At 30.9% G+C, this 48793-nt stretch carries 44 protein-coding genes; 37 read left to right on the forward strand and 7 right to left on the reverse strand.

What is annotated here, in order from left to right; all coding sequences use genetic code 11:
* From Q0K54_RS03010 to cysK, 3 genes are all read right to left on the reverse strand, one after another.
* The coding region (locus Q0K54_RS03010) for an IS3 family transposase (protein WP_294578370.1) at nt 1-572 on the reverse strand (572 nt) is incomplete at its 3' end.
* Nucleotides 573-601: 29 nt separating this feature from the next.
* On the reverse strand, nt 602-1348 hold the full coding sequence (locus Q0K54_RS03015) for a helix-turn-helix domain-containing protein (protein WP_294578371.1): 747 nt from the start codon (nt 1346-1348) through the stop codon (nt 602-604).
* 115 nt (nt 1349-1463) lie between these two features.
* Nucleotides 1464-2381 carry a cysteine synthase A gene (gene cysK, locus Q0K54_RS03020; protein ID WP_294578372.1) on the reverse strand — a complete coding sequence of 306 codons (918 nt, stop codon included), beginning with the start codon at nt 2379-2381 and terminating at the stop codon, nt 1464-1466.
* Between the two features lie 119 nt (nt 2382-2500).
* On the opposite strand from cysK, the gene Q0K54_RS03025 reads away from it, so the two are divergent.
* A complete protein-coding gene (locus Q0K54_RS03025; RefSeq protein WP_294578373.1) occupies nt 2501-3814 on the forward strand; it encodes a PLP-dependent aminotransferase family protein in 1314 nt (437 codons plus the stop codon).
* Nucleotides 3815-3839: 25 nt separating this feature from the next.
* On the opposite strand, the gene Q0K54_RS03030 is transcribed toward Q0K54_RS03025, so the two are convergent.
* Entirely contained in the window at nt 3840-5078 is a 1239-nt protein-coding gene (locus Q0K54_RS03030) for a 6-phosphofructokinase (RefSeq protein WP_294578374.1), read from the reverse strand.
* 42 nt (nt 5079-5120) lie between these two features.
* Nucleotides 5121-5789 (reverse strand): hypothetical protein, encoded by a 669-nt coding sequence (locus tag Q0K54_RS03035; protein WP_294578375.1) that lies wholly within the window; start codon nt 5787-5789, stop codon nt 5121-5123.
* A gap of 143 nt (nt 5790-5932) precedes the next feature.
* On the opposite strand from Q0K54_RS03035, the gene Q0K54_RS03040 reads away from it, so the two are divergent.
* Together Q0K54_RS03040 and Q0K54_RS03045 are read left to right on the forward strand one after the other, a co-directional pair.
* A complete protein-coding gene (locus Q0K54_RS03040; protein ID WP_294578376.1) occupies nt 5933-6355 on the forward strand; it encodes a hypothetical protein in 423 nt (140 codons plus the stop codon).
* Between the two features lie 103 nt (nt 6356-6458).
* Nucleotides 6459-7742, forward strand: a complete 1284-nt coding sequence (locus tag Q0K54_RS03045; RefSeq protein WP_294578377.1) for an O-acetylhomoserine aminocarboxypropyltransferase/cysteine synthase family protein — start codon at nt 6459-6461, stop codon at nt 7740-7742.
* Nucleotides 7743-7819: 77 nt separating this feature from the next.
* Here the strand turns inward: Q0K54_RS03045 and def are convergent, their stop codons facing one another.
* Entirely contained in the window at nt 7820-8389 is a 570-nt protein-coding gene (gene def, locus Q0K54_RS03050) for a peptide deformylase (RefSeq protein WP_294578378.1), read from the reverse strand.
* 52 nt (nt 8390-8441) lie between these two features.
* Nucleotides 8442-8645 carry a hypothetical protein gene (locus tag Q0K54_RS03055; protein ID WP_294578379.1) on the reverse strand — a complete coding sequence of 68 codons (204 nt, stop codon included), beginning with the start codon at nt 8643-8645 and terminating at the stop codon, nt 8442-8444.
* Between the two features lie 110 nt (nt 8646-8755).
* On the opposite strand from Q0K54_RS03055, the gene Q0K54_RS03060 reads away from it, so the two are divergent.
* From Q0K54_RS03060 to Q0K54_RS03225, 34 genes are all read left to right on the forward strand, one after another.
* Nucleotides 8756-9025, forward strand: a complete 270-nt coding sequence (locus Q0K54_RS03060) for a UPF0223 family protein (protein ID WP_294578381.1) — start codon at nt 8756-8758, stop codon at nt 9023-9025.
* Nucleotides 9018-10247, forward strand: coding sequence for an FtsW/RodA/SpoVE family cell cycle protein (locus tag Q0K54_RS03065; protein ID WP_294578382.1), 1230 nt, complete (start codon nt 9018-9020; stop codon nt 10245-10247). The genes Q0K54_RS03060 and Q0K54_RS03065 overlap by 8 nt, the downstream gene beginning before the upstream one ends.
* Before the next feature lie 32 nt (nt 10248-10279).
* A complete protein-coding gene (gene ylbD, locus Q0K54_RS03070) occupies nt 10280-10582 on the forward strand; it encodes a spore coat protein YlbD (protein WP_294578383.1) in 303 nt (100 codons plus the stop codon).
* Nucleotides 10575-10754 (forward strand): YlbE-like family protein, encoded by a 180-nt coding sequence (locus tag Q0K54_RS03075; RefSeq protein ID WP_294578384.1) that lies wholly within the window; start codon nt 10575-10577, stop codon nt 10752-10754. The genes ylbD and Q0K54_RS03075 overlap by 8 nt, the downstream gene beginning before the upstream one ends.
* A 1-nt stretch (nt 10755) precedes the next feature.
* Entirely contained in the window at nt 10756-11103 is a 348-nt protein-coding gene (locus tag Q0K54_RS03080; protein WP_294578385.1) for a YlbF family regulator, read from the forward strand.
* Between the two features lie 8 nt (nt 11104-11111).
* Nucleotides 11112-11663: a 16S rRNA (guanine(966)-N(2))-methyltransferase RsmD gene (rsmD, locus tag Q0K54_RS03085; protein WP_294578386.1), complete on the forward strand. Its 552-nt coding sequence runs from the start codon at nt 11112-11114 to the stop codon at nt 11661-11663.
* A complete protein-coding gene (coaD, locus tag Q0K54_RS03090) occupies nt 11663-12145 on the forward strand; it encodes a pantetheine-phosphate adenylyltransferase (RefSeq protein WP_294578387.1) in 483 nt (160 codons plus the stop codon). Before rsmD ends, coaD begins: the two co-directional genes overlap by 1 nt.
* A 168-nt stretch (nt 12146-12313) precedes the next feature.
* Nucleotides 12314-13186, forward strand: a complete 873-nt coding sequence (locus Q0K54_RS03095) for an aspartate carbamoyltransferase catalytic subunit (RefSeq protein WP_294578388.1) — start codon at nt 12314-12316, stop codon at nt 13184-13186.
* Nucleotides 13179-14447, forward strand: a complete 1269-nt coding sequence (locus tag Q0K54_RS03100) for a dihydroorotase (protein WP_294578389.1) — start codon at nt 13179-13181, stop codon at nt 14445-14447. Before Q0K54_RS03095 ends, Q0K54_RS03100 begins: the two co-directional genes overlap by 8 nt.
* A gap of 9 nt (nt 14448-14456) precedes the next feature.
* On the forward strand, nt 14457-15212 hold the full coding sequence (locus Q0K54_RS03105; RefSeq protein ID WP_294578390.1) for a dihydroorotate dehydrogenase electron transfer subunit: 756 nt from the start codon (nt 14457-14459) through the stop codon (nt 15210-15212).
* On the forward strand, nt 15205-16122 hold the full coding sequence (locus Q0K54_RS03110; protein ID WP_294578391.1) for a dihydroorotate dehydrogenase: 918 nt from the start codon (nt 15205-15207) through the stop codon (nt 16120-16122). Before Q0K54_RS03105 ends, Q0K54_RS03110 begins: the two co-directional genes overlap by 8 nt.
* Before the next feature lie 84 nt (nt 16123-16206).
* The gene (locus Q0K54_RS03115) at nt 16207-18351 is read left to right on the forward strand and encodes an ATP-dependent helicase (protein ID WP_294578392.1); all 2145 of its coding nucleotides are present in this window, start codon (nt 16207-16209) and stop codon (nt 18349-18351) included.
* Between the two features lie 52 nt (nt 18352-18403).
* Nucleotides 18404-19333: an HAD domain-containing protein gene (locus Q0K54_RS03120; RefSeq protein WP_294578393.1), complete on the forward strand. Its 930-nt coding sequence runs from the start codon at nt 18404-18406 to the stop codon at nt 19331-19333.
* Between the two features lie 84 nt (nt 19334-19417).
* On the forward strand, nt 19418-21412 hold the full coding sequence (ligA, locus tag Q0K54_RS03125) for an NAD-dependent DNA ligase LigA (RefSeq protein WP_294578394.1): 1995 nt from the start codon (nt 19418-19420) through the stop codon (nt 21410-21412).
* Nucleotides 21413-21458: 46 nt separating this feature from the next.
* A complete protein-coding gene (locus Q0K54_RS03130; RefSeq protein WP_294578395.1) occupies nt 21459-22532 on the forward strand; it encodes a CamS family sex pheromone protein in 1074 nt (357 codons plus the stop codon).
* A 9-nt stretch (nt 22533-22541) separates the two neighbouring features.
* Complete coding sequence (gene gatC / locus Q0K54_RS03135) at nt 22542-22832, forward strand: Asp-tRNA(Asn)/Glu-tRNA(Gln) amidotransferase subunit GatC (RefSeq protein WP_294578396.1); 291 nt, start codon at nt 22542-22544, stop codon at nt 22830-22832.
* Nucleotides 22832-24280, forward strand: a complete 1449-nt coding sequence (gene gatA, locus Q0K54_RS03140) for an Asp-tRNA(Asn)/Glu-tRNA(Gln) amidotransferase subunit GatA (protein ID WP_294578397.1) — start codon at nt 22832-22834, stop codon at nt 24278-24280. Before gatC ends, gatA begins: the two co-directional genes overlap by 1 nt.
* A gap of 6 nt (nt 24281-24286) precedes the next feature.
* A complete protein-coding gene (gene gatB / locus Q0K54_RS03145) occupies nt 24287-25720 on the forward strand; it encodes an Asp-tRNA(Asn)/Glu-tRNA(Gln) amidotransferase subunit GatB (protein WP_294578398.1) in 1434 nt (477 codons plus the stop codon).
* 49 nt (nt 25721-25769) lie between these two features.
* Nucleotides 25770-26462, forward strand: a complete 693-nt coding sequence (locus Q0K54_RS03150; RefSeq protein ID WP_294578399.1) for a hypothetical protein — start codon at nt 25770-25772, stop codon at nt 26460-26462.
* 35 nt (nt 26463-26497) lie between these two features.
* Nucleotides 26498-27844 carry a 23S rRNA (uracil(1939)-C(5))-methyltransferase RlmD gene (gene rlmD / locus Q0K54_RS03155; RefSeq protein WP_294578400.1) on the forward strand — a complete coding sequence of 449 codons (1347 nt, stop codon included), beginning with the start codon at nt 26498-26500 and terminating at the stop codon, nt 27842-27844.
* A gap of 214 nt (nt 27845-28058) precedes the next feature.
* Nucleotides 28059-29567, forward strand: a complete 1509-nt coding sequence (locus tag Q0K54_RS03160; protein WP_294578401.1) for a hypothetical protein — start codon at nt 28059-28061, stop codon at nt 29565-29567.
* A 3-nt stretch (nt 29568-29570) separates the two neighbouring features.
* A complete protein-coding gene (locus Q0K54_RS03165) occupies nt 29571-29819 on the forward strand; it encodes a hypothetical protein (protein WP_294578402.1) in 249 nt (82 codons plus the stop codon).
* 23 nt (nt 29820-29842) lie between these two features.
* Nucleotides 29843-31564 carry a hypothetical protein gene (locus Q0K54_RS03170; RefSeq protein WP_294578403.1) on the forward strand — a complete coding sequence of 574 codons (1722 nt, stop codon included), beginning with the start codon at nt 29843-29845 and terminating at the stop codon, nt 31562-31564.
* 9 nt (nt 31565-31573) lie between these two features.
* Nucleotides 31574-33766, forward strand: a complete 2193-nt coding sequence (locus Q0K54_RS03175; protein WP_294578404.1) for a hypothetical protein — start codon at nt 31574-31576, stop codon at nt 33764-33766.
* A gap of 11 nt (nt 33767-33777) precedes the next feature.
* Complete coding sequence (locus Q0K54_RS03180; RefSeq protein WP_294578405.1) at nt 33778-34896, forward strand: hypothetical protein; 1119 nt, start codon at nt 33778-33780, stop codon at nt 34894-34896.
* Nucleotides 34897-35083: 187 nt separating this feature from the next.
* On the forward strand, nt 35084-37288 hold the full coding sequence (locus Q0K54_RS03185) for a vWA domain-containing protein (protein WP_294578407.1): 2205 nt from the start codon (nt 35084-35086) through the stop codon (nt 37286-37288).
* A gap of 21 nt (nt 37289-37309) precedes the next feature.
* Nucleotides 37310-40966 (forward strand): tubulin-like doman-containing protein, encoded by a 3657-nt coding sequence (locus Q0K54_RS03190; RefSeq protein WP_294578408.1) that lies wholly within the window; start codon nt 37310-37312, stop codon nt 40964-40966.
* A gap of 26 nt (nt 40967-40992) precedes the next feature.
* Nucleotides 40993-42780, forward strand: coding sequence for a hypothetical protein (locus Q0K54_RS03195; protein ID WP_294578409.1), 1788 nt, complete (start codon nt 40993-40995; stop codon nt 42778-42780).
* A gap of 2 nt (nt 42781-42782) precedes the next feature.
* On the forward strand, nt 42783-44132 hold the full coding sequence (locus tag Q0K54_RS03200) for a vWA domain-containing protein (protein WP_294578410.1): 1350 nt from the start codon (nt 42783-42785) through the stop codon (nt 44130-44132).
* Between the two features lie 12 nt (nt 44133-44144).
* Nucleotides 44145-44726: a hypothetical protein gene (locus Q0K54_RS03205; RefSeq protein WP_294578411.1), complete on the forward strand. Its 582-nt coding sequence runs from the start codon at nt 44145-44147 to the stop codon at nt 44724-44726.
* Nucleotides 44727-44749: 23 nt separating this feature from the next.
* Nucleotides 44750-45358 (forward strand): maltose acetyltransferase domain-containing protein, encoded by a 609-nt coding sequence (locus Q0K54_RS03210; RefSeq protein ID WP_294578412.1) that lies wholly within the window; start codon nt 44750-44752, stop codon nt 45356-45358.
* A gap of 138 nt (nt 45359-45496) precedes the next feature.
* On the forward strand, nt 45497-46189 hold the full coding sequence (locus Q0K54_RS03215; RefSeq protein ID WP_294578413.1) for a DUF5714 domain-containing protein: 693 nt from the start codon (nt 45497-45499) through the stop codon (nt 46187-46189).
* A gap of 73 nt (nt 46190-46262) precedes the next feature.
* A complete protein-coding gene (murI, locus tag Q0K54_RS03220) occupies nt 46263-47039 on the forward strand; it encodes a glutamate racemase (protein WP_294578414.1) in 777 nt (258 codons plus the stop codon).
* Nucleotides 47040-47086: 47 nt separating this feature from the next.
* Nucleotides 47087-48667, forward strand: coding sequence for an amidohydrolase (locus tag Q0K54_RS03225; protein WP_294578415.1), 1581 nt, complete (start codon nt 47087-47089; stop codon nt 48665-48667).
* The last annotated feature ends 126 nt before the right edge of the window (nt 48668-48793 follow it).

Consider the following 48793-nt stretch of genomic DNA (forward strand, 5'->3'; position numbering starts at 1 on the left):
ATATTTACAAAGGCTGGACTTGTGTATTGATATCCTCCATCCGAATGACATAAAGGATGTGCATCTTTATTAGCTTGAATTGCTTTATCAAATGTATTAAAAACAAGAATATTATTATTGTGATTACCAACTTCATAACTGACGACTGTTCTATCATAGAGATCAAGAAATGCACTCAAATAAAGCTTATATTCATTATGTGGGCCATATTTGAATTCTGTGACATCAGTTACCCATTTTTCATTTGGTCTTGATGCATTGAAATCTCTATTAAGATTATTCTTAGCTGTGTTGTTATTTTTTCTAACTGTACAACTTCTTCGTTTAGGTCGAATGATGCTTTGAATACCTAATGTCCTCATGATCTTATAGATACGTTTGTCACTATAATGTCTATGATGATCTCTATTTATTCTATCAGCCATCATTCTATAACCTAATAATCCGTTATATTTTTTATGATATTCTTTGATCAGCTCAGCTATCTCTTCATTTTCCTTGTCTACAATACTCTTTTCATGATGAAGCCATTTATAATAGTTTGCACGTTTGACATCAAGTATTCTACACATAAGTGATATATTTGGTGTGTTTCCTTTATCTACTTCTTCTTCGCTAATTTCTTTGATTGCTTCATATTCTTCTTCATATTTGCTTTCTCTGTATATCGCCTTCTTTCTATCTCGTCCAATTTTTTTAACATTCTTACCTCCAATAGTGCCATTTCAAGTTCATATTCCTTTTGTTTGAGCTGTCGTTTTAATAAAGTCATTTCATCAACTTCTTCATCAGCTTTATGATGTCCACGTCTATCACCTAAACCATCTTTGCCGTTTTCCTTATACTTCTTGACCCAATTAAAGACATTAGCGTAAGTTGTTTCAAATACCTTAGCTGTTGTCTTATAGTCCAAATCATGTTCAAGACAATACTTTACAATTTCAATACGTTCTTCTTTATTTACTTTTCTGCTTTTCGCCATATAGATATCTTCTCCTCCAGGAATGTAATCCTTCAATTCCATATGACTATTATAATCTTTTATCCACTTTATGATAGTGCTATTAGAAGAAATATTATATTTTATTGCCAGATCATCTAATGAACCTTCGCCGTTTAAATAAGCATCTACAACCATCTGTTTAAATGTTTTAGTATATGCATTATTTGATTTTAAATCATCAAAAGCTGATTCACCAAAAGCATTGTATTTTTTAACCCATCTATAAACAACCATATTATTTGTGCCAATTTCATCAGCTAATGAATAAGTAGATCCTTCACCATTCAAATAACGTTTACATATTTTTATTTTTAGTTCTTTAGAATATTTGCTTTTTCTTCCCAATATAAAAACCTCCCGTATCAGTGTTTAATTATTTACACTGTCTACTAGGAGGTTATCATATCAATTTTTACCAATAGCTTTTTAAGATAAATAAGATACTTTGTAATTAAAATAACTATTTAAATAAATCGGTTGATAAATATCTTTCACCAGTATCTGGTAATAAGACAACAATATTTTTACCTTCATCATTAATTTTACTAGCACCATATAAGGCAGCTCCAGCACTAATTCCAACTAATAATCCTTCTTTTTTAGCTAAAAGGCGAGAAGCTTCATATGCTTCATCGGTAGTCACGGTAATCATTTCATCAATAATATCTAAATCTAAGATATCGGGAATAAAATTAGCACCAATTCCCTGGATACCGTGAGGTCCAGCTTTTCCTTTAGTAATTAATGGCGAATCAGCTGGTTCAATTCCAATAATTTTAATATCAGGATATTTTTCTTTTAATACCTTTCCAATTCCAGTAATTGTACCACCAGTTCCAATTCCAGCTACAAAATAATCAATTTTTTCATTTTCAAAAGTTTCAATAATTTCTTTAGCAGTTGTTTCTTGATGGGCTAAAGGATTGTTAGGATTAACGAATTGACCAGGAATAAAACTATTTTCATTTTCTTTAGCTAATTCATTAGCTTTATCAACAGATCCCTGCATTCCCAGTTTACCTGGTGTTAAGACAATTTTAGCTCCATAAGCCTTTAATAGTTTTTGTCTTTCTATTGACATGGTTTCAGGCATGGTTAAAACTAGTTTATTGCCATAGATGGCACAAGCAATAGCTAAACCAATTCCAGTGTTACCACTAGTTGGTTCGATAATTATTGTTTCTTGATTGATTAAATTATCTTGATATGCCTGTTCAATTAGTTTTAAGCCAACCCGGTCTTTAACGCTACCACCGGGATTAAAAAATTCTACTTTTGCAAACAAGTTGTTGTTTAATTTTTTTTCTTGTTTTAAACGAGCAAGTTCAATGATTGGGGTATTCCCAATTGTTTCTAAAACACTTTTTTTAATATTCATTTTTTCACTTCCTTTGTATAGTTATACCATTATTTTAATATTTTAGATATTAAAACGATAATTTAATTTTATTGTCATGGTCAAAAGTATCATTTATAATGAAAAAAAGGGGACTGATTATGAAAGATTTTAAATATATACAAGTATATCAGACAATTATAGATGATATTGAAAATGGTTATTTAAAATATCACGATAAAATTCCGTCAATTAGGCAGATGGCTAAAAGATTAGATGTAAGTCGTACGACCGTAGAAAGTGCGTATTTACAATTGTTGGTCGAAGGGTATATTTATGCTAAGGAAAAAGTTGGTTATTACGTAGATGTTCAATATCGTAGTCAGATGAAAGGGCCAACATTTGATACTAACATAGCGGTTGAAACGCAAAAATATCGCTATGATTTTAGTGGCCGATTTGTTGACAGTGAAAGCTTTAATCTAGAAATCTGGAAAAAATATATTAAAAAAGCTTTAAATCAAACAGATGAATTAATGTGTTATGGTGAGATTTTAGGAGAACCTGCCTTAAAACAGGCCTTACAGCGATATAGTCACGAATATCGCGGACTTAGTCGTCCGGTAAATCAATATGTTATTGGTGCTGGATTTCAAATTCTGTTATATCATATATGTAGTTTATTTGGAAAAGATACGATTGTTGGAATTGAAGAGGGTGGTTTTAAACAGGCGGAAGCTGTTTTTCATGATTGTCATTTACAAGTTGTTAAATTACCAGTCGATGATCAGGGAATTACGATTGATGGATTAAAAAAGGCTAATTTAAAGCTATTGTATCTTAATAGTTCTTCAGGGGGATATCATGGTCATCCAATAAAATGGCAGCGACGACTAGAAATAATAAATTTTGCTAGAGAAAATGATGTTTTCATTATTGAAGATGATCATAATGGTGAATTAAAATTTAACACTAAGCCAATCGATGCTATGTCTAAACTGGATAATGAACGGATTTTTTATGTTGGTTCTTTCTCTAAATTATTATTACCATCCATTCGAATTAGTTATATGGCGCTGCCAAATTATTTTACAAAGATATTTTATCAAAAAGTTTCCAGTTATCATCAAACGGCTTCTAAACTAGAACAGTTGGCTTTAGCCATGTATATTGATGATGGGCAACTGGCCAGACATTTAAAAAAACTAAGAAAACATTATCGAATCAAAGGCAATCATTTATTAACATCACTCCAGAACGCTTTTCCTAACCATCATTTTGAATTATATGAAACTGCATTAAAGATTACTATGGCGGTTGCTGATGAATTAACTGACCAATATATTGAAACAGCTAAAAAACATAATATTCGCGTTACTAAAAATAGTAGTAATCAAATTGTTTTATCATTTTCGGGGATTTTTGAACATGATATTGATGAAGCTATCAATCTTTTAAAAGAAATTTGGCAATAGAAAAAAGGAAGTAGTCACTTCCTTTTTATTTATTTAAATGTTTACAGCTATAATAAGCTGGAATACCATTTTTATACTCAATATGTACTTCACCTTGAATCAATGGATATAAATAATCATAAAGTTCTTGTGTAATATCATTATGTTCTTCATTGATCCATTCAGTAGGAATTTTTTGCTCTAGATTAGCAATGCTACGAACATCACTAGAAACATATTCAATCAAATATGGGTTGTTTGAAACTCGTTTAAAGCCCATTACATGACCAGATTTTCCGGCTATAGCCGTTTCAATTGCTTGTTGCCCAATGACAAATGATTCATTTAAATCAGTTTTGCTGGCAATATGCATAGCACATCGTTGTAAAACGTTTAATTCAATACTACGCACTTTACATTGGAATTCTTTAAAAACTAGTGATTCCAGCATTTTTCCAGTTCCAGAATGCAAAACATGACCAAAGGCATCTTTTTTAGCATACTTTGAATCATCATCTAAGTAATGACCATTTTCGTCTTTAATTCCTTCACTAACCGCAACAACGACACAACGTTTACGTTTAAATACCTCACGGATATCATCTAAGAATTTTTGTTTATCAAAAACAACTTCTGGTAAATAAATTAAATCAGGGGCATCGTTATATTCATTACGAGCTAAAGCAGCGGCTGCAGTTAACCAGCCAGCATTACGTCCCATGATTTCAATAATCGTTACTGATTGTAACTGATAAATTAAACTATCATGAACAACTTCTAAAATTGAAGAAGCAACATATTTGGCTGCTGAACCAAACCCAGGAGTATGATCAGTTCCCATTAAATCATTATCGATAGTTTTAGGAATCCCAATAAAATTGATATGACTATTGATAGCTTTAGCATAATCATCTAATTTCATGACAGTATCCATTGAGTCGTTACCACCGATATAAAAGAAATCAGTAATTTCTAGTTTTTCTAAAATTTCGAATAATTTAAGATAAGTTTCTTGATTCTCTTCATGAGTTGGTAATTTAAATCTACATGATCCTAAATACATCGCCGGAGTTTGTTTTAAGGCATTGATTTTATCTCCGGTATCAAATTCTTTTAATAAATCCATATAACGACCATCTAACAGTCCTTTAATTCCGTTGATCATTCCATAAACATTTTCATAAACACCACTGGTTTTAGCTTTATGAATGATACCGGCTAAACTTGCATTAATTGCTGTTGTGGGTCCTCCAGATTGTCCAATAATACAATTTCTCTTTTTCATCTTTATCTCCTTTTTACGATGACATTCTAACATTTTTAGTCATTAAAAAAAAGTAGTTACAGTCTTTTTTAATAAAACGAAAAATAAAATGATGATAATGCCCCCAATTAAAAAACTAGTGAGTTGCCAGTTTGATGATTGGCTGTTAGAAATAACTTTGATTTGGGTTGCTTTATCTTGATTTAAAAAGTTCAACAGATTAATTTTAACTTGGTTATTGGTAATAGAGCCATAACTAGTTTCTTGAATGGTTCCAGGAAGTGAGATTGTAAGATTAATATCAAGATTTAGATTTTCTAGTGATGAAATGGAGTAATTGTTAATATCGTTTAATTCATTTAGATTAATAATGTTATTGATATCGGTTTTATTGATAATTAACGAATATTGATCATTTTTTTGATCATAGCTTAAAAAGTTTAATAAATAGGTCGTGATTTCTTCTGGAGCAATGAGCTCTAAACCGACATAACGACTGCCGTTGATCGTCTTTGCAATTTGTTTGATTTGCCAGGTATTGAATTGGCTTGCTAGCAGAGTATTTTGTAATTCATCTAACGAGGTATCATAAGTGGATAAAAGTTTTTCTTGACAATACATGGCAACTTTCAAATTGGCCTGGTCTCGATTTTGATATTCAATTTCGATATTTCCTTGAACACAACCAGTTAGAAAGAAAGCTAAATATATTAATAATAGTATTTTTTTCATCAATTCTCCTTTCAAATAGTATTGTGCCACTTTCTAGTAATTCTATAATTAAAAACTAGACTTATCTTGATTAAATTAATATAATTTAACTATGGTTAACATATAGTTCATATTAACGCTTTACAATAAAGTAGGTGATATCGATGAAAGTAGAAGTATTATATACAAATAAATCAAAACATATCAAACCAGTAGCTGAAGCGATGGCCCGATGGGTCAAGACTCATGCTAAGCCTATTGATGCTTTTGATAGTGAAAGCCAAGTTGATCTATTATTAATCGGTTTTGATGATTCGGTAAGAAAAGATGTTGAACTAGAAACATTTATTAAAAAACTCAATCGTCATTATATCCATAATTTAGCTTTATTTAATGCGTTTTATCTAAATGAAAATAAGATGAATAATATGATAAAGCTATGTCAGCAGACTAATTTGCCATTGATGCGAGAGCAATATTCGTTCAAATTGACTTTTAAGCAATTAAAAGAAGTTGATCAGGGCGTAATTGACGGGGCTAGATTATATATTGAAGATATGGTAAATATTGTAAGAGATTATTATTGAGGTAGAAGAGCAGTTCTTCTGCTTTTTATTTATCGATAATAGTTTATGGTAGAAAAATTTTTTTATCTATGATACAATTTTATCAATTTTAGGAGGAATTATTATGGATAAAAATAAATATGGTTTTGAAACATTACAGATACATGCTGGACAACAACCAGATCCAGTTACGAAAGCAACTGGTTTACCATTGTATTTATCAAATGCGTTTACTTTTGATGATGCTGATCAGGCAGCGCGTATTTTTGCTTTAGAAGAGGGTGGATATTTCTATTCACGTTTATCAAACCCAACAGTAGAAGCTTTACAACAAAGAATGGCTGCTTTAGATGGTGGTGTTGGTGCTGTAGCTTTTGCTTCAGGAACTGCGGCTATCATGGGATTAATAATGACTATTTGTCAAAGTGGAGATGAAATTATTGCGGCTAATAATTTATATGGTGGTACAATTGGTTCTTTATCAGGAACAATGACCGGAATGGGCTTTAAATCTCATTTTGTTGATCCAAATGATTTAGAAACGATGGAATCAATGATCAATGATAAAACACGTTTAATTTTTGTAGAATCAGTTGGAAATCCTAATGGGGATATGCTTGATTTTGATGCAATTAGTGATTTATGTAAAAAGTATAATTTATTATTTGTGGTTGATAATACAACACCAACACCATATTTATTTAGACCAATCGAACATGGGGCAAATTTAGTTGTTTATTCAACTACAAAATATTTAGCTGGACATGGTAATGTCATGGGTGGTGTCGTTGTTGATGCTGGAAATTTCCAATGGAAAGATAATCCTCGTTATCCGTTATTTAATACCCCTGATAAAGCTTATCATGATATTGTTTATGCTGATTTAAAAGAGCAGGCTTTTTGTACTAAAGCAGTAGCTAAAACATTACGTGATTTAGGTGGGTGTATGTCACCATTTAATGCATATATGACTTTACTAGGATTAGAAACTCTATCATTGAGAATGAAAAAACACGTAGAAAATTCACGGGCGCTGGCAAAATTTTTAAGTGAATGCCCTGATGTTGAATGGGTTAGCTATGCTGAATTGCCAGATAGTCCTAATTATCAACTAGCTAAAAAGTATTTCCCTAATGGATTTGGTGGTTTATATACTTTTGGTGTACGTGGTGGTGTTGCTGGTGGTAAAACGGTCATCAACAATATTAAGTTATTTATTCATGTTACTAACTTTGCTGATTCTCGTTCTTTATTAACGCATCCAGCTAGTACAACGCATGCGCAAATGTCAGAAGAAGAACGTTTAGCCGGTGGTGTTAAACAAGAAACAATCAGAATGTCAGTTGGATTAGAAGATGTAGATGATTTGATTGCTGATTTAAAGCAAGCTTTTGCTAAAATAAAATAAAAAAAGAGCTGATAATCAAAGAAACCTCCTTTATGGGATTTCCATAAAGGAGGTTAACTTTTAAAGTTAGCTCTTTTTTATTTAATTACTAATGCATTTTCGATTGGTAATAATGGATTTTCTTTATCAATACGATCATAGAATAAAACACCTTCAAAATGATCTAATTCATGTTGTAAACAAATTGATAAGAAACCTCTAGCAACAATCTTAACTTCCTGGTCAGTTAAAACATCGTAACCTTTTACAGTTACTTTAGCGTAGCGTGGTACATAACCTTGAACTTCCCGATTAACTGATAAGCAGCCTTCACCGTCTTTTAGATATGATTGTTTTTCAGTATAGGAAACGATTTTTGGATTAACTAAAGCATAATCATCACTATGCGTTACATTTCCTTCTTCATCATAATTTAAAACATGAACTGCTAGCATTCGTTTAGGAACTCCTAATTGAATTGCAGCAATCCCAACAGCCGGACGCAAGTCATATTTTTCAGAAATTTCTGGTTCTTGAGAATTGACTAAAAACTCATGCATGTCTAATAATAGTTTTCGATCTTCATCACTAAGAGGTAGCTCAACTTCTTTAGAAACTTCACGAATTAACTTATTATTATCATCGATTATATCTTTCATTGTTATCATAAATTTCACCTCATCGACAGTATTATAACATAAAATGAGGTGAAAGAAACAGTTATCCGACTCTAATTCGAGAATTTCCGCAAATGATTAACAGTAAAAATACTACTAATACGATAGCAAACCAGTTAGTTGAACCAAAGCTGCCACAACCACAGCTGGTAGTACAACTATTGCAACCACAACAACCAAATGGGTTAGTAATATATGGGTTAAAATTATTGCAACCACAACCAGAATAGTTAAATCCACAGTTCATATTATCGCCTCCTTTAGTATTATCCTATTCTAATCTTTATCTTTTGATTGGGTTATTGTAGATATAAATTCATTTTTAAGTTATAATAGAAAACATTAAGAGGTGAGAATATGGAATATAACTATCCAATAGATTATACTTGGACAACTCAAGAGATAATCGATGTGATTAATTTATATAATGCAGTTGAAAAAGCATATGAGGGTGGCATTAGTAAAAAAGAATTTATGGAAGCATATCGAAAATTTAAATTGATCGTTGATAGTAAAAGTGCTGAAAAAAAACTTGATCAGGAATTTTATCATGTTTCACATTATTCGATATATCAAGTAGTTAAGGCAGCTAAGCAAGATCAAGATTTTATTCAAGTGGGTGAGTAATTTGGCAGGATTAAGAAAATTAAAAAAATTGTTTAAAAGTCGTGGCGTTGATAAAAGTATTTATATCAGCACTTTCGTTTTGGCAATTTTTGGAATTATTATGATTGGTTCCGCTTCAATTGGTAGTGTTACTCGTTATGGGGTGACTTATGCAATAAAAAATATGGCAACACAAACTGTGTTTGTTATTGCTGGAACGGGGGCAATGATATTTATAGCTCGTGTTTTTAAGACAAGATATATAACATATACCTCATCGATGCGGCTATATGTTTTAGGAATCTTTTTGATGGCAATCTGTTTTTTCTTTAGTGATTCGAAAGGATCCCATGCCTGGATTAAATTTGGCAGCTTATTTAGTATTCAGCCAGCCGAATTTATGAAAATCGCAATGATTTTAATTATGAGTTATTTTTTAACGGAAAGTGATCAAGCTTTTGTCGTTAAGGGACGCTTTAAAACGCAAGAGTTAAAGAGTGCTTTTTATAAACAAAAATTTTTACAGTGCGTTTTTTTGCCAATGATGCTAGTTGTAATTGCGGCAGCAGTAGGAATTTTTATTCAAAATGACTTTGGAACGACAGCAATATTAGTGGCAATTTGTTTTGTTTGTTTTATTGCTACACCACGGCCATATTTTAAAAAGTACAAGCGAATTGTCTGGGCATTTCTAGCAATATGTGCTGTTTTGTTTATTATTGCCGGAACGACAGTATTAAAAGGATATCAGACAAGTAGAATTACTACTTGGCTAGATCCTCTATCTGATCCATACAATACTAGTCAACAGCTGGTTAACGCTTTGATTGCTTTTAAAAATGGTGGTTTATTTGGTTTGGGATTAGGAAATTCAACTCAAAAATATGGATATATTCCTGAAGCACATAACGACTTTATTGGCGCTATTGTTTATGAGGAATTAGGAATTATTGGTCTAGGATTGATTATAATTCCTACTTGTATCATTATTTTTAAATTGTTAAATTATTCATTAAAGATCAAAGAAAATAAATCCCGGATCATTCTTCTAGGAATTGCCTCATATTTCTTTTTACATCTGTTGATTAACTTAGGTGGGGTATCTGGTTTGATTCCAATGACGGGAGTACCATTATTGTTGCTTTCAGCTGGTGGTTCTTCAACAGTTACCGCTTTTGTTGCTATTGGAATTGCCCAAGCAATTATTGCTCGTTATAATCGTCAAAAATATGACACTGATTAATTAGTTTTACATATAATATACTAGGTGATTTGATGGATGAATTTAAAGAATTTTTAAAAACGATTCCTAGTATCAAACAGGATGTTTTAAATGGTCGTTATACATGGCAACAATTATATGAAATCTATGTTATGTATGGAAAAGATGATAAATTTTGGCAACCATATAAAACTAGCAGCAATCTTAATTTAAATATGCTGATAGACGTAATCAAAAATATTGATTTAAACGCCCTTTCAAATAGCCTGGCATCAATTGAAAAAGTTTTAAACGTTATCAATACATTTATCGATAAAAAGGAACCGGATAATGGAAAAAAGTGGTATGATGAATGATGATTTACGCTATTATTTACGATATCATCCTAAATGGTATTTAATTCTTTCAAGGTCGCCAGGTGAATATGAGCGCTTATTACAGGAATACAAGGATGATAAAAGTCAGGCTTTTATTAATAAAATTGAACAGGTATCTTTATTTTTAAATATGATAGAAATGATGTTGTGATATGGAAGAAATATTAGACAGATTAATTGAACAAATCAAGTTAGATCAGCGTTATCAAGATTATTTTGAGGCTGAAAAAAAATTAGATAAAAAAGAAAATAAACAACTTTTACAAGAATATCATCAAAAGATTGAAGAATATAATGATTTAAAAAAATATGAGTCGTATATTGATTTAAATCAGATCAAAGATGAAATTAAACAATTAAAGAAACAAATTAGTTTGAATAAGGATATCGTTGATTATTATCAAAAATACCATTGTTTAAATGATTTTTTGGAAGAAATTACTAAAATTGTTTTTGGTAATATTTCAACTGAATTAGATTTATCACGATATGAATTATAGAGGAAATTATGAGAGTTATTGCAGGAAAATATAAAAGTCGGCCGTTAAAGACCGTTAAATCAAATTTAACGCGGCCAACTACCGATCGAAATAAAGAAAATATGTTTAATATTATTGGTCCTTATTTTGATGGTGGGGTAGTTTTAGATTTGTTTGCCGGAAGTGGCGGTTTAGGTATCGAAGCTTTATCCAGGGGCTGTAAAGAGCTCTATAGTGTTGATAAACAATATGCAGCTTTTAAAGTAATTAAAGAAAATTTTGAATTGTTGAAATTAGAAACAGCTCATGTTTTTAAATTGGACTATCGTAAAGCATTGGAAAAGTTTGCAAATATGTCATTAAAATTTGATTTAGTTATCTTGGATCCACCATATGGTAAAAATATGGTACCAGATATTTTTGCGTATCTATTAGAACATGACATGTTACAAAATGAGGCGATAATTGTAGTAGAAGAATTAAAAGAAGTGACTTTTCCTGAATATCAAAAGTTGAATTTATTAAAAAAATATCAATATGGGATAACAGCATTAAATATATTTAAATATGGGGTAGGATAATGAAAGAAAATATTGCAGTATATGTAGGAACTTTTGATCCGGTGACTAATGGACATTTAGATATTATTGAACGCGCTAGTATGATGTTTGATACGCTATATGTTACTATTGGTATTAATCCTGAAAAAAAGGGGCTATTTACGATTGAGGAAAGAAAAGCTTTATTAAAAGAAGCTTGTAAACAATTTGATAATGTTATTATTGATTCTTCTGATAAGTTATCAGTTGAATATGCACGAGATGTTGGTTCTAAAATTTTAGTTCGCGGTATTCGGGCAACGATGGATTTTGAATATGAATTGCAGTTGGCTTTTTCTAATCAATACTTAGATAAAGAAGTGGATATGGTTTTTTTGATGACTAAACCATCACATTCTTTTATTTCATCTTCAGCAGTTAAGGAGATGGTCAGTCATCATCGCTCAGTAGCCGGACTAGTACCACCATGTGTTGAAAAAGCTTTATGGCAAAAGTATCATTAATCTAATCTTGATCCTGGTTTTCTAATTATTTGATTTTTTCTGGTTTATTAATTGTCAAAACTGATTGAATTTGATATGATGAAAAAAGAAAATAAGATAACTGGGTATAATAGAATATTATTTTACCAATTATACCTCGAAAGAGGTATTTTTTATGGAGGCGGACAAATGAACATATTTACATTAAAGGATTTTTCGGTTGAAGAAATCAATCAGATATTGGATGAAGCTGAGGAATTTAAAGCAGGGAAAAAAGTCGATTTTAATGGGCAGAAAGTTGTTGCCAATCTATTTTTTGAACCATCAACAAGAACCCATTACAGCTTTGATAAAGCAGCTTTTAATTTAGGATGTCGAACTCAAAACTTTGAAGCAGCTACTTCTAGTGTTCAAAAGGGCGAAAGTCTATACGATACAGTTAAATTTTTTGAATCAATTGGCTGTGATGCTGTAGTGATTCGTCATCCAAAAGAAAATTATTATGACGATTTAGTCGGGAAAATAAAAATACCGGTTATTAGTGGCGGTGATGGAACGGGAAATCACCCAAGTCAATCTTTATTAGATTTAATGACGATTCGTGAAGAATTTGGTCATTTTGAAGGTTTAAAAATTGTTATTGTTGGTGATATTGTTCATTCAAGGGTAGCGCATAGTAATTATGAAATTATGAAACGTTTAAAAATGGATGTTTATACTAGCGGCCCTAAACAATTTGAAGAACCAGGGTATAATTATGTAGATTTTGATCAGATATTACCAGAAGTAGATATTGTAATGTTGCTTCGCGTTCAGCATGAACGGCATCAAGAGTTGATGCGACTTACTACAGAACAATATCATGATATGTTTGGTTTAAATCAAAAACGAGTAGATAAAATGAAGAAAGGAGCAATCATAATGCATCCAGGCCCATTTAATCGTAATGTGGAGATTGCTGATGAGATCGTTGAATGTTCTCAAAGTCGTATTTTTAAACAGATGACAAATGGTGTTTTTGTACGGATGGCATTATTGAATCGAGTTTTGACAAATGACTAAGATATTGTTTAAAAATGGTAATGTATTTTATCATGGCAAGTTACAAAAATTAGATGTTTTAATTGAAGATGAATTTATCACTAATATTGCTGAAGAAATTAATGATGAAGCTGATGTTATTGATTTAAAGGGTAAATTATTAACCCCTGGTTTAGTGGATATGCATGTGCATTTAAGAGAACCAGGATTTGAACATAAAGAAACGATAGCTACAGGAACTAATAGTGCTAAATATGGGGGATATACCCATATTGTTGCTATGGCTAACACGAAACCTTGTATGGATGATGTCGAAACGATAAGTGATTTTACAGCGCGTGTTAATAAAGACAGCCAAGTTCATACATATACCTATAGTGCTATTACTAAAGATTTAAAAGGACAAGAATTGGTTGATTTTAAGGCCAATAGTCAAATGGCTATTGTAGCTGGGTTTTCAGATGATGGAAAGGGTGTCCAGTCAAAAGAAATGATGGAAGCCGCCATGAAAGCCTGCAAGGAAACTGGTAGCATTATTGTAGCGCATTGTGAAGATGAAAGTGAATTAGAGCCAGGTGCCTGTGTTAATTTAGGTCCTTATTCTAAAAGTCATGATTTAGTAGGAATTAATAATGCTTCTGAATACAAACAGGCTACAAGAGATCTAGAGTTGGCAGGAATGATCAAAAATCGTTATCATATTTGTCATATTTCTACTAAAGAAACAGTTTGGGCTTTAAAAAAAGCCCGTCAAAATAATCAATTAGTAAGTGGTGAAGCCTGTCCGCATCATTTGATTTTGACAGATGAAAATATTAAAGATATGAATCCTAATTACAAAATGAATCCACCACTTAGAAGTAAGGAAGATTTAGAAGCGTTAATTCAAGGAATCAATGAAGGAGTAGTTACGGTGATTTCAACCGATCATGCTCCTCATGCTCCTCAAGAAAAGATGCAGCCGATTTCTAAAGCTCCATTTGGAATTATCGGAATCCAGCATGCCTTTAGTTTGATGTATACATATATTGTAAAAAAAGATTTAATTCCATTAGAAACGGTTTTAGCTTGTATGACAACTAATCCAGCTAAAGTTTTAGGAATTAAACATGACCTAGAAATAGGATATAAAGCTAATCTGGCTGTTTTTGATCTTGATGAAGAATATACTATTACTAAAGAAAGTATTAAATCCAAATCAATAAATACGCCATTTTTAGATACTAAATGTTTTGGTGCTTTAAAATATCATGTCTTAGATGGAGTAATTACGAAAATTTAGGAGGAATTTATGGCAAATTTACAGGGAATGATGAAAATAACCGCCATTAGTCAAATTGCTGATGACGTTTATGAAATGGTTTTAGAGGGTGAAGGAGCTAAATACATCACTGCTCCTGGTCAATTTATTAATATTAAGATCAATGATAGTCTTCAGCCATATTTACGACGTCCAATGTCAATTAGTGATTATGATGAAAATCATATTGTAATTGTTTTTAAGGTTGTCGGTCAAGGAACAAAAATCTTGAAGGATAAAGAAGTGGGCAGTTATTTAGATTGTTTGATTGGTCTTGGAAATGGTTTTGAAATTCGTGATGGTAAAGCGTTATTGATCGGTGGTGGTTTAGGAACTCCACCATTGTATAATTTAGGAAAAAAATTAAAAGCTGCTAATCATGAAGTAATTACAGTTTTAGGTTTTAATAGTGCTAAAGATATTTTCTACCAAGATAAGTTTGCAGAGTTTTCTAAGGTTTATATTGCAACTATGGATGGTAGTGTCGGAACTAAAGGAACTGTAATTGATGTAATTAAAAATGAAGGTTTAGAATTTGATCATTATTATAGCTGTGGACCAGAACCAATGCTTGATGCTTTAGCTTTAAATTATCCAAAGCATGGGCAATTGTCTTTTGAAGCTCGAATGGGTTGTGGTTTTGGGGCCTGTATGGGATGTTCATGTAAAGTTAAAACTAAACCATATAAACGAATTTGTGTTGAAGGGCCTATTTTAGAAAGTGATGAGGTGATTGTTGGTGGCTAATTTAAAAGTATCATTACCAGGATTAGAAATGAAAAACCCAATTATTCCAGCTAGTGGAACTTTTGGCTTTGGATATGAATTTACTAAGTTTTATGATATTAATATTCTTGGTTCAATTATGTTAAAAGGGACAACATTGGAACCTCGTTATGGAAATCCTTTACCACGAATTGCTGAAGGACCTAGTGGTATGTTAAATGCAATCGGACTTCAAAACCCTGGGGTAGAAGCTGTGATGAATGAAGAGTTAGAAAAACTAAGACCGGTTTATCAAGATAAAGTAATTGCTAATATTGGTGGTAGTGCTCCAGAAGATTATGTTGAAACAGCTAGACGAATTAGCCAACATGATAAAATTGGAGCTTTGGAATTAAATATTTCTTGCCCTAATGTTCATAGTGGTGGTATTCAATTTGGAACCAATCCCCAAATGGCTGCAGATTTAACTCGTCGCGTTAAAGAAGTTTCTCAAGTTCCAGTTTATGTTAAATTATCGCCTAATGTTACAGATATCGTGGAAATGGCTAAAGCGGTTGAAGCAGCTGGAGCTGATGGAATTACGATGATCAATACATTAGTAGGTATGCGATTTGATTTAAAAACTGGAAAGCCAATTATTGCCAATAAAACTGGTGGTTATTCAGGGCCAGCAATTTTTCCAGTAGCTCTTCGAATGGTATATCAAGTTAGCCAGGCAGTTAATATTCCGGTTATTGGAATGGGTGGTATTACTAGTAGTGAAGACGTTATTGAAATGATGTCGGCAGGAGCTAGTGCAGTTGCGATTGGCTGCCAGAATCTAGTGGATCCATATGCTTGTCAAAAAATTATTGAAAACTTAGATCCATTATTAGAGCAATTAGGCATTGATGATATTAATAAAATTGTGGGACGTTCACATCAATTTTAATAAATCCAGAGAATTGGTTAGTCCAATTCTCTTTGTTTTCAATAACTATATCTAAAAATATAATAAAATAATGGTGGTGATTAAATGGATTTAGATAAACTGTTAAATAAAAAACAAAAGGAAGCAGCTGTTTATCTGGATAGTAATTTAAGAATAATTGCTGGAGCTGGTTCCGGTAAAACTCGGGTGGTTACTTATCGGATTGCCTATTTAATTGATGAAATTGGAGTAGCTCCATATCGTATATTGGCGATTACCTTCACTAATAAAGCGGCTAATGAAATGAAAGAAAGAGTGGCTAATCTTTTAGGCCCTCATGGGATGGGAACAGTTATTTGTACTATTCATTCATTATGTGTTAGAATTTTGCGTCAGCATATCAATGTTATAAATTATCCTAGTAATTTTATGATCATGGATGAAGAAGATCAAAAGGCTTTATTGAAAAAAATTTATACCCAACTATCAATTGATACTAAAGCCATTAGTTTAAAAAGTATGCTTTCAACTATCTCTGATTATAAAATGGCTAATATTACGCCACAAAGAGCAATCGAGTTGGCTGGAGAATTTCAAGGTGAATTAAAAAAAGCTAAAGTTTATCAAAAATATCTAGAATATCAAGAAAATCATTTCTTGTTAGATTTTGATGATTTATTATTAAAAACCGTTTATATTTTTGAAAATTATCCCGATGTATTGGAAAAATGGCAACGTAAATTCCAATATATTCATGTTGATGAGTTTCAAGATGTGGGAAATATTGAATATCGTTTAGTTAAACTAATGTCAAAACAGGCAATCACTTGTGTTGTTGGTGATCCTGATCAGACCATCTACTCTTTTAGGGGTGCTGATGTTAATTATATTCTGGATTTTGATAAAGATTTTAAGCCATGTAAGACAGTTATTTTGGATCAAAACTATCGTTCGACAGGTAATATTTTAAATGTTTCCAATAATTTGATCCGTAAAAATGAACATCGTCTAGAAAAAGATTTATTTACTCAAGAAACCGGTGGTGCTGAGGTAATTCATTATACTGGTAAAAATGAACAGGATGAAGCTGATTATATATGTGAGCAAATAGAAAAGATCATTAGTGAGGTTGAAGGAGTTAATTATAAAAACTTTGCCATTTTATATCGAGCTAATTATCTATCAAGAACGATTGAACAGGCCTTAATTGCCCATGGTATCGATTATCGTATTTTTGGTGGCTTAAAGTTCTTTAATCGTAAAGAAGTTAAAGATGCTCTTAGTTATCTGCAACTAGTTTGTAATGATGAAGATTTAGCTTTTGAACGAATCATAAATGTTCCCTCACGAGGAATTGGAAAAAAGACATTGGAAAATATTCAACTAGTAGCGTTAAATAATCATGTTAGTTTATATGAAGCCTTAACCTTATTCAGTGATCAAATTAAATTATCTAATAAAGCTAAAGGTGAAGTGAAAAAGTTTGTGAAGGCAATTGAAGAAGCTAAAGCTTCTAAATTACCATTACATGAAATGTTTGAAAAATTAATTGAAGATGTTGGGTATATCGATATGCTAAAACGGGATTTAGAAGATAACCGCATTAATAATATTCAAGAATTGCAAAATTCAATTTATACTTTTACTATGCAAAACCCCGATATTGCTACAATTGAAAACTATTTACAGGAAATTTCATTGTATACTGACAATGATACGATCGATGATGATCAGTATGTAAGTTTGATGTCAATTCATATGGCTAAAGGATTAGAATTTGATTATGTCTTTGTCTTAGGACTTTCAGAAGGAATTTTCCCAAGTTTTCGGACTTTAAGTGAATCTGATGATGGTCTGGAAGAAGAACGACGATTAGCTTATGTTGCCTTTACCAGAGCTAAAAAACAATTATTCTTGACAGATAGCGAAGGCTATAGTTTTGTAACTGATTCTCCTAAAACCGCCAGTCGTTTTATTGACGAAATGGGAATTGAAGGAGTTAAGCATTTAGGAGTCAAGCCTCGATTTAAAACAGCTAATTATATCGATAGTAAACCAACTAAAGAAGAATTAATCGGTGACAATCAGGTAAAAGATTGGGCTGTTGGTGATTTTGTCATGCACGACACTTTTGGTAAAGGGGTTGTCGTGAAGGTCAACGGTAAAACTTTAGATATTGCTTTTGAATTACCGGCTGGATTAAAAACTTTGATGGCTGGACATAAAGCATTAAAAAAACTGACAAATTAAGCACTTAAGGTGCTTTTTTTGTTATAATTTAATTATGTAAGGAGATTAGATGATGACAAAAGTCGTGTTTTTAGATATTGATGGAGTAATTGCTCCAACTGAAAGCAGTAAATTTCCGGTTTTAAAACCGGATAAAAAAGGGAAATATGATCAAGAATATTATCATACGATGGCCAGTAATTATCAAAAGAAAAATCAGATGGATTTTTTAGATGGTTATGATATGTACATTGTAGAAACTGGTTGGTCACTTACGGCTTGTAATCGAATCCGACAGCTGCTTAAACAAACTAATAGTAAAATAGTCATGGAGAGTTCTTGGATCCATGCTTATGGTAAAACTAGTATGCCAGGCCTTTTGAAGATGGTCCATTTAGACCAGGATTATATTGATATTGCTCCAGGTAATGATAAATTAGATGGAATCCAGCGGTATCTGAAAAATCATCCTGAAGTAGATGATTTTGTGATTATTGATGATGAAGATTATTGGAACTTATCAAAACAGTTTGGTTATCATTTAATTAGAACTAATGATTATTTTAATGATGAGGATTTTGATTTGGCTAAAATGATCTTAGATGGTGCTTTTGAATATAAGATCGATGCTAATAGTTTTAATATATCAGTTTTGAATAATCTAGCTTTAATAGCTAAATATCATCTTTGTAGCAGTGATCATGGTCAAATGCTTTTGGTTGATCAGGTCGTTATTTTAAATTTAAATCTGCAAAGATTATTGATGCGATTTTTGATTCAGGAATTATCACATTTAGCTTTTAAATTAGATTGTGATGATGGTTATGTTTTAGTAGCTAAAAAAGCTTATTTTAATGGCATCAAAATTCATTTTTGGTATAATCTAGTTTTAGAACGGTTAAATATCAATCATCAATATTTAACTAATGATGATCAGGCAACTTTAATTCATAGTGAGTATAGTCCCTATAATTATGAAAATGAATGGAAAAATGAGGTTTGACCTCATTTTTTGATAAATAAAAATTTTATTGTTTTATCCTGGTAGGGATTTTGGTATAATAGAAAAGATTTTAGAGGTGAGATAATGAATGATATAAATAGATATGAAGAGTTGAAGAAACAAATTCTATATCACAATGATCGTTATTATAATCAAGATGATCCAGAAATCAGTGATTATGAATATGATATGATGATGCAGGAGCTGAAAGCTTTAGAAAAAAAACATCCAGAATTAGTTACTAGTGATTCACCAACCCAACGAGTTGGTGGTAGTGCTAAACGGGAAGCCGGGGTATTGGTTCGTCATAATGTTCCAATGCTTTCTTTACAAGATGTTTTTTCTAAAGAAGAAGTCTATGAGTTTGTATCACAAATGCAAGAACAGTTAGATGATCCAACGTTTGTAGTTGAGTATAAAATAGATGGTCTTTCAATGGCTTTACGTTATGAATTTGGCCGTTTGAATTTAGCAGTAACTCGTGGTGATGGGATTTTGCAGGGTGAAGATGTTACCGCTAATGCCCGAGTTATTAAAGATGTTAAAAAAAGATTAAAAGATCCCATCGAATATTTAGAAGTTCGTGGTGAAGTCTATATGACCAATGAAGCCTTTGAAAAGGTTAATGAAATGCAGGAAATTAAAGGTAAAAAACTTTTTGCTAATCCTCGTAATTGTGCTGCTGGGACGCTACGACAATTAGATACATCGATTACTAAAGAAAGAAACTTATCAATGTTTGTTTTCAATATTCAAGATGCCCGGGGCAAAGAATTTACGAGTCATGTTCAAGGCTATGAATATTTAAAAGAGCAGGGAATTAAAATTATTGAAGATTATCATGTTTGCAAAACAGCCGATGAAGTTTGGCAGGCAATTGAAGCTATTGGCAATAATCGTGAAAAGTTAAAATATGATATTGATGGTGCGGTAGTTAAAATCGACAGTTTTGCCGATCGGCAACGGTTAGGAAATACTTCAAAAGTACCACGATGGGCAATTGCTTATAAATACCCTCCTGAAGAAAAAGAAACTAAATTATTGGATATTGAATTGTCGGTAGGGCGAACAGGTCGTATTACTCCAACGGCCATCTTTGAACCAGTACGTCTTTGTGGAACAACTGTTTCTCGAGCTACATTACATAATCAGGATTTTATCGATGATTTAGATATTCGTATTGGTGATACGATCGTAGTTTATAAATCAGGAGAAATTATTCCAAAGGTCAAAAGAGTAGTTAAAGAAAAAAGGCCGGCTGATAGTGTTCCTTACCAGATTGGAAATACTTGTCCAGTTTGTGGGGCTCCGGCTGTTCGCTATGGTGATAATGCCGATATTAAATGTACTAATGATAGCTGTCCAAGTAAATTAGTAAGAAATATCATGAATTTTGTTGGTCGTGATGCCATGGATATTAAAGGCTTTGGTTTAGCTTATGTGGAAACTTTGGTTAATTTAGGTTATATTAAAGATATCAGCGATATTTATGGTTTGATTGATAAGCGGCAGGAACTTTTGGATAAAAAAGTTATTGGATTAGTAAAAAGTACTGATAATTTATTAAATGCTATTGAAAGAAGTAAAAATAATGATGCTGCTAAATTATTGACTAGTTTTGGTATCAGTAATGTTGGTAAGGCAGCTGCCAAAAGTTTGATGAAAAAATTTAAGACCATTGATAATTTAATGAATGCTTCTTATGCCCAGTTAATTGAAGTCAATGATATTGGTGATGTTAGTGCAATGGCCATTATTAATTATTTTAAAAATCCTTATAATCAAGCAGTCATTCAACGCTTAAAAGATTATGGTGTTAATATGGAAGTAATTGAAGATGAAGATAGTGATGATCGTTTTGAAGGGCAGACATTTGTCGTAACCGGGACTCTACCAACTTTATCACGTAAAGAAGCAGCTGCTTTGATTGAAAAACATGGTGGGAAAGTTGCTGGTTCGGTTTCTAAAAAAACTAATTATCTGGTAGCCGGAGAAAATGCTGGAAGCAAATTGACTAAGGCCCAAAGTTTGGGAATTAATGTAATTAGTGAAGAAACTTTACTTGAAATGGTGAAGTAGGTAAAATAATGCTATAATGCACTGTATAAAGGAGGAAACTACCAAGATGAAAAAAATAATTGCTCTATTAGTGTTAGTGATGTTACTTGCTGGATGTAGTGATGCTAAAGATACAGTAGAAACGCAAACAGCTAATGATGCTTCATCGACTGATAGTTTAGATGATACGTTTTACCGAATTGTAAAATTTGATATTAATGAAAACCGGTCTAGTTATTATCGTTCATTTAATACGGTTGATTTTCAAACTATTGGTAGAGAATTAGAAGTTTTGTCAACCGATGAATTTTCTACTAGTGATTATTATATGGCTGAAGGACAAATCTTAAAGTATGATAATATGGAACAATTGACAAAAAGAAATAATGATAATAACGACTATGAATACTCGTTACAACCAGATTATGGTCGGGTCATTAGTAATGTTACAGCTCCAACGATGGTAAGTACGGTATATGAATTAGATTTTTATAGTCGTAGTGGTGATGATTATCAATTGGCTGGAGCTTCATTTGCAATCGTTCTAGACCCTCGGGAAACGAATAACACTCAGCTTTCAACTTATATGGATGAATCTGAAGTAATTGCTTATGGCCGGGAAGTTATTCCTAAATTATATGATTATTTAAAAACCCTTGATGAAATCAAAAGTTTACCAGTTAATATCTGCGTGTATTATGCTACTAATACTAATGAAAGTGAAATCGATGGTCGTTATATATTAAAATCTTATTGCAATGGTGATGTTGGTGAGATTGAAACATTAGATTATGATATGTTAATGTTTTCTAGCAGTGAAGCTGCAACTAGTGATGAAGAAACATCATCACAGTTTGAAATTTTTAAAAGCAATATTAAAAATGTGGCTGTAGAAGCTGTTGGTGTAATTGGTTATGGTCGTTATCGAGATGGTCAGTTACAATCATTAAGAATTAATATTAATGCCAATGTTAAAACATATACGGAATTGTTACATTTAATTGAAACAGCCGCTGATGAATTAAATGCTCAATTTGGTAATGAATATGATATAACTGTATTAGTTTATTCTCAAGATCAGTTAGAAAATATTATTATTAAAGAGCGCGGTGAATCAGCGAAGAGTATTTTGTTATATTAGGAGGAAAATATGGAAAGTAAAGAGGCAATGTTAAAAAAACTTGGTTTAAAAACTATGTTTAATATTAGTGATGAAGAAATGCCTGAGCTAATTGAAGAATATGATATTTTTATGAACCATGTTGCAGTATTGGAAAAAATCGATACTGATGGTGTAGAACCATTACCTTATCCTTATGAAATTGAAACATCATTTTTACGTGAAGATGAACCAGTTGACATCATAAGTTTAGATGATGTTTTAAAGAATGCTAAGTGTGTTCAAGATAATCAAATTAAAGTTCCAAAGGTGGTGAAATAATGAAAGTAATGTCAATCGAAGAATTGCATCAAAAGATTGTAAATGATGAAATTGATTTATCAAAATACTATGAAGAATTATTTGAAGAAGTAGAAAAGCAACAAGAACGATTGAATGCTTTTGTTACGATTACTAAAGATAAAGCATTTGATAATATTAAAAATATTGAAGTTAAAGAAAATGAAATGCTTAAAGGAATTCCGGGAGTATTTAAAGATAATTATAATACTAAAGGAATCAAGACAACGGCATCTAGTAAGATGTTAGAAGACTATGTACCGGTTTATGATGCAACTGTAGTGGAAAAACTATATGATGCCGGAGTTAGTCTAATTGGAAAATCAAGTATGGATGAACTGGCTATGGGTGGTACTAATAAATCAGCTTTAACCGGGCCAGTCTTTAACCCTTGGGATTCGTCACGAATTGCCGGTGGTTCATCAGGGGGGAGTGCTGCTTTAGTTGGAAGTGGAGTTGTTCCATTTGCTTTAGGTAGTGATACTGGTGATTCGATTCGTAAACCGGCTGGTTTTTGTGGGGTCGTTGGCTTTAAACCAACTTGGGGACGGATCTCTCGTTATGGTGTAATCCCTTATGCCTCTAGCTTGGATCATGTTGGGGCTTTTACTCGTAATGTACGTGATATGGCAATTGTAACCGAAGCCTTAGCTGGTCGTGATGATCGCGATATGACTTCAAGCAGTTTGCCAGTTCCTCATTATTTAGATAATTTGACTGATGATATTAAAGGCTTGAAAGTTGCTGTTTTAACTACAGTAAGCAATGAAATTAGAAATACTGATATTAAAGAAAATTTTGAACATGTAATTAAAACATTTAAAGATTTAGGAGCTGAAATAGGTGAAGTTACAATTCCACTATATTTAGCTAAAGCTATTTTGCCAACTTACACTATTATTGCTAATAGTGAAGCGACTAGTAATCATTCCTGTTTAGATGGAATTAAATATGGTGATCGTCAAAGTGGTAGTTCAACTGATGAAGTAATGATCAATTCACGAACTGATGGCTTTGGTGCACATATCAAACGTCGTTTTATTTTAGGAAACTTAGCGCTGGCAACAGAAAATCAAGAACGGATGTTTAGAAAAGCACAACGTGTACGGCGGTTGATTGTTGAAGAATTGAATAAAATTTTTAAAGATTACGATATTATCTTAACTCCAAATAGTGGGGCGATAGCTCCTAAATTAGATGAGGCCAATGATGACCGTTTATCTGATGAATACATTATTTTAGAAAATCATTTGGCTTTAGGTAATTTTGCTGGAACACCAAGTATTTCGATTCCATCAGGTTTTAGTGAAAATATGCCAATTGCGGTTAATCTGATGGGAAGAATTTTTGAAGAACAAACAGTATTAAATGCAGCCTATGCTTTGGAACAGGCTCTAGGCTTTGCTAATCAGTATTCAAGAAAGGGGTAGAAGAGAATGAATTTTGAAACAGTTATTGGTTTAGAGGTCCATTGTGAACTTAAGACAAAATCAAAGATGTTTTCAGGTGCCCCAGTTACTTTTGGACAGGCTCCTAATACTAATGTAAATATTATTGATTTAGGGATGACTGGTGCGATGCCAGTATTAAATAAAGCTGGTGTAGAATTTGCCATTAGAGTCTGCAGCGCTTTACATATGGATATTGATGAATTAGTATGCTTTGATCGTAAAAATTATTACTATTCTGATTTACCTAAAGGTTTCCAGATTACTCAAGATCGCCATCCAATCGGACGTAATGGAACGATGAACATTGAAGTTAATGGTCAAAAACAAGTAGTGGAAATTGAACGTTTGCATATGGAAGAAGATACCGCTAAACAATTACATTTTGATGACTATTCTTTAATTGACTATAACCGGGCTGGAATTCCATTAATTGAAATTGTCACTAAACCAACTATTCGTAGTGGTGCAGCGGCAGCAGCTTATTTAGAAAAATTACGTCAAATTTTATTATTTACTGAAGTTAGTGATGCAAAGATGGAAGAAGGATCAATGCGTTGTGATGTTAACGTATCTATCCGTCCTTTTGGTAGTGATAAATTTGGTACTAGAACAGAAATAAAGAACTTAAATTCAATTTCTAATGTTCAAAAGGCAATTGAATATGAAGTGGCTCGTCAGGAAAAAGTGTTGATCAGTGGTGGTGAAGTGTTACAGGAAACTCGTCGTTATGATGAGGATAAAAAAGAAACAGTAGTTATGCGAGCTAAAGGTGATGCGGTTGATTATAAATACTATCCAGAACCTAATATTTTACCAATTCGGTTAGATCATCAATGGGTTGAAGATATTATTGCTAAAATACCAGAGATGCCTGAATCACGGGTTGAACGCTATATCAATGAATATCAAATTCCTAAAACTGATGCCTTGATCTTAGTTGCCACAAAAGAAGTATCTGATTTCTTTGAAGCGGTAATTAAACAGACTAAACACTACAAGATTGCTTGTAACTGGATCTTAGGCGAAGTGCAGGCTTATTTGAATAAGCATAATTTAATCATTACAGAAACTAAAATGACACCGGAATATTTAGCTAAAATGATTAATTTTATTCAAGATGGAACAATTTCTAGTAAACAAGGAAAGAAAGTCTTTGAAATCTTGATGAAAGAAGGAAAAGATCCTGAAGTAATCATTGAAGAAAATCATATGAAACAAATTTCTTCACCAGAAGAATTGACAGTGATCATTAATGAAGTTTTAGATGCTAATGAACAATCAATTGAAGATTACCGCAATGGTAAAGATCGAGCTGTTGGCTTTTTAGTTGGACAGATCATGAAGAAAACTGGAGGTCAAGCTAATCCAGCAGTGACTAATAAATTATTAGTGCAATTATTAAAACAGAGAATTTCATAATATACAAATACCAAGATATTTGGTACAATTATCAAAGGAGGTTATGAGTATGGCTCACGAAAGATTTAGCTTTGATGATGAATTTGAAAGCGTAACGGGGACTCCTGAAGTTAATACGTCGCAAAAAAATGCTGAAGATGATTTCAACTCTGTTAATGACAATGGGAAAAATAGTAAAAAGAAGATGAAGAAAAAGAAAAAAGGTAAATTTAAAATTAAAAAGTGGCAAATAGCTTTAATTATTTTCTTATTGTTAATAATTGGCTTTGTTGTTTATGTTTTTATTGCTGGAGATAATGATGGTCCAGTTTATGGTGATCGTTGTGCTTCTTTGATTGCAATTGATGAAACTCAATTTGATTCGATTGAAACAGCAATCGAAGCTGATGGTAATATAAATAATGTTGAAATTGAAGTTGATTGTCGAATTATGAAAGTTTCGATTGATTTTATCGATAATACAACTACAGATACCGCTATTCAGTTAGCTACGAATGCTTTACATACGATAGATGATTCATTTGGGCAACCAAAAGCTGATGATGCTGTTTATAGTGAACTGTTTGGAACTGCCAATGGTCGGGGACAATATAATGTGGAATTTGTTTTAACAAGTAATGGCGATACTAATTTTCCAATATTTGGAACTAAACAACCAACTAGTGATGAAATTAGTTTTACCGGTGCTAATGTTAAAGATCAGGCTGCTACCGATCGGGCAACAAGCACTTTGGAACAATAGACGAGCATGGCTCGTCTTTTTTAAAGGAGAAGGACATGAAGAAAAACGATTATTTTTATGGTGAATGTGTTGATTTAACTTACGATGGTCAGGGAATTGTAAAAGTTGATAATTTTACTTATTTTGTTAAAGGAATGCTGGTAGGAGAAACTGGAAAATTAAAAGTTATCAAAGTTTTAAAAAACTATGCTATTGCTCGATTAATTGAATTAGATCAAGTATCACCATATCGAAGTGAACCTAAATGTGCAGTTTTTAAAGCTTGTGGTGGTTGCCAATTACAGCATATTAATCAACAGGGGCAACAAAAGTTTAAAACTAAACGCGTTATTGATTGTTTAGAGCGAATTGGTGATTGTCATGTTCTCGTTAATGATTGTTTAATGATGGAAGAACCATGGCATTATCGTAATAAAGTTCAAATGCCACTAGGTATCAAAAATAATCATTTAGTAACGGGATTTTATAAAAAGAAGTCAAATGAAATCATTCCTTGTGATAATTGTTTGATTCAAAATAAATTATCTAATCAAATAACTAATCGAGTTCGTGAACTAATGGAACAGTTTAATATTCATCCTTATGATAAAATGGCCCATCAAGGAAATATTAAACATATATTAACTAAACAAGGCTATCATACTAATGAAGTAATGCTGGTTTTAATTAGTTATCAAGATAAAATCAAACATATAGATAAGTTAGTGCAAATAATAACTCAGGAATTTCCAATGATTAAAACAGTTATTCAAAATATTAATCCCCGGGTTGATAATGTAATACTAGGAGACATAGAACGGGTTTTATATGGTGATGGTTATATTTATGACTATCTTTTAGGCAATAAATATAAAATTTCTTTAAAATCATTCTATCAAATTAATCCGGTTCAAGTCGAAAAACTATATCAAACAGCAATTGATTTTGCAAATTTAAATGATAATAATATTGTTTTAGATGCTTATTGTGGTATTGGAACGATTGCTTTATCATTGGCAAGACATGTCAAGAAGGTTTATGGAGTAGAAATTGTTCCTGAAGCGATTGAAGATGCTAAATTTAATGCTAGTAATAATCAAATTGAAAATGTTGAATTTTATTGTGATGATGCGGGCAGATATATGATGGAACTAGTTAGACAGGGAATACATTTAGATGTAGTCTTTGTTGATCCTCCAAGAAAGGGTTGCTCAAATGAATTTTTGGATTACTTGATTAAAGCTACTCCTGAAAAAATTGTTTATATTTCTTGTGATGTTGCTACGCAGGCTCGTGATATCAAATATTTACAAGAACATGGTTATATAGCTAGAAAATGTCAGCCTGTTGATATGTTTCCGCAAACTACTCATATTGAAAATATCGTTTTGTTAACTAAATAGTATTTTTGAAGTGACATTATACTGTTAATAATGTCACTTTTTTTGCGTTTATTTAAATTAATTTAATCTTGAAAAAATCTTAAGAAAATCGTTAGAAAAATATCATTTTATTTTAAAAATGGTGACAGGTTATTTGGTTGACAAAACTTATAGGCTAAGGTTATACTTTTACTATAAATCATGTAAAAAATTGAGTGAAAAAGAGGAAAAAACCGTGAGAAAAATTAGTCAGGTTAAATACAATAAAATGCATTGCACCAGATGTGGTAAGTTTACTGCGGCTGATTTAGCGGGTTTTAATTTTAGTCAAATTTTTGCTAAGTCACTGGTAAATAACGATGTTTATCAGGTGCTAGCGAGACTGGATTTAAAATTTTATTATACACTTCGAGATCTATGTCAGGAGTTGTCTTTTCAAAAGAAAAATAATGCTATGAGTGTTTTAAATTTAACGGTCGGTCATGTTATTAAACAAATTGAATTTTTGATGCGACCAGTTACTTTTCAAGAAATTCTCCAAAGTGATCGTAATACTTTGTTATATAATAATTTGTTTACAGCTATATATTCTAATCATGAAAATTTTGAAGAAAAAATGCAAGATATTGAACTTTTGATTGACACCTTGTCAAGACATCAATCAGATGAAATTATTACTTCAGTTCCAATCGAAATAATTTTTGATTATGATGATTTAAACAATGAAATTCCGGTGGGGATTAGATATTGCGTTAATGACCAGATCCATGAAGAATATCAGCGGATTTGTCCTAATTGTGGTAGTGTTTTTGATCGTCAATCGGGATATCATCACGAATTTATTATTGCTATGGTGGGGTTAGGTGATTCTGGTAAAACGACATATTTGACAGCTTTGATCGATCAATTAGCTAAAAATATAGATGGAGCCGTTATATCGATTACTGGTGGCAATTGTCAAGCTGTTTTTAAAGATAATTTAGATAATTATCATTTAAAAAAAGCTGTGAAGAGAACAACGATCGATAAAATGCCTTTAGTATACTTATCGGTAAAAGTAAATGATAAAGAATTTAATTTTGTTTTTGTTGATGTTCCAGGAGATATTTATAATTTTCAAAATGATGCCGGTGCAGATTTTATTAATGAAAAATGTCAGATATTAAAAAATGCTGATTTAATTTATTGTTGTGTTGAACCGGCAATGATCAGCTCAAAATATCATAATTTTCATTGGCAACACCAAGATAGTTATGAGGGTTTAGCTAATCTAGCTAATAATTTAAATCTTATTTTTTCAAATAAAATACCGGCCGCTATTATATTAACTCAATGTGATTTATTGCAAGAGAGTTATCCTGATATTTATTTACCGGAAATTGCCGTTTTAGAAGAAGATTTTATTTTAGATGGAAAGTTGAATCTTACTAATGTCAAAGTTCAACAAGAAAAAGTTTGGCAGTATTTTAAAAATATGAATAGCTTTACTGCTACAATCGATGACTTGTTTGCTGGCTATGCATTCTTTGGAGTTTCTTCTTATGGATTTGATGTTACTGATCCAGCGGTAGTGAATAAAACACTTAATCCCTCACTGGTTGAATTACCGTTTATTTGGACTCTTGCAGTTTTAGGCTGTATCGATAGTTATGAAATGGATATTAGTAAAAATGTATTTAAAAAAGAAATAGAACGTTTTAATCTGGTAACTGATAGAAGTAGATTATATTTTAAGGAGCAATAATTAATGAAATCATTAAAAGAATTAGTTGAAAGCAAAGAAATTGAATTGGTTGATCATGATCTGATTTATAAATTAATAGCAGTTATGATCATGTTGGGGTTGTTGTTGATTTCATTGGTTATTTGTTTTGATGGATTTAATAAAATACCGGTTATTGGTAGTGGTTTAAATGCAGTTTTAAATCTAATTAATGAAATAATGGCATTTCTTGCTAATTTAATTAGAAATATTTTACAAGTTATCACAAACTAAAAATATGAGTTGGAGGAATAAATATGGCGTTTCATGTTGTTCATTGTCCCTTATGCGGTCATGTTATGAGTGCTAATGAATTAGCCTTTGATTTTGGCGAATTAATTAATATTGCTTTAGAAAAAATGAAAAATCGACATTTTGGTGCTAGTGAAGAGTGGTTTGATCTTACTGGAATCAAATTATGTTTATATTTGACTTTAGAAGATTTAGTTAAAGAATATGGTTTTACTAAAGTTAGTGATCATACTTATCAAGGAAAATTTATTTTTACAACCGATGATTTAGGGAAACAGTTAGTAAAGATTGCTAATAGCGATAAAGCTTCTATTGATATTTTATCTTTGACAACGGATACGATAGAATACGAGAATCTAACTCATTTCATGGCTAAGTCGAAAGATGAAGATCTTGATGAATTAGCAGAAAAAATTCAAGAAATTGCTTATCGAATCAAAAATAATCGGGGTGTGATGATCGTTAACTTTGATGTAGTCGTTAAAATGCAAGAAGATGACCAGGGCAATCTTTTTGCCAATAAACTCGAAGTCACTTTTGAAGATAAAAAAAATAAAAATATTTCAAAATTTGTTTGTAAAGGAAAAGATGGTTTTCCTTGTGGTAAAGAATTATATGGTCATGCCGGACGTTATCAGGAAATTATCATCGGTCTAGCTGGAACAGCTCGAGTAGGTAAGACGGCTTATCTGGCAGCTTTATTGGCTAGTATCATGAAAGAAGGCAACGGTATTGAATCATTAGGCTTTGATCAAGATGTATTAATCAATATTGCTTATTCGGGAGAAGGCTGGCGCACATTTAAAGCCGACTTATTAGAACCATATATTTTTGGTAAAAAGATTGCTAAAACACCAGTGTTGCGGGATACCAGCAGTAATAATAAAGAAGCAGTTCCCTTGTTTTCTTTGACTTTTAGAGTCAATAATCGTCGCAATTATATTTTTACTTTCATTGATATGCCAGGTGAAGTTTATGATGATGCAATTGATAATGAAACGGGGGCAGATTATGTCAGTGCTCAACGGGAAATTATTAAATCAGCTGATATGATCTGGTTATGTATTGCACCATCACAAATTGCGAAAAAGCATATTGTTGCCACAGCTGACCAGGTTAATATTAATATTATGGAAGCTTTTGCCAATATTGAAAAAACCATGCAGGCCATTTCGATGACTAGAAAAATACCAACTGTGGTATTAATTACTCGAAGTGACGAAGCAACAGAGGAATATGGAATCTTTAATCCAGGATTTAATCCATTTGCTTCGAAGAATAATCCCATGCAATATTTAGAAGATAAAACTAATAAAACCCCTTGGGTCAATGAAAAGGGTGAATTGTTTTATGATAATATGAAATGGTTTATTGAAAAATCTTATCGATATTTAAATTTGACCCCAGCAATTCCCGCTACGATAGAAAATATTTTTGGTCCTTTTACTCCATTAGCAGTAGCCTCATATGGTTTTTCAGTTGATAACCCGCTGGCAGATAAAGCAAGTGGCAGTAATTTACCAACTCCCTCAATGATTGAAGGACCATTTTTATGGACCTTAGCGACGTTAGAAATTATTCCTGTTTATAAAGAGGAAATGGTCGTTAAAGAACGAAAAAAATTATTTGGATTAGTTAGTGAAACCTATCAGGAATTAGAAAATGTTATCGTTAAAAAAGAAGATCTTGATAAAATATTCTATTATCCTTTTCAAGTAGTTAGATAGGGAGGAATTATGATGCAATTATTATATGCAAATGATGGAATAAATTATCGAACAATCAGTAAATCAGTTGAACTTACAAGTGGGATTGAACAAGCATTACTACAAACGTATTTAAACTATGATTTTATAGTCAATAGTTCTAACTATTCATCAATTGAACAGGAACCAGAAACTATTACCTATACAGTTAGTAATTTAAATAATGAATTACCAGAAAATTATTTAATTGTTACTAAAGCGGGTCATATGAGTAAAATAGCTACACCCAGTTATTACTTTCATGCTTTAATTGAAAAAGTTGACGATGATTTTTTTAAAGAAGATTTTTTTAGGATCTTTAATTATGAATTTGTTAAAGATCAAGATATCAGTCAATATAATCATCAAAGCATTGATAATTTTCATTTTACAAATAACAATATTCATCAGGTTTTATTATCAAAAGAACAAATAGTTTATATTCTAGCAATGTTCATGGATAATGAAAAAAATAATTTAAAAACCAAGATTATTGTTGATGTAAATGGTGATGATTATAATCAGCGTTCTCGAGAAATTTTGGCAGCAATTTATTATTATTTACCTTATGGGTTAAGAAAGAGATATGGATTTTCTACTTATCAGCGTCAAGAAATTACAAGCGGTAAAATTTCATTTGTCTTATATCCAAAAGAAGAAATAAAAAATATTAATGAGACGTATATTGATTTAAATCAGATAGATTATCAAGCCTTATCAGCTAAAATAAACCGCCAATTTTTGGATTATGCTAATTATTTAGTTAATGGTTTAGATGATGTTCAAAGAAAAAAGCATTTTGAAAAATTGTCCCAAATTGCCAATCATGGTCGTTTGAAAATTGATGATTGTGTAACTTATTATAATAATTTAAATAAATGGACCAAAGGTCATCAGGAGGAATTATTACCTGAATGGATTAATTATGTTGATCAAAATGGTTTTCGAAAAGGCCCATTATTTGAAATGATGCTAGAAATCATAAAATCTAAAATCGATAACCAATATTACAATGATTATTTAATTAATCAGGTTTTAAAAGTCCATCAAGAAAAATTATCAGAATTATCGTTAATGGCAGCTAAAACAATTCGTTTTGCTGGTTATTTTGAACATTTGAAAATTAATCAGGAACAATTTATTAACTGGTATTTTGAATCTGGTAACTTAAAAGAACTAGATAAAACTAATAGTGTTCAAGAAATTATTGAAAATACCAAAGTCATAGCTGATGAAATTGAACGATTACAGCAGGTAGATATTGGCTCTAAACAGTTACTAGAAATAATTGATCTTATTGTAAATAAACTAACTGATTTACTAGAAGAAAATAAACAACAACTAGAAGGGCATATCTTAACTGAAGGAGATCGAATTGGTCAGTTGCTTGCTAAGACGACGACCATGAATGTATCAGAGTTTTCTAATAAAATAAAAGAAATTGAATCTCAAATTGTTTTTGAAGAAAATCAGGAAATATTGCGTTTAGCAATCATTGAATGGCTGGAAAAATACTTATCTACTCAAGCTACAAAAAAAGATCTAATGGCGGCAAAGGAATTTGTCAATGATATTCAAGCAACTTTAAGTAATGATGATTATCAAACGATTATGCAGCAAATAGATATGAAACTAACTGCAATGGCAAAACAAAAACAGCGATTAAATTATCAGATAACTGATCTTAGTTCAGTTTTAAATAATTATCTGCTATTAACTGATTATTTGAATAATGGTATGTTTAATAATGATGATCAAGTTAATGTCTTATTTGATAATTTCAATGTTGAAATGGAAGTTAGAATTTTAAAACGATTGTTAGAGTATTTATTGACAGCTGATCAATATGAAGAGAGCTTTAATCAATATCTTGATCGATTATTTGAATTAAAACTTTTAACACCTGTCCATTTTAAATCATTGATAAATGGTAGTAATGATGATTACCAAATCAAAAAGATTACTGATTATTATTTCAAACGTTTTGATCCAATTGAAATATCTGGTAATTATGTTTATCAAATTATCGGCGAAGATAAACCGCAACTACTCAAACAATTAGGTAAATATTATCAAAATGATCAAAATTATGAAACTGTAATATTTAGACAGCGAATCAAAAATAAAGGTGCTGATCAAAATCTAGATAAACTGAAAAAAGGGTTTAAATTATTTAAGAAATAGTGGTAATAATTATGGAATATTTATATCAGAAATTTTTAAATAGCTTAAAAGATTTAAAGCATATTGAATGGTTTGTTGCTCACAGTGACCAATATGAATTTAATTCGATAGAAAGCCAAAGATTAATTGATTCTTTGTTTAATAAGATTCAAAAGAAAAATATTTTTTATTCGGATATTAAAGCAGAATATCAAAAACTAGTCGGGATGTTTGAAAATAATCCTTTTAACTATAAATATGATGTATTGCAACGAGATAAAGAAAAGGCAATTACGACTAAATATAAAAATAATTATTTTATCAATATCTCAGATTTACAAGGAAACCAATATCCAGTGGCGTTTCAATATCTTTTGGATAATCCTCTAGAATATCCATTAGAAAAAATTAACAGTGATTTTGATAATCAGTTAATGAATGATCGAATTATGGTAGTACAGAATTTTGAAGCTTTACAACAGCGTTATCAACAATACTACAATCAAGATGTTAAGGAAGCTTTAAACGACTATCATAAGATAAACTTTGGTAAATCTTATCATTTTATTTCGACAATGATCAGCTTTGTTGTTTATAATTATTTATTGTTTCGTATTGTTTATGAAATCCAATTTTTTAATCTAATTCTCCATTTTAATCAATATTTTAGTGATAACTATGGTCTGCGTTATTCAGCAAGGCATTTATTAAATGGGCATCCTTATTTAGGTTTAATCATTATCATGTTAATTATATATTTTATTTATTTAGATATTCACTATATTTATGGGTTATTTTACAATCTGTATGCCTTTTGTAAATATAACAATATTTATAAACATCATAAAAGAGTAGTTACTTTATATGACCAGTTTAGTTTTGATTTTAAAGCTTGTCTTAAAGAAAATTTATCTAATCAAATTGTGGTGGCTAATCATCGTGATAATGTCTATCTTCCATTACTGGAAATGATTAGTCGTAAATATAATTTTTATGGTAAAAAACTAAAACATGAAAAAAGAACTAAGATAAGTGTTTTAGTACCTGATCAAAAATTCTACCAAAGGCCTATCTCTCATCAATTAATTAAGTTATTGGTCTTGTTGGTATTGGTAGAAGCTATCTGTCAAGTAACGATGATTATTCAATAGTTTGAATAGAAAGGGGAATTGTAAAAGTAAAGTTTATTATTAATCGAAAAATAGAGAAATTATCGATATTACTTATGGGTAAAGCAGACGGTATCGTGCATTTTAATTTATTTAGATTAATAATAAATTAAAGTTTTAATTACTTGTTTGTGTCCGCTTGTAAAGACGGACGGAAATGGAGGAAATCATGAAAAAAAAGATTGCTGTTTTAATTTTAGCTGTTTCGATGATTTTGACTTTTGTAATCAAACCAGTTGCAGCGACAACTGATGATAAACTCTTAGATGTAGTTTTAGTATTAGATCAATCGGGATCGATGAAGACCAATGATCCTGATGGTTTAATGAAAGAAGCTGCTCAAACATTTATCACCATGTTACCAGATAACAGTCGTGCTAATATTATTACCTTTAACCGTAGTCGCAGTATGTGGCAAAATGGATTGACTGAGTTAAATGATGATAGAACTACCAGATCAGCAACTGACTGGATCAATGATGTTGAATATACTGGCGATACTGATCTTTCTAACGCTATTGGTGATGCTGTCGAGATGTTTGATGTATCTGACAATCGCGTTCATGCGATTCTAGTTTTCTCAGATGGTCGTAATGACTTTGGCTTTGATAGAAATGAGGAAGTTGCTGCTGATGAAAGATTAAACGATGCTTTAGCACTTGCCAAAAATAATGGAATTCAAATATATTGTATTGGCTATGGTGATGAAATGGTTAATACTAATGATCAGCCTTATCAAAAGTTAGATAGTGTTGCTATCGCCAATTCGGCTAATCGAATTACAACGCAAACCGCTCCAACATCAATCAATGATTATTTTAATACTGTAATTGCTGAATTGATGGATGCTAATTTAATTTTGATAAAAGATAATAAAATTAAAATTGCTTCTAATGTTAAAGAAGCAAATATTAGTATTACTTGTAATGATGATATTGGTGATGCCGGAATAAAACTATTTGATCCTGATGGCAATGAAATCAATTTTAACAATAATCAAGATGTCAGTTTGCATTTATATCAACATAGCGCAGTAATCAAACTTTATGATCCTGATCCGGGTACTTATACGATTGAAAGTAATAAGGATATTGCTATTACAACTACCTATATTCCTTATTATCAATATCAATTAAATACTACGATTTTAGATAGTGCCGGACAAGTAGTTGATCATATTAGTAATGGGGTCACTTTAACGATAAATTCTACGATCCAGCAAAATGGCAAAAATGTAACCACAGTCGATACTTATGATAACGTTAAGGCTCAAGCTACAATCACACCGTTAGATACTAAAGAAAGTAAAACTGTATCATTAAGCTATCAAAATGGCAGCTTTGTAGGAGAAGCAATTTTAGATCATGTAGCTTTATATAATATCGATATTTTAGTAGAATCTGATTCATTTAGATTGACAGATTCTATAGAAATTCAAGCTGATAAACAGCCAATAAGTCTAGATATCGATAAACTGAAAAATCAAGTATTAGATAAAACCTTTAAAAGCAGTGTTACTAAAGAAATCCCAATAGCTACTTTAAATGGAATTGTTAATGATGTTGATGATGTTGGATTTCAAATTACTAATGCTACTTCGACTAATCAAGATAATGTTACCGTTCAGTTAAATGATGATTGTTTGATACTAACTGGAACAAGCTGGGGTTCTTCGACGGTTACTTTGACTTATGAAGATGGCTTAGGTAATCGTGTTGATGCATCATTTTCAGTTAAAGTTAATGATGTGGCTTTAGTTATTTTCTTTGCATCGATTCCATTTATAATTGGTTTGCTTGTTTTGATTATTGCTTTGATAATTATTAGACAATCACGATATATCAAAGGAACCTTTACGGTCAATAGCATTACCTATCATCATGATATTGAAACATTTAGTATTTCGAATCAAAAAAGTTATTCAAGCAATATTTTCTTAAAAAGAAAGAAAACATTGGCAACAGGAATCAGCTTATACATAAATGATCTTTATCATGAAGCTTATAATGATCGAATTGAAACATTGAATAATTTGTTGAATCAAAATCAGGCAATCAAAAAAGGATTAGATGCTGTTAAGTTTATTGGAACTTACTTAGGACGCAATGGGCTTAAGTTGGTTGTCAAAGATGCTAATGTTTCTTATTCAAATAATTTACGTTATGGAGTTAAAATTATTGAAAATTGGAAAGATAGCAAAGATTTTGTTTTCTATCTTAAAGATGAAACAGGTTTAGAAATCTGTATTGAAGGATCTTATACATCTTCGATAATTAAAAAAATAAATAATACGTTTGATGATACTAAGATATTTAATGATACTACTAATGACCATCAATCATTTGACGAGTTTGATGATTTTAATGATTTTTAGTAAAAGAAAAGAGGAAAGAGTATGGCACTAAGTCAAATAAAAAAAGATAAATTAAAAGAATTAGAGCTTAACCGTAATGGAGTTGCTTTTGTCAGTGAAAAATCACATGTCAAGCCTAATCCAACTATTATCATCAGTTTAGGTGGGCTGGGAGCTAAAACAGTCAATATGCTTAAAGGAAAGTTTGAACGAGAAATTGGACAATCTGATAAAGTTTTCTTTCGAATTTTGGATGCTGACGTTGAAGATACTGATAAAGTTTGCAAGATCAAAAAAGATGGAACCAAGAATAATGATTTAAATGCCCATATGGATGCTGGGGAAACGATTCCTTTATATGATCCCATTATTAGTCAATTATTATATAAAGAATCAATTCCGCAAAATATTAAAGCCTGGTTAAATCCGGCTTTAATTGGTACGCCGTTAAGAAACGATGGAGCTCAGCAGACAAGACAGATTGGTCGGGCGATGTTAGTTAATGATACGGTGTATCATAATATTCGAACTAAATTCCATACAGTAATTAATAAAGCTATTAGTAAGGCCAATGAAATTAATGGCAATGTTGATGTGATTGTTATTGCTGGGATTTCTGGGGGAACTGGGTCTGGAACCATTATTGATATTCCATATATGATTCATGATATTTTCAATGAATTAGGTTTTATTAAATATACATTAGCAGGGTATATTTATACCCCGGATGCTCAATTTGAAGTAGAAGGAATAAAAAATAATGAAAATATCAAACTTAATTTGCAAACGAATGGTTATGCTGCTTTAAAAGAAATTGATTATTTTATGAATATTGAAGAAACTGGCAGCAATTATAGTTTAAAGTTAGGCGTTGGCGAAGTTAATTCTAATCGCAATATCTTTTCAGCTTGTACGTTGATTTCTGGTTATTCTGAAACTGGGGGAATCAATTCTCTAGATTTAACGATGGGGCGCTTGACTGATCAGTTAATGGATATGCTTACCGATATTTCTTTTGTTGATGCTAGTGGTCAGCCAGTTCAATTAGCTCATTCTTTGATGTCTAATGCTTCACCAATGTTAAAAGCCTGGTTTATCAATCATCCTAATCGTAAGGATTTTCATCGTTATGCTTCATACAAATATCAAGTATTAGGATATAATGCGATTAAGATTCCTCGGGATGAAATATTAGCTTATTGTGTTAATAAAATTTATGAAAATGTGTTAACTGAATTTACAAACTTTAAAAATGTCAATAAGAAAATGCTTGATGAAGTTTATGCCACTACTAGTATTGATAATATTGTTTCGGTTAGACAAATGGTTTTAACTTTAAATCCTAATGATCCAATTAATCGAAATATTATTATTGATGAACCGATTAAGAAAAATATGGTTAAAAATAATCAGATGTATGGTTATAGTCTAGCTTCCAATTTGGCGGGCTACTATGCTCAAAAAATTACTAATGCTTATCGCAGTCAGTTTGAACAAAAACTTTATGATGAATTATCTAAACAAGTCGATCGTATTTTTAATACCTATGGACCATTTGTAGCTTTAAAAGCGATCAAGCATCAGTCAATTGAAAAAGGAATTGGTGATCCTAATGACGAACCATTTTCTGGAATTGAAGAACAGTTATTAAATTTAAGCGATATTTTTAGACAGCAGGCCAAAAAAGCCAAAAATACTTATACTAACGGGGGACAGCAAAAAGTTATCCAGTTAGCTAACAATGCTACAGGCTTTACCTCAGGTAAAAAAGAGATGAATGAATATAAAGATACATGTGCCAAACTGGCAGTCATTAACATTATTGATGCTCCGTTATATGATATGATTGCTGATGGTCTGTATAATGTTGCTGTTGAGATTAATCGGTTAAATAATGAAATTTTTGATGTTTATACCTCAGTATTAACCGAAATTCAAAAAATCTTGAATCAGGATGGTCAATACTTTTCACAATCTAGTAAACAGACAATTGGAAATACTACTAATTATTCGATTAATATTCTAGCCAGTGGTGAAGAAAAAGCTAAACGGCTGGAAAAATATCTTGAAAGTTTTATTTCAACTGTTTCTGTTCAAGAATTGGCGCAAAATTTCATTGAAACAATGCGTAATAATCGTGAAAAATGGATTGCTCAAAATAATGAAGACGATTTTGATGTTGTAAGTGAAGTAAGAGAGCTGATGGATCAATGTTTGACTCATAATAATATGAAAACAGATATCATCGAAAAATTTGTGGCTGTTGCCTATAATAGTCAAGACATCACGGCAGAAGAATTAGATGCTATTTGGTCTGATAATAGTCCAGGTTCTCCTAAAATGGATGCTTTAAATGCTGCTGCTTTGGAAATTTATAATGCCTTAGAAAATGGAGCTAAAACATTAGCCCAATCAACTGGTATTTCTTTTAAACAGTTTACTTCTCAAGTATATATGGGAACTTTAGCTGATACACCATTATTATCAAAAATCTTAGCGGAAATGATTATTCAAAGAGGCAATACACCAGCTACAAGTAATGCTAAAAATAAATTTATAGTTACTCAGCGTTATGTCAATTTACCAATGTATATTTTAAAAGGGATGGAGAAGTTAGACGAACATTATAATCAAAATCCAAGTGCTGGTCGTCATATGGATGAAAACAACGAATATTGGACGCGTTTCCCGAACCCATATACCATCGATAGTGTTGCCAAAGATATTTCTGCTCGTAATGAAGTTTATGAGGTAATTGAAAATAATTCAGATTACAAATTTTTAATGAAAGTTAAACAAGAAGTTGATTTAGGAATTGATTACTTAAAATCAATTGATTTAAGTATCAATCCGCAAACAAATAAATGGGAAATGAAGCTTATGGATATTGTCCGGGAACCAGAATTAGATACTTTTAAGGCCGCATTAACAAAAAAGATTAAACGGAATCAAGAAATAAATTTGATTGAATTTATGAAAGAAAACGGCTATGTAATTAATGAAGTATTAGTAAGTATTGGTGATACGGATATTGATTTGAGTATTCGTGATTTAGAGCGTGATGTCAGTGGTAATGATGCTTTAAAATACCAAGATTTACCAGTTCCAATTGCTGATATGTATAAATGGATTCGTAAGTCAATTAAATATATGGATATTATTGAAAAAAATAATCCTAAATTCCAAAAAATTCACGATTTAATTGAAGAAATTACCAAAAGTGTTAATGAAAATCGACAATTCATTGATAATGTTGAAACATTTGCGTTTTGTCTTAGAACTGGTTTGGTTAAACAAAAAGAAAGTGATAAAAATGTCTGGATGTATCTAAACGGTAAAGATCCAGTTACTGTTAATTTAAATATAGCTAAATCATTTGATCGCAAATATTACTTATATAATGTTTTCAAACAGTTTACCAAAACTGACCCTAATCGTTTGGCAATGCTAAAACGTCAGGCTATTAATTTAATCGAATCTAGTCAGCAGGTAGATTATCAAACAATTTTAGAACATATCAAATTTGTTTTAAGTAATGAAGATTTAGGTGATCCATTTAAGTGGGAAGATATTAATGATGAAGCTTTTTTACAAGGGGTAGCTGAAAAATATTGTATTACTGATGAAGAATTTGATGATGCTAATCCAGCTAAAGATCTGCTACGTTTCTATAAATTAATCTTAACGAATATGGAGTAATATTAATTAAAGGACGGAAAATGGATATGAATAATATTATTAGCGAGGATAAAGAAACGGTTAAAAAAAGTATCAATGCTTTTTGTAATGAATTATATAACTTAGAATATACCGGTTATATTAATGTTCCAGTAGTCATTATCTTGTATTTAGGCGATGATTCTTTTAAACAAGTAAATGCATCTTTAGAAGATGCATTTACTAATGCTTTTAGTCAGCCACTTCCATTAACGCAAATGATAATTGAATCTGATATGACCAAAGATAATTTAGTTGATATGATCAAAAATGCGATTAAAGAGGTCTCTAATCAAGGCAAAAATTTCAATGATATTCGGATTGGTTTTATTACGATGATGAACGATAGCTTTTTTGATCGAACTAACCATGATTTAATAAATGAAATTGCTATGACTTTTGAAGATTTACAATATTTAGGACTGAATTTGTCAAAACGAGCTTTATATGGTTTATTTGATCAAAATTTAATGAACATCAATTATCAAAAAGCCTTTTTATTTATTAATCAGGGTAAACAAATCTGGAATAACATTTATCATCTTGAGATTCCTTTTGTAGCTAAAGATATTACCAGTCAAACGCAGCTGATAGCTTTAAATATGATTAGGGATAAATATCTAAATAAACAAAATACCCTTAATGATGATTATTGCTGGAGCTCGTTATATTTAAATTATTTAAGAATTCCTGAATTTATCACTTGTCGGCTGTTAAGGGAAATATATGGTCAACAAATTGATAATAAAATTGATACTAGTGATTTAGATGAAAGTGTTAATAATGTTTTAGATTTATTATTTGAAGATCTTTTAAATGTTAACGATCAAGGAATTTGGCAATATGTGCCATTAAATTATCAAGAAACGGTTACGCCCAAAAAGAAATTAAGTCTTAGCTTTTTTAATAAAAATAAACAGGATATTACACCAGTATATAGTCATGTTTTAAAAGATGAACATGGTATGGAAGAATTAGTAAAGCAATTGTATGCCAAGATTACTATTGATGATAATAATTACAGTAAAATAATTGAAAAAATTATTAGTTCAGCTAAAGTTATCGATCCTAATGCGGCCAATATTGGTCATCAAATTATTATGATTTTAAATCGACGCCAGGAGCAGCTCGATTATCAAATTAGTCAGTTACAGGAAAAGCAAGTTAGTGATAATGGCATTAAAAATGTTAATGAGTATTTACGCCAAGAATATCAATATTATCAAAAAATTATTTCATTGATAAAAGAAAAAGATATTATTGAACAAATTAAAAAAAATATCTCGAATGATATGGTTTTAAAACAAGTTATTGATGAAATTGTTAAAGTTAATCATTATTATGCTAATCTGTTAGATGAATTAGCTTTAACAGAATATGGCGGTACTTTGGAAATGTTACATATACATAATTTACCGTTATTTGAAGTTAATTTATCAATTGAAGAAATCTTAAAACGAATTGACAAAAATTTTGTTAATGAAATTATTAATAATAATCAGTCATTATTACAGCGATTACAGTTATTTTTAAATCATACGCTCTTAAATGATATCTCATATAAGCATAATCTTGGAATCATTAATAAACAATATACTAATATCAAAGATATTGTCTCATATTTATTATTACCTACTTCATTAGATAATCATATCGATATCAAAGATATTACTAGTAATTATGAAAATCTTTTGAAAGATGTTAATGATATATATCGAAATAATTCATTTTATCTTATTTCTACTCGTATTTATGATTCTGATAAATATATCGTTAATTATAAAAGGGGTGATTGATAATGGATTTTAATGATTTTGATGATTTTACAGATCAAATAGAGTCCAATAATCAATTTAAAACATCATCAAAAACTAATAAATCATTTGATTTTATAACTTTATTAGTCAGTCTTATTGGTGGTATAGCCGGTTATTTTATTTCTGGTTATGTCTATCAAGTTATCAATGATAGCTGGTGGTCACCTTTGGCTATAGGAATAAGACTGTTGATCTTTTTTCTAGTAGTATTCGGATTTGTTTTAGGATATAGTTTGATTAAAGGAAACTTGCAGCAAAGTCGTAATTCAATTGGAAAGAATATAACTTTTTTGATTATTACAGCTGTTCTGGTTTTTATTTTAGCAGCATTTTTTGAATTTATTTATGAAATGGATTTTTTCAAAAAACCCATTGTAACTAGTGATGCTTCGGCCTATATTTTTGTCATTGATAATTCCTCATCAATGGATAATAATGATCCTGATAATTTAAGATATGCTGCAATTAATGATATTATGGCCGATAAATCGGCTGATTTCTTGTGTGCTGTTTATAGTTTTAATGAACAAGTAATATGTCAAAGGGATTTTGCGCCTAAGTCTTTATCAAGTGGCAATTTAGAGCCTTTAAATTCCGGTCAAACATATATCAAAAAGGCATTACAGGAAATCTTAAATGAATATCAAAATAATCGTTTTTCTGCAGCCAAACCAGGACTCAAAGTATTATTTTTATCGGATGGAAATGGAAGTGATATTAGTGGAATTGATGATATTTCATCAATCTTAGATGAATATCTTAATAATAATATTGCTATCTCTACGGTTGGATTAGGAAATGATGATGAAACATTAATGCAGGAGATTGCTTATCGTACTGGTGGTATCTATGTCAGTATTGATGATGCCAGTCAATTAAGTACGGCAATGACATCAGCAATTGAACAATCAAGTAATCCGTATGCGCGTACGCTATTTACTTATCGTAATGTTCCATCTTTAGATATTTTATATGCTTTGATGCGAATTATCTTTACAGTAGCGTTAGGATTATTGATTTCGGTTTCCATGATTTTTGCAACGGGAAAAGATAACGACTATTCACTGTTGATCATTGGATCAATTATAACTTCTGTAATTGCTGGGATATTATTAGAACTGGGTATCAATTTATTTAAATTGGATCCTAGTTTAATGACATTGATATATATGCTTTTAGTAGCCAGTATTTTTGTTTATATGATATCAATTAATATTTCAACCGGGCATCATAATTTATATACTAGTAATCATAAATATCATTCAAGTATCAATAATAATATCAGTAATAAACGAAATGTTAATAATGGAGATAATAATTTACGTTTTTAATAGGAGAAAATGATGATTAAGGCAATAAAAGTTGAGAGTAAACATGATTTAGTAAGGGTAGCTAACGCAGTAAAAGGAAATCCTGATGATGAATTTGATTATTTATTAGAGTTTGTTCCTAATAAAGATTCGGTTAATTTTGAAAATAATGTAATAGTTGGTAAAACTATTTTGCGTCATCAAATTAATAGTCAACTGTTAATTTCATATGATTTTAAGCTTAATCGAGGATTATATGATGTAATTGTCACTCAGATTGATTCTGTCAGTGAAGATGAAATAAAATTAATTGAAAATACTCGTGAAAAATATAATCAGCCGGTAATGGTTGGGGGAAAATATAAAGTTAAAGTTAGTTTGGCTATTCAAGAGTGTTATGGTTATCAAGGCCTAAAAGTTTCCATTGTCAGTGAAGAAGTCCCTTTAGATTCTAAAACCATTTATTATAAAATATTAAAAGAAGAATTGAAAGATATTCGTTACTACGTTCCATTTAATAATAGTAAACAAATTGAGTTTTTTGTTAAGGGGGTAGTTAAGGATAATTTTGAATTAAATTTAGAAAATCCTAGTTTTGAAATTCAATATCTTTAATGTTTATCTTAGAGGAATATTAGATGAAAGAACGAATAAAAATGACTCAAGGATTAAAATATAATCCAGTTAATTTAAAATTAGTTTATGATCGATATTATGCCAATAAAATTTGTCAAAAATACAATCGTCAGGTATTTAATGAAATAAATTTACGATCTAGACTGCTTAAAAAGCTCATTCATGCTCAAGGAAATTTTTGGATCAAACCACCAATTTATTTCGATTATGGCTATAATATTTATCTAGGTAAAAACGTAATGCTCAATTATGATTGCGTTATTTTAGATGTATGTTCAGTTACTATTGGTAATGATACTTTAATTGGTCTTGAAAGAGAAACTAGCTTAATGCTTAGAGATACTGTTAAAAAATATCAAATGAAAGTTTTAACTCACACTGCTGTTCAAGAAATTAAAGATGATCAAGTAATCATGTCACGTAAAGGAAAAGAATTGGTTTTAGATGAAATTGATACAGTTGTAGTAGCTGCTGGTTCTAAATCGGTTAATGATTTAGTGGCTCCTTTAGAAAAAGCTGGAGTGAAAATTACAGTTGTGGGTGATGCTAAACAAGTTCGTAATGGCTTGGCTGCAGTTTATGAAGGTTATATGGCTGGTTATCAAGCATAAATATCGTTAAAAGTTAGAGTATCTGATTTTAATATGATCAGATACTTTTTTATTGCAATTGTTATTTGAAAGCGAATATAATTAGATTGATATAAGAAATTAGTTATTTTAATATTTTATCAAAAGGGTGGGATTAAAATGAAGGATGAATGTTTAATTTGTCAGGCTCCATTGGAGTATTTGAATCAAGATGAAATGATGGAGTGTGTTATTTGTCATAAAAAAGAATTAAGTAAAACACGCTGTATTAATGGTCATTATGTTTGTAATGAGTGCCATAGTCAGGGAATTGATACGATCGTTAATGTATGTTTGCAAGAAACAAGTAAAAATCCAATTGAAATTTTTGAACATTTAGTAGCACTTCCATTTTGCCATATGCATGGACCAGAACATCATATTATTGTTGGAGTATCTTTACTAACTGCGTATAAAAATGCTGGGGGAAAAATTAATTTAGAATCGGCATTAGTTGAAATGATCAATCGTGGTAAACAAGTGCCTGGAGGTACATGTGGATTTTGGGGCGCTTGTGGCGGAGCTATCAGCAGTGGGATGTTTATTTCTATTATTACTAATTCAACGCCATTAAAAGTTAAAGAATGGGGTTTATCTAATTTGATGAGTGCCAAAGCGTTAACTGAAATTGGAAATGTTGGAGGTCCTCGATGTTGTAAACGTAATTCATATCTGGCAATTAAAAATGCTGTCACTTTCGTTGCTGATAATTTAAAAGTAACTATGGAAATAGAACCAATCAAATGTTTTCATTCTAAAGATAATAATCAATGTATTGGTAAAAGATGTCCTTTTAATATAGTTCCTGATTAAAACGATACTTTTTTTTAGAATGAAAAAGTAGTATGATAGTGATATCGATTATAATACAAGGAGATTATTAAAAGTGTTAAATAGTTTTGATGGGTATATAGGTGTATTTGATTCTGGAGTTGGGGGTATCAGTGTGTTAAAAGAGCTAACTCAATTGTTACCTCATGAAAACTTTATTTTTTATGGAGATTCTGCAAACGCTCCTTATGGTGAAAAACCAACTGAGGAAGTATATGCTTTAGTTTCAAAGATAGCAGCTAGTTTAGTTGATCAAGGAGTAAAGGCAATCGTTGTTGCCTGTAATACGGCTACAAGTGTTGCAATTAATCGCTTACGCCAAGATTATCCCCAGATTCCAATTATCGGTATGGAACCGGCAATTAAATTGGCAGCAATGAAACAGCCACATCATAATATTCTAGTAATGGCAACACCAGTAACTTTACGATTAGATAAATATCAGCAATTATCAAATAAATTACAAGATATTTCTAAATTTATTCCAGTAGCTTGTACTGGGTTGGCTAAAAGAATTGAACAGGGAAATCTTGATGGTGATGATTTAAAGGAATTGTTACATAAATTATTATCATCTTATATTGGCAAAGTTGATTGTGTAGTTTTAGGATGTACTCATTATCCATTTATTAAAAAACAGATCCGCCAAATACTTGGTGATCTTCCTTTTTATGATGGTAATATGGGAACGGCAATGGAATTAAGACGGCGATTAGAAGCTAATCATTTATTAAATACTAGTGAGCATTTTGGTGAAGTAGAATTTCAGTCATCTAAAAACGATGTTGAAGAGCTGCAATTATATCGTTGGTTTTATCATCAGGAAATCTAGTGAATAGACTTGGCTTTTTTGGTGATAATATAAATGGGTGATTTTAAATGCGAAAATTATATTATAATGGTGATATTATCACGATGGATAAAGAAAATGAAACAGTAGAAAGTGTTTTAATTGAAGATGATAAAATCGTTGCATGTGGTTTTTATCAAGAGTTATCATCTTTTAAAGCAAAGCAAATTGATTTAAAAGGTAAGACATTACTGCCAGGTTTTATTGACAGTCATAGTCATTTTATTGGTGTAGCTAATACATTAAATCAATGTGATTTAAGCCAGGCTGTTTCTTTTGAACAAATTAAAGATAAATTAGTAAATTTTATAGCAGATAATCATATTAAAGAAGGTAATTGGGTTAGAGGTTTTAATTATGATGATAATAATCTAATAGAACATTCTCATCCTGATTGCCTTTTTTTAGATACAATTTCATCTAAACATCCAATTATCATTTCACATGTTTCTATGCATGTTGGAGTGGTCAATACATTGGCATTAAAAAAGATGCAGATAACAAATGATGTTCTTGATCCTCTTGATGGACATTATGGAAGATTTAAAGAGACTAATGAATTAAATGGTTATTTAGAGGAGCAAGCTTTTATAGAATTTAATAAACAGTTACCATTGACTTCATTGGAAGAATTGATGAATTTAATTGATAAAGCTCAAACGATATATGGAGCTAATGGAATTACGACGATGCAAGAAGGGATGGTCGATCGATCATTGCTAAAATTATTTGAAGCTGCAAGCGAACAAAAAAAGTTTAAATTAGATTTAATTGGATATTTGGATTTTAAATTAAGGGATTTATTACAAGAAAATCTGTCTTTAAATTATTATCATGATCATTTTAAGATCGGCGGTTATAAAATTTTTTTAGATGGGTCTCCTCAAGCTAAAACAGCATGGATGTCACAACCTTATTCTAACGGACAGGATGGGTATTGTGGTTATCCGATTTTATCTGATAAACAGTTGTATCAAATAATTGAACAAAGTGTCAATGATAATCAGCAATTATTAGCACATTGTAATGGCGATCGAGCCTGTAAACAATATGTTGATCAATGGCAGTTATTTTATCAAAAAAATAACTGTAAGTTACCCAAACGGCCAGTAATGATTCATGGACAATTTGTAACTAAACCACAGTTAAAACAAATGACCACTTTTAAAATGATTCCATCATTTTTTATTAGTCATACTTTTTATTGGGGTGATAGTCATATTCAAAATTTTGGCATTGATCGAGCCAGTGGAATATCTCCGGCTAAAAGCGCCTATGATCTGGGACTTAAAGTTACTTTTCATAATGATAGCCCTGTTGTTGATTGTAATATGCTTAAAACTTTATGGTGTGCCGTTAATCGTCAAACCAGATCAGGTATTATCTTAGGAGAAAATGAGCGTATCTCGACTTATCAAGCTTTACAGGCTTTAACAATCAATGGTTCTTATCAATATCATGAAGAAAATCTTAAAGGGAGTATCAAAGCTGGTAAAAAAGCTGATTTTGTTATTTTGGATCAAAATCCCTTAAAGATTTCTGCTGATAAATTAGATCAAATTCAAGTTTTACAAACAATTAAAGATGGACATCTTTTTTATCAACAATAAAGGGGCTGTAACGACCTATAAAGAAAAAAAGTAGCAAAAAAACGCAAAAATGTACGAGGAATCGTACATTTTTTTGGTATAATTGAAATATGAAAACAAATAAATTATACAAGAAAGATTATAACT

It is taken from the genome of uncultured Thomasclavelia sp., from assembly GCF_944324745.1.
In the GTDB taxonomy this organism is placed as follows: domain Bacteria; phylum Bacillota_I; class Bacilli_A; order Erysipelotrichales; family Coprobacillaceae; genus Thomasclavelia.

Bases quoted from the DNA above. Each gene is read 5' to 3' on its own strand.
- cysK (WP_294578372.1), bottom strand. From the start codon at position 2,381: ATGAATATTAAAAAAAGTGTTTTAGAAACAATTGGGAATACCCCAATC.
- Q0K54_RS03025 (WP_294578373.1), top strand. From the start codon at position 2,501: ATGAAAGATTTTAAATATATACAAGTATATCAGACAATTATAGATGAT.
- Q0K54_RS03030 (WP_294578374.1), bottom strand. From the start codon at position 5,078: ATGAAAAAGAGAAATTGTATTATTGGACAATCTGGAGGACCCACAACA.
- Q0K54_RS03035 (WP_294578375.1), bottom strand. From the start codon at position 5,789: ATGAAAAAAATACTATTATTAATATATTTAGCTTTCTTTCTAACTGGT.
- Q0K54_RS03040 (WP_294578376.1), top strand. From the start codon at position 5,933: ATGAAAGTAGAAGTATTATATACAAATAAATCAAAACATATCAAACCA.
- Q0K54_RS03045 (WP_294578377.1), top strand. From the start codon at position 6,459: ATGGATAAAAATAAATATGGTTTTGAAACATTACAGATACATGCTGGA.
- def (WP_294578378.1), bottom strand. From the start codon at position 8,389: ATGATAACAATGAAAGATATAATCGATGATAATAATAAGTTAATTCGT.
- Q0K54_RS03055 (WP_294578379.1), bottom strand. From the start codon at position 8,645: ATGAACTGTGGATTTAACTATTCTGGTTGTGGTTGCAATAATTTTAAC.
- Q0K54_RS03060 (WP_294578381.1), top strand. From the start codon at position 8,756: ATGGAATATAACTATCCAATAGATTATACTTGGACAACTCAAGAGATA.
- ylbD (WP_294578383.1), top strand. From the start codon at position 10,280: ATGGATGAATTTAAAGAATTTTTAAAAACGATTCCTAGTATCAAACAG.
- Q0K54_RS03075 (WP_294578384.1), top strand. From the start codon at position 10,575: ATGAATGATGATTTACGCTATTATTTACGATATCATCCTAAATGGTAT.
- Q0K54_RS03080 (WP_294578385.1), top strand. From the start codon at position 10,756: ATGGAAGAAATATTAGACAGATTAATTGAACAAATCAAGTTAGATCAG.
- rsmD (WP_294578386.1), top strand. From the start codon at position 11,112: ATGAGAGTTATTGCAGGAAAATATAAAAGTCGGCCGTTAAAGACCGTT.
- coaD (WP_294578387.1), top strand. From the start codon at position 11,663: ATGAAAGAAAATATTGCAGTATATGTAGGAACTTTTGATCCGGTGACT.
- Q0K54_RS03095 (WP_294578388.1), top strand. From the start codon at position 12,314: ATGAACATATTTACATTAAAGGATTTTTCGGTTGAAGAAATCAATCAG.
- Q0K54_RS03100 (WP_294578389.1), top strand. From the start codon at position 13,179: ATGACTAAGATATTGTTTAAAAATGGTAATGTATTTTATCATGGCAAG.
- Q0K54_RS03105 (WP_294578390.1), top strand. From the start codon at position 14,457: ATGGCAAATTTACAGGGAATGATGAAAATAACCGCCATTAGTCAAATT.
- Q0K54_RS03115 (WP_294578392.1), top strand. From the start codon at position 16,207: ATGGATTTAGATAAACTGTTAAATAAAAAACAAAAGGAAGCAGCTGTT.
- Q0K54_RS03120 (WP_294578393.1), top strand. From the start codon at position 18,404: ATGACAAAAGTCGTGTTTTTAGATATTGATGGAGTAATTGCTCCAACT.
- ligA (WP_294578394.1), top strand. From the start codon at position 19,418: ATGAATGATATAAATAGATATGAAGAGTTGAAGAAACAAATTCTATAT.
- Q0K54_RS03130 (WP_294578395.1), top strand. From the start codon at position 21,459: ATGAAAAAAATAATTGCTCTATTAGTGTTAGTGATGTTACTTGCTGGA.
- gatC (WP_294578396.1), top strand. From the start codon at position 22,542: ATGGAAAGTAAAGAGGCAATGTTAAAAAAACTTGGTTTAAAAACTATG.
- gatA (WP_294578397.1), top strand. From the start codon at position 22,832: ATGAAAGTAATGTCAATCGAAGAATTGCATCAAAAGATTGTAAATGAT.
- gatB (WP_294578398.1), top strand. From the start codon at position 24,287: ATGAATTTTGAAACAGTTATTGGTTTAGAGGTCCATTGTGAACTTAAG.
- Q0K54_RS03150 (WP_294578399.1), top strand. From the start codon at position 25,770: ATGGCTCACGAAAGATTTAGCTTTGATGATGAATTTGAAAGCGTAACG.
- rlmD (WP_294578400.1), top strand. From the start codon at position 26,498: ATGAAGAAAAACGATTATTTTTATGGTGAATGTGTTGATTTAACTTAC.
- Q0K54_RS03165 (WP_294578402.1), top strand. From the start codon at position 29,571: ATGAAATCATTAAAAGAATTAGTTGAAAGCAAAGAAATTGAATTGGTT.
- Q0K54_RS03170 (WP_294578403.1), top strand. From the start codon at position 29,843: ATGGCGTTTCATGTTGTTCATTGTCCCTTATGCGGTCATGTTATGAGT.
- Q0K54_RS03175 (WP_294578404.1), top strand. From the start codon at position 31,574: ATGATGCAATTATTATATGCAAATGATGGAATAAATTATCGAACAATC.
- Q0K54_RS03180 (WP_294578405.1), top strand. From the start codon at position 33,778: ATGGAATATTTATATCAGAAATTTTTAAATAGCTTAAAAGATTTAAAG.
- Q0K54_RS03185 (WP_294578407.1), top strand. From the start codon at position 35,084: ATGAAAAAAAAGATTGCTGTTTTAATTTTAGCTGTTTCGATGATTTTG.
- Q0K54_RS03190 (WP_294578408.1), top strand. From the start codon at position 37,310: ATGGCACTAAGTCAAATAAAAAAAGATAAATTAAAAGAATTAGAGCTT.
- Q0K54_RS03195 (WP_294578409.1), top strand. From the start codon at position 40,993: ATGAATAATATTATTAGCGAGGATAAAGAAACGGTTAAAAAAAGTATC.
- Q0K54_RS03200 (WP_294578410.1), top strand. From the start codon at position 42,783: ATGGATTTTAATGATTTTGATGATTTTACAGATCAAATAGAGTCCAAT.
- Q0K54_RS03205 (WP_294578411.1), top strand. From the start codon at position 44,145: ATGATTAAGGCAATAAAAGTTGAGAGTAAACATGATTTAGTAAGGGTA.
- Q0K54_RS03210 (WP_294578412.1), top strand. From the start codon at position 44,750: ATGAAAGAACGAATAAAAATGACTCAAGGATTAAAATATAATCCAGTT.
- Q0K54_RS03215 (WP_294578413.1), top strand. From the start codon at position 45,497: ATGAAGGATGAATGTTTAATTTGTCAGGCTCCATTGGAGTATTTGAAT.
- Q0K54_RS03225 (WP_294578415.1), top strand. From the start codon at position 47,087: ATGCGAAAATTATATTATAATGGTGATATTATCACGATGGATAAAGAA.